Source organism: Pseudoxanthomonas sp. PXM01, assembly GCF_014851815.1.
GTDB lineage: Bacteria > Pseudomonadota > Gammaproteobacteria > Xanthomonadales > Xanthomonadaceae > Pseudoxanthomonas_A.
This window is the reverse complement of record NZ_JACVAJ010000002.1, coordinates 784,019-839,990: the sequence shown is the minus strand read 5'-3', so window position 1 is coordinate 839,990 and position 55,972 is coordinate 784,019. Positions and strand designations below refer to the sequence as shown.

At 68.6% G+C, this 55,972-nt stretch carries 52 protein-coding genes, 1 other RNA gene, 2 pseudogenes and 1 riboswitch (1 of these 56 only partly in view); of the genes and pseudogenes, 39 read left to right on the top strand and 16 right to left on the bottom strand.

Translation table 11 applies throughout. The features are described from left to right. The first annotated feature begins 118 nt into the window (after positions 1-118). From IB230_RS13325 to IB230_RS13315, 3 genes are all read left to right on the top strand, one after another. Positions 119-1,102: a LysR family transcriptional regulator gene (locus IB230_RS13325; RefSeq protein WP_192272958.1), complete on the top strand. Its 984-nt coding sequence runs from the start codon at positions 119-121 to the stop codon at positions 1,100-1,102. 80 nt (positions 1,103-1,182) lie between these two features. Next, positions 1,183-1,530: a hypothetical protein gene (locus IB230_RS13320; protein WP_192272956.1), complete on the top strand. Its 348-nt coding sequence runs from the start codon at positions 1,183-1,185 to the stop codon at positions 1,528-1,530. A gap of 8 nt (positions 1,531-1,538) precedes the next feature. Beyond that, positions 1,539-1,910, top strand: a complete 372-nt coding sequence (locus IB230_RS13315) for a DUF2809 domain-containing protein (protein ID WP_225589511.1) — start codon at positions 1,539-1,541, stop codon at positions 1,908-1,910. Between the two features lie 4 nt (positions 1,911-1,914). On the opposite strand, the gene IB230_RS13310 is transcribed toward IB230_RS13315, so the two are convergent. From IB230_RS13310 to IB230_RS13285, 6 genes are all read right to left on the bottom strand, one after another. Then, positions 1,915-2,280, bottom strand: coding sequence for a hypothetical protein (locus IB230_RS13310; protein WP_225589510.1), 366 nt, complete (start codon positions 2,278-2,280; stop codon positions 1,915-1,917). Between the two features lie 113 nt (positions 2,281-2,393). Continuing rightward, positions 2,394-3,164, bottom strand: coding sequence for a LytTR family DNA-binding domain-containing protein (locus IB230_RS13305; RefSeq protein ID WP_192272952.1), 771 nt, complete (start codon positions 3,162-3,164; stop codon positions 2,394-2,396). After that, positions 3,161-4,423: a histidine kinase gene (locus IB230_RS13300; protein WP_192273928.1), complete on the bottom strand. Its 1,263-nt coding sequence runs from the start codon at positions 4,421-4,423 to the stop codon at positions 3,161-3,163. Before IB230_RS13300 ends, IB230_RS13305 begins: the two co-directional genes overlap by 4 nt. 146 nt (positions 4,424-4,569) lie before the next feature. Continuing rightward, positions 4,570-5,283: a phosphoadenylyl-sulfate reductase gene (locus IB230_RS13295; protein WP_192272950.1), complete on the bottom strand. Its 714-nt coding sequence runs from the start codon at positions 5,281-5,283 to the stop codon at positions 4,570-4,572. Continuing rightward, positions 5,280-6,983: an assimilatory sulfite reductase (NADPH) hemoprotein subunit gene (gene cysI / locus IB230_RS13290; protein ID WP_192272948.1), complete on the bottom strand. Its 1,704-nt coding sequence runs from the start codon at positions 6,981-6,983 to the stop codon at positions 5,280-5,282. The genes IB230_RS13295 and cysI overlap by 4 nt, the downstream gene beginning before the upstream one ends. Before the next feature lie 12 nt (positions 6,984-6,995). Next, positions 6,996-8,858 (bottom strand): assimilatory sulfite reductase (NADPH) flavoprotein subunit, encoded by a 1,863-nt coding sequence (locus tag IB230_RS13285; protein ID WP_192272939.1) that lies wholly within the window; start codon positions 8,856-8,858, stop codon positions 6,996-6,998. A gap of 203 nt (positions 8,859-9,061) precedes the next feature. On the opposite strand from IB230_RS13285, the gene cysD reads away from it, so the two are divergent. From cysD to IB230_RS13250, 7 genes are all read left to right on the top strand, one after another. Continuing rightward, complete coding sequence (gene cysD, locus IB230_RS13280) at positions 9,062-9,973, top strand: sulfate adenylyltransferase subunit CysD (protein WP_192272937.1); 912 nt, start codon at positions 9,062-9,064, stop codon at positions 9,971-9,973. After that, positions 9,973-11,862, top strand: a complete 1,890-nt coding sequence (gene cysN, locus IB230_RS13275) for a sulfate adenylyltransferase subunit CysN (protein WP_192272935.1) — start codon at positions 9,973-9,975, stop codon at positions 11,860-11,862. Before cysD ends, cysN begins: the two co-directional genes overlap by 1 nt. Positions 11,863-12,026: 164 nt before the next feature. Then, positions 12,027-13,127 carry an efflux RND transporter periplasmic adaptor subunit gene (locus tag IB230_RS13270; RefSeq protein WP_192272933.1) on the top strand — a complete coding sequence of 367 codons (1,101 nt, stop codon included), beginning with the start codon at positions 12,027-12,029 and terminating at the stop codon, positions 13,125-13,127. Positions 13,128-13,132: 5 nt separating this feature from the next. Beyond that, a complete protein-coding gene (locus IB230_RS13265) occupies positions 13,133-16,267 on the top strand; it encodes an efflux RND transporter permease subunit (protein ID WP_192272931.1) in 3,135 nt (1,044 codons plus the stop codon). Further along, on the top strand, positions 16,260-16,811 hold the full coding sequence (locus tag IB230_RS13260) for a GNAT family protein (RefSeq protein WP_192272929.1): 552 nt from the start codon (positions 16,260-16,262) through the stop codon (positions 16,809-16,811). Before IB230_RS13265 ends, IB230_RS13260 begins: the two co-directional genes overlap by 8 nt. A 115-nt stretch (positions 16,812-16,926) precedes the next feature. Then, positions 16,927-18,426, top strand: a complete 1,500-nt coding sequence (locus tag IB230_RS13255; RefSeq protein WP_192272927.1) for an alanine/glycine:cation symporter family protein — start codon at positions 16,927-16,929, stop codon at positions 18,424-18,426. A 1-nt stretch (position 18,427) separates the two neighbouring features. Then, positions 18,428-19,297: a TrmH family RNA methyltransferase gene (locus IB230_RS13250; protein WP_343227319.1), complete on the top strand. Its 870-nt coding sequence runs from the start codon at positions 18,428-18,430 to the stop codon at positions 19,295-19,297. Positions 19,298-19,383: 86 nt separating this feature from the next. On the opposite strand, the gene IB230_RS13245 is transcribed toward IB230_RS13250, so the two are convergent. From IB230_RS13245 to IB230_RS13230, 4 genes are all read right to left on the bottom strand, one after another. Continuing rightward, positions 19,384-20,772 (bottom strand): M28 family peptidase, encoded by a 1,389-nt coding sequence (locus IB230_RS13245; RefSeq protein ID WP_192272923.1) that lies wholly within the window; start codon positions 20,770-20,772, stop codon positions 19,384-19,386. Between the two features lie 93 nt (positions 20,773-20,865). Continuing rightward, positions 20,866-21,267 (bottom strand): large-conductance mechanosensitive channel protein MscL, encoded by a 402-nt coding sequence (gene mscL / locus IB230_RS13240; protein ID WP_192273927.1) that lies wholly within the window; start codon positions 21,265-21,267, stop codon positions 20,866-20,868. Between the two features lie 105 nt (positions 21,268-21,372). Next, positions 21,373-22,080: a fumarylacetoacetate hydrolase family protein gene (locus IB230_RS13235; RefSeq protein ID WP_192272921.1), complete on the bottom strand. Its 708-nt coding sequence runs from the start codon at positions 22,078-22,080 to the stop codon at positions 21,373-21,375. A 64-nt stretch (positions 22,081-22,144) separates the two neighbouring features. After that, positions 22,145-22,420 (bottom strand): hypothetical protein, encoded by a 276-nt coding sequence (locus tag IB230_RS13230; protein WP_192272919.1) that lies wholly within the window; start codon positions 22,418-22,420, stop codon positions 22,145-22,147. An 88-nt stretch (positions 22,421-22,508) separates the two neighbouring features. Here IB230_RS13230 and IB230_RS13225 point away from each other — a divergent pair, with 88 nt between their 5' ends. Then, positions 22,509-22,832 (top strand): Rieske 2Fe-2S domain-containing protein, encoded by a 324-nt coding sequence (locus IB230_RS13225; RefSeq protein WP_192272917.1) that lies wholly within the window; start codon positions 22,509-22,511, stop codon positions 22,830-22,832. A gap of 9 nt (positions 22,833-22,841) precedes the next feature. Here the strand turns inward: IB230_RS13225 and IB230_RS13220 are convergent, their stop codons facing one another. Beyond that, positions 22,842-23,927 carry a methyl-accepting chemotaxis protein gene (locus IB230_RS13220; RefSeq protein ID WP_192272909.1) on the bottom strand — a complete coding sequence of 362 codons (1,086 nt, stop codon included), beginning with the start codon at positions 23,925-23,927 and terminating at the stop codon, positions 22,842-22,844. Positions 23,928-24,150: 223 nt separating this feature from the next. On the opposite strand from IB230_RS13220, the gene pncB reads away from it, so the two are divergent. Together pncB and IB230_RS13210 are read left to right on the top strand one after the other, a co-directional pair. Continuing rightward, a complete protein-coding gene (gene pncB / locus IB230_RS13215; protein WP_192273926.1) occupies positions 24,151-25,320 on the top strand; it encodes a nicotinate phosphoribosyltransferase in 1,170 nt (389 codons plus the stop codon). A gap of 41 nt (positions 25,321-25,361) precedes the next feature. Continuing rightward, positions 25,362-26,189: a DUF3667 domain-containing protein gene (locus IB230_RS13210; RefSeq protein WP_192272907.1), complete on the top strand. Its 828-nt coding sequence runs from the start codon at positions 25,362-25,364 to the stop codon at positions 26,187-26,189. 59 nt (positions 26,190-26,248) lie between these two features. On the opposite strand, the gene ettA is transcribed toward IB230_RS13210, so the two are convergent. After that, positions 26,249-27,916, bottom strand: a complete 1,668-nt coding sequence (gene ettA, locus IB230_RS13205; protein WP_192272905.1) for an energy-dependent translational throttle protein EttA — start codon at positions 27,914-27,916, stop codon at positions 26,249-26,251. A gap of 215 nt (positions 27,917-28,131) precedes the next feature. On the opposite strand from ettA, the gene IB230_RS13200 reads away from it, so the two are divergent. The 12 genes from IB230_RS13200 to thiL all read left to right on the top strand — a co-directional run bounded on the left by IB230_RS13200 (position 28,132) and on the right by thiL (position 37,247). Continuing rightward, positions 28,132-28,632 carry an RcnB family protein gene (locus tag IB230_RS13200; protein WP_192272903.1) on the top strand — a complete coding sequence of 167 codons (501 nt, stop codon included), beginning with the start codon at positions 28,132-28,134 and terminating at the stop codon, positions 28,630-28,632. 133 nt (positions 28,633-28,765) lie between these two features. Beyond that, positions 28,766-30,019 (top strand): serine hydroxymethyltransferase, encoded by a 1,254-nt coding sequence (gene glyA / locus IB230_RS13195; protein WP_192272901.1) that lies wholly within the window; start codon positions 28,766-28,768, stop codon positions 30,017-30,019. Positions 30,020-30,028: 9 nt separating this feature from the next. After that, positions 30,029-30,562: a transcriptional regulator NrdR gene (nrdR, locus tag IB230_RS13190; protein ID WP_192272899.1), complete on the top strand. Its 534-nt coding sequence runs from the start codon at positions 30,029-30,031 to the stop codon at positions 30,560-30,562. A 54-nt stretch (positions 30,563-30,616) separates the two neighbouring features. Then, a complete protein-coding gene (locus tag IB230_RS13185; RefSeq protein WP_192272897.1) occupies positions 30,617-31,081 on the top strand; it encodes a GNAT family N-acetyltransferase in 465 nt (154 codons plus the stop codon). Further along, positions 31,074-32,171 (top strand): bifunctional diaminohydroxyphosphoribosylaminopyrimidine deaminase/5-amino-6-(5-phosphoribosylamino)uracil reductase RibD, encoded by a 1,098-nt coding sequence (gene ribD / locus IB230_RS13180; protein WP_192272895.1) that lies wholly within the window; start codon positions 31,074-31,076, stop codon positions 32,169-32,171. Before IB230_RS13185 ends, ribD begins: the two co-directional genes overlap by 8 nt. Before the next feature lie 9 nt (positions 32,172-32,180). Further along, entirely contained in the window at positions 32,181-32,945 is a 765-nt protein-coding gene (locus IB230_RS13175) for a class I SAM-dependent methyltransferase (protein WP_192272893.1), read from the top strand. 89 nt (positions 32,946-33,034) lie between these two features. After that, positions 33,035-33,180, top strand: a riboswitch (FMN riboswitch). 137 nt (positions 33,181-33,317) lie between these two features. Then, on the top strand, positions 33,318-33,920 hold the full coding sequence (locus IB230_RS13170) for a riboflavin synthase (protein WP_192272891.1): 603 nt from the start codon (positions 33,318-33,320) through the stop codon (positions 33,918-33,920). After that, positions 33,917-35,011 (top strand): 3,4-dihydroxy-2-butanone-4-phosphate synthase, encoded by a 1,095-nt coding sequence (ribB, locus tag IB230_RS13165; protein WP_192272888.1) that lies wholly within the window; start codon positions 33,917-33,919, stop codon positions 35,009-35,011. Before IB230_RS13170 ends, ribB begins: the two co-directional genes overlap by 4 nt. A 64-nt stretch (positions 35,012-35,075) precedes the next feature. Continuing rightward, positions 35,076-35,543, top strand: a complete 468-nt coding sequence (gene ribH / locus IB230_RS13160) for a 6,7-dimethyl-8-ribityllumazine synthase (RefSeq protein ID WP_192272886.1) — start codon at positions 35,076-35,078, stop codon at positions 35,541-35,543. A gap of 22 nt (positions 35,544-35,565) precedes the next feature. Continuing rightward, a complete protein-coding gene (nusB, locus tag IB230_RS13155) occupies positions 35,566-36,033 on the top strand; it encodes a transcription antitermination factor NusB (protein ID WP_343227318.1) in 468 nt (155 codons plus the stop codon). Between the two features lies 1 nt (position 36,034). After that, positions 36,035-36,286 (top strand): helix-hairpin-helix domain-containing protein, encoded by a 252-nt coding sequence (locus tag IB230_RS13150; protein ID WP_192272882.1) that lies wholly within the window; start codon positions 36,035-36,037, stop codon positions 36,284-36,286. Between the two features lie 7 nt (positions 36,287-36,293). Continuing rightward, positions 36,294-37,247 carry a thiamine-phosphate kinase gene (gene thiL / locus IB230_RS13145; protein WP_192272880.1) on the top strand — a complete coding sequence of 318 codons (954 nt, stop codon included), beginning with the start codon at positions 36,294-36,296 and terminating at the stop codon, positions 37,245-37,247. A gap of 35 nt (positions 37,248-37,282) precedes the next feature. Here thiL and IB230_RS13140 read toward each other — a convergent pair whose 3' ends face one another. After that, on the bottom strand, positions 37,283-38,662 hold the full coding sequence (locus IB230_RS13140) for an FAD-linked oxidase C-terminal domain-containing protein (protein WP_192272878.1): 1,380 nt from the start codon (positions 38,660-38,662) through the stop codon (positions 37,283-37,285). 233 nt (positions 38,663-38,895) lie between these two features. Here IB230_RS13140 and IB230_RS13135 point away from each other — a divergent pair, with 233 nt between their 5' ends. Continuing rightward, positions 38,896-40,296, top strand: a complete 1,401-nt coding sequence (locus IB230_RS13135) for an FAD/NAD(P)-binding protein (protein WP_192272876.1) — start codon at positions 38,896-38,898, stop codon at positions 40,294-40,296. A 3-nt stretch (positions 40,297-40,299) separates the two neighbouring features. On the opposite strand, the gene IB230_RS13130 is transcribed toward IB230_RS13135, so the two are convergent. Together IB230_RS13130 and IB230_RS13125 are read right to left on the bottom strand one after the other, a co-directional pair. After that, entirely contained in the window at positions 40,300-40,689 is a 390-nt protein-coding gene (locus IB230_RS13130; protein WP_192272874.1) for a YraN family protein, read from the bottom strand. Continuing rightward, positions 40,679-41,944, bottom strand: a pseudogene (locus IB230_RS13125) (penicillin-binding protein activator); the annotation flags it as partial. The gene IB230_RS13130 and the pseudogene IB230_RS13125, both read right to left, overlap by 11 nt. 215 nt (positions 41,945-42,159) lie before the next feature. Between IB230_RS13125 and rsmI the strand changes: the two are divergent. The 3 genes from rsmI (at position 42,160) to rnpB (ending at position 43,952) form a co-directional block, all read left to right on the top strand. Further along, positions 42,160-42,978, top strand: a complete 819-nt coding sequence (gene rsmI, locus IB230_RS13120) for a 16S rRNA (cytidine(1402)-2'-O)-methyltransferase (protein ID WP_192272870.1) — start codon at positions 42,160-42,162, stop codon at positions 42,976-42,978. A gap of 79 nt (positions 42,979-43,057) precedes the next feature. After that, on the top strand, positions 43,058-43,555 hold the full coding sequence (locus tag IB230_RS13115) for a hypothetical protein (RefSeq protein WP_192272868.1): 498 nt from the start codon (positions 43,058-43,060) through the stop codon (positions 43,553-43,555). A gap of 46 nt (positions 43,556-43,601) precedes the next feature. Continuing rightward, positions 43,602-43,952, top strand: an RNA gene (gene rnpB / locus IB230_RS13110) — RNase P RNA component class A. Positions 43,953-44,165: 213 nt separating this feature from the next. Here the strand turns inward: rnpB and IB230_RS13105 are convergent. Further along, positions 44,166-44,936, bottom strand: coding sequence for an NRDE family protein (locus IB230_RS13105; RefSeq protein ID WP_192272866.1), 771 nt, complete (start codon positions 44,934-44,936; stop codon positions 44,166-44,168). A gap of 295 nt (positions 44,937-45,231) precedes the next feature. Here IB230_RS13105 and mraZ point away from each other — a divergent pair, with 295 nt between their 5' ends. From mraZ to murC, 10 genes and pseudogenes are all read left to right on the top strand, one after another. Further along, positions 45,232-45,702 (top strand): division/cell wall cluster transcriptional repressor MraZ, encoded by a 471-nt coding sequence (gene mraZ / locus IB230_RS13100; protein WP_192272864.1) that lies wholly within the window; start codon positions 45,232-45,234, stop codon positions 45,700-45,702. Beyond that, the gene (gene rsmH, locus IB230_RS13095; protein ID WP_343227317.1) at positions 45,699-46,667 is read left to right on the top strand and encodes a 16S rRNA (cytosine(1402)-N(4))-methyltransferase RsmH; all 969 of its coding nucleotides are present in this window, start codon (positions 45,699-45,701) and stop codon (positions 46,665-46,667) included. The genes mraZ and rsmH overlap by 4 nt, the downstream gene beginning before the upstream one ends. Further along, on the top strand, positions 46,664-46,927 hold the full coding sequence (gene ftsL, locus IB230_RS13090) for a cell division protein FtsL (RefSeq protein WP_062357749.1): 264 nt from the start codon (positions 46,664-46,666) through the stop codon (positions 46,925-46,927). Before rsmH ends, ftsL begins: the two co-directional genes overlap by 4 nt. Beyond that, positions 46,924-48,633, top strand: a pseudogene (locus IB230_RS13085) (penicillin-binding transpeptidase domain-containing protein); the annotation flags it as partial. The gene ftsL and the pseudogene IB230_RS13085, both read left to right, overlap by 4 nt. Before the next feature lie 134 nt (positions 48,634-48,767). Next, positions 48,768-50,252: a UDP-N-acetylmuramoyl-L-alanyl-D-glutamate--2,6-diaminopimelate ligase gene (locus IB230_RS13080; protein WP_192272860.1), complete on the top strand. Its 1,485-nt coding sequence runs from the start codon at positions 48,768-48,770 to the stop codon at positions 50,250-50,252. Next, positions 50,249-51,628, top strand: a complete 1,380-nt coding sequence (gene murF / locus IB230_RS13075; RefSeq protein ID WP_192272858.1) for a UDP-N-acetylmuramoyl-tripeptide--D-alanyl-D-alanine ligase — start codon at positions 50,249-50,251, stop codon at positions 51,626-51,628. Before IB230_RS13080 ends, murF begins: the two co-directional genes overlap by 4 nt. After that, complete coding sequence (gene mraY / locus IB230_RS13070; protein WP_192272856.1) at positions 51,618-52,703, top strand: phospho-N-acetylmuramoyl-pentapeptide-transferase; 1,086 nt, start codon at positions 51,618-51,620, stop codon at positions 52,701-52,703. The genes murF and mraY overlap by 11 nt, the downstream gene beginning before the upstream one ends. Further along, positions 52,703-54,019 (top strand): putative lipid II flippase FtsW, encoded by a 1,317-nt coding sequence (gene ftsW, locus IB230_RS13065; RefSeq protein WP_192272854.1) that lies wholly within the window; start codon positions 52,703-52,705, stop codon positions 54,017-54,019. Before mraY ends, ftsW begins: the two co-directional genes overlap by 1 nt. Then, entirely contained in the window at positions 54,016-55,113 is a 1,098-nt protein-coding gene (gene murG, locus IB230_RS13060; protein WP_225589509.1) for an undecaprenyldiphospho-muramoylpentapeptide beta-N-acetylglucosaminyltransferase, read from the top strand. The genes ftsW and murG overlap by 4 nt, the downstream gene beginning before the upstream one ends. Next, positions 55,113-55,972, top strand: partial view of a UDP-N-acetylmuramate--L-alanine ligase gene (gene murC, locus IB230_RS13055; RefSeq protein ID WP_192273923.1) — the 5' portion only. Its footprint extends 592 nt past the window's final position; the window shows 860 of its 1,452 coding nt (coding positions 1-860); its start codon is at positions 55,113-55,115; its stop codon lies beyond the right edge, outside the window. Before murG ends, murC begins: the two co-directional genes overlap by 1 nt.

Below are 55,972 nucleotides of genomic sequence, written 5' to 3'. Positions count from 1 at the left end.
CGGAAATGACATCCCACCAAAACCATATGCCTTGCAGTTATAAGCGCTGGCGGCTACGGTCCGGGCAAATCCTCTACAGTCCAAGGCCCCCTCCCGTGGGCCTCATGCCCCCGCGCCGATGACGCTGACCCAACTCCGCTATCTGGTGGCGATCGCCGATGCCGACCTGAACATCACGCTGGCGGCGGCGCGCGTGCACGCCACCCAGCCGGGCCTGTCCAAGCAGCTCAAGCAGCTGGAAGACGAACTCGGCTTCCTGCTGTTCGTGCGCAAGGGCCGCAGCCTGGAGAGCGTGACCCCGGCCGGGCAGGAAGTGATCGACCGGGCGCGGCTGGTGCTGGCCGAGGCCAACAACATCCGCACCTACGCCGCCAACCAGCGCCGCGAGAGCCAGGGCCAGCTGGTGCTGGTCACCACGCACACGCAGGCGCGCTTCGTGCTGCCGCCGGCGATCGCGCAGATCAAGCGGGATTTCCCGCAGGTCAGCGTGCACCTGCAGCAGGCGCCGGAGAGCCAGGCGCTGGACCTGCTCACCCAGGGCGATGCCGACATGGCCGTGGTCAGCACGGCCGGCGACCAGCCGCAGGCCGGCATCGCCGTGCCGCTGTACCGCTGGCGGCGGCTGGTGCTGGTGCCGCGCGGGCATGCGCTGGAACAGCTCGGCCGCGTGCCCACGATGGCGGACCTGGCCGACCAGCCGCTGATCAGCTACGAGTCGTCGACGCGACCTGGCTCGTCGTTGCAGCGTGCCTTCGCCAAGGTGGGGCTGGAGCCGAACATCGCGCTGACCGCACTCGATGCCGACCTCATCAAGACCTACGTGCGTGCCGGCCTCGGCGTCGGGCTGCTGGCGGAGATGGCGGTGAATGCCACCGACACCGACCTGCGCGCCTGGCCGGCGCCGGTGGAAGTGAAGGAATGCATCGCCTGGGCGGTGCTGCCGCGCGAGCGCGTGCTGCGCGACTACGCGCTGGACCTGGTGCGTGCGCTGGCGCCGCAGATCGACCGCCGCGACCTGCGCCGGGTGATCGACGGCAACCAGGACCCGGACTGGCCGGAGCCGCCGACCTGGCAGTCGCTGACCCAGACGATCACCAGCTGAGCGAGCGTCCCCCGGCGGTGTGATTGACGCAGTGTGCCCGTGGGAGCGAGTCTGCGCGCATCGCCCCCGCATCGTGCCCCATGAACCGCATCTCCCGGATGGTCGCCCGCATGTACGCCCCGGCCGTGGTGCTTGCGGTCGGCGGTTTCGCCACAGCGGAAGTGGTGACGCGCACCGAGCGCGCATTCGGTGATCTCACGCCGCAGCGGCTGGCCTCGCTTTCGTTCCTGTTGGCGATCCTGCTGGGTACGGCGTGGGCGCTGCATTCCAGCTGGCGCCTCTACCGCTGGGCGCGCGGTCGCGAACTGCGCTGCGCCTGCGGCGGCATGATGTCGCGCATCCGTTACAACCGGCAGCGGCAGAAGTACCGCAAGTGCCTCGCGTGCGGCGGCAAGAGCCTCGAGGGCGCGCATTGCGGCAGCGTGTGAGGTGGCGGTTGGATCCGGCCGCGGCCGGATGGGCGGCGGGCCTGTTCGTTCTGCTGGTCCTGCTGGCGACCGTCGGCGCGGGGCTGGGCTGGCTGCGCAGTTTCGCCGGTGACGTCATCGCAGTCGTCTGGGTGCATTGCCTGCTGGCCAGCGTCGTCTGGATGCGTCCGCCCATGCGTCCGCTGCTGGCGCTCGCCGCAGGACTGGCGGTGGAGGTGATGCAGTACGTCTGCCAGCAGGCGGGCTGGCAGGTGGCTTCGCCGGTACTGCGCATAGTGCTGGGCAGCACGCCCGACCTGCTGGACGTGGTCGCCTACCTGATCGGCTTCGCGCTGGCCTGCCTGCTGGAACGGCGGGCAGCGGACGCGCCGGCAGGCTGAGCACTCACGAAGGGCAGCGCTCGCCGACCGCCTGCTGCGCGACGCACTCGCGGTAACCGTCGGGCAGGCCGCGGATCTCATGCGTCTTGCCCGGCGACAACGTGAAGTCTTCCAGCGTCGTGCGCGCGCAGGCGGCCGGGTTCTCGCCCGGTGCGGGCGTCGGGCAACGCTCGGTGTAGACGCGGTAATGGCACTGGCCGCTCTCGCTGGCGAAGCATTCGAACTTCGCTACGCCTTCCTTCAGGGTGCTCTTGCTGAAGAGCGTGTCAATCCCGTTCTCGGTGCTGTGGTGGATGGTGGTGACGCTGGGCTTGTCGTCGCATCCTGCCAGGGCCAGCAGACAGGACATCAGGGACGTGATGATGCGCATGGCGTTTTCCTTGGGTGTTCCGTTGGGCAAAGGCATGCCCTCCACGACGCTGATGCGTCGTGCCGGCGATGCCACGTTGGATGCCGCGCGGGGCGGGCGGGTTTAGAGCGGCGTTACATGTTGCGGAACAGCGTCATGAAGGGCTGGCTGACGGTCAGGATTTCCGGTCGTGTCTTCAGTTTCAGCTTGCCTCGACCGGTCTCGTCGCGATTGACAGACGCCACCGCCTTCATGTTGACGATGGTGGAGCGGTGGATCTGCTTGAAGGTGTTCGTGTCCAGCGAGTCGAGCAGCTCGCGCAGCGGCGTGCGCAGCAGCGATTCGCCGTCGGCGGTCATCACGGTGGTGTACTTGTTGTCGGCCTGGAAGTAGGCCACGTCGTCCACCATGATCAGCTTGGTGTCCTTGCCCGCGCTGGCGGTGATCCACACCAGCGGCGGCTTGCTCGGCGTGCCCTGGCGCGCCGACAGGTGGCGCAGCAGTGCGTCGAGCGTCGCGCCATCGGGATGGCCTGCGGCCGCGCGCGCCTGGATGCGCTGCACCGTCGCGAGCAGGCGTTCGCGCGTGATCGGCTTCAGCAGGTAATCGATGGCGCCCTGTTCGAACGCATCGATCGCGTACTGGTCGTAGGCGGTGACGAACACCACCTGCGTGCGCGGGCTCGCCTCGGCCAAGCCGCGCGCGACCTCGATGCCGGTCAGGCCGGGCATGCGGATGTCGAGGAAGGCGACGTCCGGCTGCAGCTCGGCGATCGATTCCAGCGCGCTGGCGCCGTCCTCGCATTCGGCCACGATGTCGAGCTGCGGCCAGGCTTCCTTCAGCAGCGAGGACAGCGCGGTGCGCAGCAGTTCCTCGTCTTCGGCGATCACGCCCCGGAAGTTCATGCGGCACCCGTGGTGCCGTCCAGCGGCAACGTCAACGTGGCGGCGACGCCACTGGGGAAGTTGGACACGATGGCGAACGAGGCGTTGCCACCGAACGTCAGGCGCAGGCGTTCGCGCAGGTTCTTCAGGCCGATGCCGGTGCCCGTGCTCTGGCCGCCGAAGCCCTGGCCATCGTCGGCGACGGTCAGCGTCGCGTGGTCGTCGTGCTGGCGCGCCAGGATCCAGATGGTGCCGCCGCCGGTCTTCGGCTCAAGCCCGTGCTTGATCGCGTTCTCGACCAGCGTCTGCAGCATCATCGACGGCATCGGCACCGACTTCAGCGCCTCCGGCACTTCGATCTGCATCGACAGGCGGTTGCCCATGCGGATCTTCAGGATCTCGAGGTAGGCCAGCGTGCGCTCCAGTTCCTCGCCCAGCGTCGACAGGCTGTCGTCGGTGCGCGGCAGCGAACTGCGCAGGTAGTGGATCAGGTGGCCCAGCATCACGTCGGCGCGCGGCGGATCGGTGCGCGTCAGCACCTGCGCGCTGGCCAGCGTGTTGTAGAGGAAGTGCGGCTCCACCTGCGCGTTGAGCAGGTTCAGGCGCGCCACCGTCAGTTCCTTCTCGCTGACGGTCTTCACGACATCGGCCTGCTCCTGCCGGCGCTGGTCGGCGACGCGGCGGGTGATGGCGCGGGTGACGGCTTCGGCATTCTCCACGTTGACGCCGTCGTCGAGCACGAACAGGTCCAGCCACGCACTCGCGTCCGGACCCACCATCAGGGTGATGCTGCTGGTGCCGTTGCCGGGCGTGACCGTGGCCTGCACTAGGTCGCGCTTCACCGCGAAGCGGGCCATGATGTTGAAGCGCGAGGGCTGGCTGGGGCCGTCGAAGCTGTCCACGCGGCGCACCTTGACCCGCACCTGCAGGCTGTCGGGCGCGCTTTCCGCTTCTTCGGCGCGGGGGAGTTCGCGCAGCGCGCCTTCGATCAGGGCGAACGCGGCGGCGGTATCCAGCGGCACTTCGATCTGCCGGCGCTGCCGGCTCGACAGCGCGGCGCTGTCCAGGCGGCCGGTAATCAGCCAGATGCGGCGCAGATGGCTGATCAGGCCGATCAGTACCGAAATCATCACCAGCGTCGCGGCCAGGTTGAACAACCAGCTTGCGCCGCCCGCCAGGAACGTCCGGTCGAAGAGGCCGTTCCAGACCAGGCCCGCCATCAGGATCGCGACGAACCAGGCGATGAGGATGCGGATGATCAGGAGCAGGCTGGGGAACACGTCGGACACCACGGCTTCGGGAGTGCCGTGGAGGATAGCCCGCCGGTCCGAAGAGGGAAGGGGGAGCGCGACGGATCTACTGATTCGGCGACGAAACCGGGGACGGCCGGCGCGAACGGATCAGCCTTGAAGCGGGAGAGCAGGCTTCAGACGTCCAGATGGATGCCGCACTCGCGCTTGAGTCCGTAGAAGCGGGTGTCTTCCTCGCGCATGCCGGGCTCCCAGCGGCGCGTGGTGTGGAAGTCGCCGATCGACACGTAGCCCTGTTCCCACAGCGGGTGGTAGGGCAGGTCGTGCTGCTTCATGTACTGCCACACGTCGCGGTCGGTCCAGTCGGCGATCGGGTTGATCTTCCAGCGCTCCTCGCGCTGCTGCAGCACGGTCGCCGTGGCGCGGCTGGTGGCCTGGACGCGGCGCAGGCCGGTGAACCAGGTGCCGGTGCCCAGTTCCTTGAGCGCGCGTTTCATCGGCTCGACCTTGCGCAGGCTGTTGTACTGCTCGATACCGACCAGGCCCTGCTCCCACAAGCGGCCGTGGCGCGCTTCCATCCACGCGCGGCTGACCAGCGGGCGGAACACCTGCAGGTTGAGCTGCAGCCGCTCGACCAGTTCGTCGGCGAAGCGGTAGGTCTCGGGGAACAGGTAGCCGGTATCGATCAGCACCACCGGGATATCCGGCTTCTGGCGGGTGACCATGTACAGCAGCACCGCCGCCTGCGCACCGAAGCTGGACGACATCGCGGCTTCCGCCGGGCCGTGCTTGAGCGCCCAGGCGACGCGCTGCTCGGCGGTCTGTGTTTCCAGCCACGCGTTGTGCTCCGCGATCTGGTCCGTGTCCAGGGAAAGGGCGAGGGCGCTCATGCGTGAAGTTCCAGTGCGATCTGTCGGTGTGTGGGATAGGCAGGCAGGGCGACCACGCCGCTGCGGTGCAGGAAGTCGCCGAAGCCCTCGCTGCCGTCGCGTTCTGCCGCGTAACGGGCGAACAGCTCGTCCAGCGTGTCGAGGATGGCGGCCTCGTCGATGTTCTCGCGGTACAGCGTGTTGAGGCGCTGGCCGCGGGCGTCGCCGCCGAGCATCAGGTTGTAGCGGCCGGGCGCCTTGCCGACCAGGGCGATCTCCGCCAGGTACGGGCGCGAGCAGCCGTTCGGGCAGCCGGAGATGCGCAGCACGATCGGCGCGTCGCGCAGGCCGTGCCTGTCGAGCAGCGGCTGCAGGCGACCGGTGAAGTCGGGCAGGTAGCGTTCGGCCTCGGCCATCGCCAGGCCGCAGGTCGGCAGCGCCACGCAGGCCACGGCGGCGCGTTGCAGCGCGGTACCCAGGCGTTCGCCGGCATCCAGTCCGTGCGCCTTCGCCAGTGCGTCGATGCGCTCGCGCTCGCTGGCGGGCACGCCGGCGATGACCAGGTTCTGGTTCGCCGTCATCCGGAACTCGCCGCGGTGGACGTTGGCGATCTCGCGCAGGCCGGTGAGATGCGTGGCATGGGCGGTATCGGCGATGCGGCCGGCATACAGGTGCAGGGTCAGGTGCCAGCGGCCGTCCTCGCCTTCCACCCAGCCGTAGCGGTCGCCGTTGTGCTCGAAGCGGAACGGCCGCACCGGCGCCAGCGTTACGCCGCTGCGGCGCTGGATCTCGGGGACGACGGTGTCCAGCCCGTGGTCGTCGATGGTGTACTTGAAGCGCGCGCGCTTGCGCAGCACGCGGTTGCCGAGATCGCGCTGGGTGGTGACCACGGCGGTGGCGACGTCCAGCAACTGTTCCGGGGTGATGAAGCCGACCACGTTGCCGACGCGCGGATAGGTTTCGGCATCGCCATGGGTCGCGCCCATGCCGCCGCCGATGACCAGGTTGAAGCCGGCCAGCGCACCGTCTTCCAGCACGGCGATGAAGCCGAGGTCGTTGGCGAACACGTCCACGTCGTTGACCGGCGGCACGGCAAAGCCGACCTTGAACTTGCGCGGCAGGTAGGTGGCGCCGTAGATCGGCTCCTCTTCCTCGCCGCTGCCGGCGACGCGTTCCTCGTCCAGCCAGATCTCGTAGTAGGCGCGGGTGTTGGGCAGCAGGTGTTCGGACAGCTTCGCCGCCCAGGCCTGCACCTCGGCATGCGCGCGCGATTCCAGCGGGTTGGCCGCGACCAGCACGTTGCGGTTGACGTCGCCGCAGGCGGCCAGCGTGTCGATCAGCGCGGCGTTGATGGCCTGCATCGTCGCCTTCAGTTCGCGCTTGATCACGCCGTGGTACTGGAAGGCCTGCCGCGTGGTGATGCGCAGCGAATGGTTGGCGTACTGCGTGGCGATGGCGTCCAGCTTCAGCCATTGCTCCGGCGTGACCACGCCGCCCGGCGTGCGCGTACGGATCATGAACTGGTAGGCCGGCTCCAGCTTCTGCCGGCGCCGCTCGTCGCGCAGGTCGCGATCGTCCTGCTGGTAGCTGCCGTGGTACTTGATCAGGGTCTGATCCGACTCGCGCAGCGCGCCGGTGACCGGATCGGCCAGGCTGTCCAGCAGGCTGCCACGCAGGCGGTTGCTTTCGGATTTGATGTCTTCGACGGAATGGCTGCTCATGTTCGAATTCCGTCAGTACACATCGCGGCCGTAGCGGCCGTCGGTCTGCAGGGTGGTCAGGTAGTCGCGCGCGGCGTCTTCGTCCAGGCCGCCGTGCTCGACCACGATGGCTTGCAACGCCGCGTGCACGTCCTTGCCCATGGCGATGGCGCCGCAGACATACAGGTGCGCGCCGTTCTGCAGCCAGTCGTAGACATCGCGGCCGCGCTCGCGCAGGCGGTCCTGCACGTAGATCTTGCGGGCCTGGTCGCGCGAGAACGCGAGGTCCAGGCGATGCAGTTCGCCGCTGCGCAGCGCGTCCTGCCATTCGCTCTGGTAGAAGAAGCCGTGGTTGAAATGCTGCGCACCGAAGAACAGCCAGTTGCGGCCGCGCGCGCCGGTCTCGGCGCGTTCCTGCACGAACCCGCGGAAGGGCGCGACGCCGGTGCCTGGGCCGATCATCAGGATGTCGCGGTTGCCGTCGGCCGGTACGCGGAAACGCTCGTTGGCCTCGATGTAGACCGGCACCTGGTCGCCTTCCTCGCGCGCCGCCAGGAAGCCGCTGGCTGCACCACCATGGGCGTGGCCGAACGCGTCATAGCCCAACACGTCGACGGTCAGGTGCGCTTCCTCACCCACGCGCTTGCGGCTGGAGGCGATGGAATACAGGCGTGGCGCCAGCGGACGCAGGGCGGCGACCAGTTCCTGCGCGGACCAGCCCGCCGGCCAGCGGCGCAGCACGTCGACCAGCTGATGGGTGTTGAACAGCTGCGCCAGGGTGGCGTTCTGCGCGGGGGCGAGCAGGGCGTTGAGATCGTCGGCCTGCGCATGCGCGGCGTGGGTGGCGAGGAACGGACGCGACAGGCGGGTCAGTTCGCGGCGCGCAGCCAGCCATTCGCGCAGCGGCAGGGTGTCGCCGCCTTCGCTGACGACCGTTTCGCCGTCCAGGCGCAGCGCCTCGAGCACGCCCTCGACCAGCGCGCCGGGATTGCGGTGGCGCACGCCGAGTGCGTCACCCGGCTCGTAGTGCAGGCCGCTGCCGTCCAGCGACAGCTCGATGTGGCGCACATCCTTGTCGGCGGTGCCGTGTTGTCCGAAGCGCGGACCCTTGAAGTCGCGCCCGCTGATGCGCTGGTTGAGCAGCAGCTCGGCCGGGAAGGGGTGTTCGTGCGACCACACCGCCGCCTGGCCGGGGCGCAGTGGCGTGACCGTCGCCAGCACCGTCGTGGCGGTCGGCGCCTTCAATAGCTCGCGGGCCTGGGTCAGTGCCTGCTCGCGCCACGGGGTGGCGACGGTATCAATGTCGAGGTCGGCCGCGCCGGCCGGAATCAGACGGGTCGCCCCCAGCTCGGCCAGGCGGGCATCCAGGCGCTGCGAGATGCCGCAGAAGTCCGCATAGCTGGAGTCGCCGAGGCCGAGCACGGCGTACTTCAGCTCAGGCAGCTTGGGCGCGCGCTTGCCGGCGATGAACTCGACCAGGCCGATGCTGTCGTCCGGCGGATCGCCTTCGCCCTGGGTGCTGATGACGATGTAGAGCAGGCGCTCGCTGGCCAGTTCGCGCTGCGGGTAGGTGTCGGCGCGCAGCAGACGGACCGACAGGCCGGCGGCTTCGGCCTGCTGGGCCAGCGCCTCGGCGGCCCGGCGGGCGTTGCCGGTCTGGCTGCCGTAGACGATGGTCAGGCGCTGGGCGGTCGGGGTACTGGCGGCGGGGGAGGGCGCTTTCGGGAGGGCGGCAGGCGAAGCCACCGGGGCCAGTTGGGCCTGCGCCAGGCCGGCGGCGTAGCCGGAGACCCACCACAGGCTGGCACCGTCCAGCCCTGCCACCGCCTGGGCCAGCAGCGCCCGCCGTTCCTCCGCGAGGGGGATGGGGGCAAGGACAGGCTGGGTGGCGGACATCGGCGTGGCCCGTGGGCGCGACTGGGACGACCGATGTTAGGAAGGCGTTGCGCCGGCCAGAAAGGACGCATGGTTATGGGCTTATGTCGCCCGCTTATTTCGTCCGCATGAGCGCCCGGCCGAATACTGGCCTGCCTCCCGGACCCCGTGGCGACGCCTGCTAGGCTAGCCCGTCCGGTCCACCGTCCCCGCCGCCCGCCTCGATGACCGCCGTACCCCGCCTGTCCCACCTCGACCGCCTGGAAGCGGAAAGCATCCACATCCTGCGGGAGGTCGCCGCCGAGTTCCGCAATCCCGTGCTGCTGTACTCGGTGGGCAAGGACAGCTCGGTGCTGCTGCACCTGCTGCTGAAGGCGTTCGCCCCGGCCCGCCCGCCGATCCCGCTGCTGCACGTGGATACCCGCTGGAAGTTCCGCGAGATGATCGCCTTCCGCGACCAGCGCGCCGCCGAGACCGGCGTGGACCTGCGCGTGCACATCAACCCCGACGGCATCGCCCGCGACATCGGCCCGATCAGTCACGGCGCCACCGTCCATACCGACGTGATGAAGACCCAGGGGCTGAAGCAGGCGCTGGACCACTACCGGTTCGACGCCGCCATCGGCGGCGCCCGCCGCGACGAGGAGAAGTCGCGCGCCAAGGAGCGCGTGTTCTCCTTCCGCAACGACAAGCACCGCTGGGATCCGAAGAACCAGCGCCCCGAGCTGTGGAACCTCTACAACGCGCGCATCAACACCGGCGAGAGCGTGCGGGTGTTCCCGCTGTCGAACTGGACCGAGCTGGACATCTGGCTCTACATCTACCGGGAGAACATCCCCGTGGTGCCGCTGTACTTCGCCGCCGAACGGCCGGTCGTCGAGCGCGACGGCGCACTGCTGATGGTCGATGACGAACGTCTGCCGCTGCGTGCGGGCGAAGTGCCGCAGCAGCGCCGCGTGCGTTTCCGCACACTCGGCTGCTATCCGCTGACCGGTGCGATCGAGTCCGACGCCGATTCGCTGGAGAAGATCATCGCCGAGATGCTGGTGACCACCAGCTCCGAGCGGCAGGGGCGCGTGATCGACCACGATCCCGGCGCGTCGATGGAGAAGAAGAAGCTGGAGGGCTACTTCTGATGAGCGCGCCCCTCGACGGCATCCCCACCGACATCGCCTCCTACCTGAAGCAGCACGAAGACAAGCCGCTGCTGCGCTTCATCACCTGCGGCAGCGTGGACGACGGCAAGAGCACGCTGATCGGCCGCCTGCTGTACGACAGCAAGCGCCTGTTCGACGACCAGCTGGCCGCGCTGGAGAAGGACAGCCGCAAGCACGGCACCCAAGGCGAGCGCATCGATTACGCGCTGCTGCTGGACGGGCTGGCCGCCGAGCGCGAGCAGGGCATCACCATCGACGTGGCCTACCGCTACTTCGATACCGACCGGCGCAAGTTCATCGTCGCCGACTGCCCGGGCCACGAGCAGTACACGCGCAACATGGCCACCGGCGCATCGACCGCGGACCTGGCCGTCGTGCTGGTGGACGCGCGCAAAGGGCTGCTGACGCAGACCCACCGGCACAGCTACATCGTCTCGCTGCTCGGCATCCGCCACGTGGTGCTGGCGGTGAACAAGATGGATCTGGTCGATTTCGACGAGGCTGTATTCGAGCGTATCGCCGCCGACTACCGCGCGCTGGCGCAGCGGCTGGGCATCGTCGAAGTCACCTGCATTCCACTGTCGGCGCTGGAAGGCGACAACCTGTCGTCGCGATCCACGCGGACGCCTTGGTACACCGGCCCCGCCCTGCTCGAACACCTGGAGCAGGTACAGGTCGACGCACAGGAAAACGAAAGCGGCCTGCGCCTGCCGGTGCAATGGGTGAATCGTCCGCACCAGAATTTCCGTGGCTACGCAGGCACGATCGCCGTCGGTGAGGTGAAGCCGGGCGACGAGGTCATCGCGCTGCCATCCGCGCGACGCTCGCGGGTGGCGCAGGTGTTCGGCGCCGATGGCGAGGTGGCTTCGGCATCCGCAGGACAGGCCGTGACCCTCACGCTCACCGACGAGATCGACATCAGCCGCGGCGACGTCATTGCAGCCGGCGGTGATCCGCCGGAGGTGGCCGACCAGTTCGCTGCGCACGTGCTGTGGATGTCGGACGCGCCGCTGCTGCCGGGGCGGCCGTACTGGCTGAAGATCGGTGCCCGCACCGTCGCGGCCACGATTACGGACATCAAGCATCGCATCGACGTGAACACGCAGGAGCACCTGGCCGCCAAGCGCCTGGAACTCAATGAGGTGGGTTACTGCAACCTCAGCCTGGACGAGCCGATCGCCTTCGAGGCCTATGCACGCAATCGCGCGCTGGGCGGCTTCATCCTGATCGACCGCTACGACAACACGACGGCAGGCGCGGGTACGCTCGACTTCGCGTTGCGTCGCGCCGGCAACGTGCACTGGCAGCACGTCGACGTCGACCGGGCCGCGCGGGCACGCCAGAAGGGCCAGGCGCCGAAGGTGCTGTGGTTCACCGGCCTGTCCGGCGCGGGCAAGTCGACGATCGCCAACCTGGTCGACAGGCGCCTTCACGCGTTGGGCTACCACAGCTTCCTGCTCGATGGCGACAACGTGCGCCACGGCCTAAACCGCGACCTCGGCTTCACCGACGAGGACCGCGTGGAGAACATCCGCCGCGTCGCGGAAGTGGCGAAGCTGATGGCCGATGCCGGCCTGATCGTGCTGGTCAGCTTCATCTCGCCGTTCCGCGCCGAGCGGCGGATGGCGCGCGAGCGGTTCGCCGAAGGCGAGTTCATCGAGGTCTTCGTCGACGTGCCACTGGCGCTGGCCGAGGCGCGCGACGTGAAAGGCCTCTACAGGAAGGCGCGCGCTGGCCTGATCCCGAACTTCACCGGCATCGATTCGCCCTACGAAGTGCCCGAACAGCCCGACGTGCACCTGCAGGCGGGTGAGCACGATCCCGAGGCGCTGGCGCTGCAGGTGCTGGCGAAGCTGGGGCTGGAGTAGCCTGCCGACCGGCCTGCCATGGCCGGCAAGGGTCATTGGTCATGGTCCGGCGTGTGCACCACACGCCCTTTGGCGCGTTTCAGGCACCAACCGCCGCATCCGCTGCGCTTTGCGTCATGCGGGCCCGGTAAACTGCCTGAATAACGACGATTACGGGATGGTCCATGCTCAACCGATTCGCCCCCCGCGCCCTGTTGGTCGCGCTGCCCCTGGTGTTGCTCACTGCCTGTGGCGGTGACAAGGGCGCACAGGCGAGGGCCAACGGCAATGCGGGTGAGCGTCCGATCCCGGTCACCACCCAGGTCGTGCAGCCGGGCGCGTGGAACGACACCCTGCAGGCGCTGGGCACGGCGAAGGCCCGTGAGTCCGTCACCCTGACCGCCAAGGTCAGCGAGATCGTGCAGGACGTGCATTTCGAAAGCGGCCAGCAGGTCGCGGCGGGCCAGACGCTGGTGACGCTGAAGGGCGACGCCGCGCAGGCCACGCTGGTGCAGGCGGAGGCCACCTACGCCGAAGCCGAACGCCTCTACCGCCGGCAGAAGGAACTGGCCGACCAGCAGCTGATCGCGCGCTCGCAGCTCGACACCCAGCTGGCGCTGCGCGATGCCGCCGCCGCACGCGTGCGCCAGGCGCGCGCCGACATCGGCGACCGCAGCGTGCGTGCGCCGTTTGCCGGCGTGCTCGGCATCCGCCAGGTCTCCCCCGGCTCGCTGATCACGGCCAACAGCAGCATCGCCACGCTGGACGACATCTCGCGCATGTACGTGGACTTCCAGGTACCGGAAGCGGCGCTGGCCTCGGTCGCCGCCGGAAACGCGGTCACTGCCGGTGCGACGGCGTACCCGGGCGAGACCTTCGAAGGCACGGTCGAGACCGTCGATGCGCGCATCGATACGGCCACGCGTGCGGTAACGGTGCGCGCGGTGTTCCCGAACCCCGACCGCAAGCTGCGCCCCGGCATGCTGCTGGACGTGCGCCTGTTCCGCCCGGAGCGGCAGGCACTGGTGATCCCGGAGATCGCGGTGGTGCAGGTGGGTCGCGACTCCTTCGTCTACCGCGTGAAGGCGGATGGCAGCGTCGAGCAGGCGCCGGTCACTGCCGGCGTGCGCCGTGATGGTCGCGTCGAGATCGTCAAAGGCGTGGAAGCCGGCGACCGCCTGGTCATCGACGGCACCGGCAAGCTGCGACCTGGCGTGAAGGTCGCCGACGCCGCGCCGGCCGCCCCGGCGAAGCAGGACGCGCCCGCCGCCGACGGCCAGGGCTGAGCGTCATGAAGCTCTCCGATCTGTCGATCAAGCGCCCCGTCTTCGCGGTGGTGGTCAGCCTGCTGCTGGTCGTATTGGGCGTCATGTCGTTCATGCGCCTGACCTTGCGCGAGTTGCCCAACATCGATCCGCCCATCGTGTCGGTGGAAGTGAACTATCCCGGTGCGTCCGCGGCCGTCGTCGAGACGCGCATCACCCAGATCCTCGAGGATGGCCTGTCGGGCATCGAGGGCATTAAGACCATCCAGTCGAGCAGCCGCAACGGCCGCGCCGACGTCACCATCGAGTTCAATCTCAGTCGCGACATCGAGGCCGCCGCCAACGACGTGCGCGACCGCGTCAGCCGCGTGATGAACCGCCTGCCGGACGAAGCCGATCCGCCGCAGATCTCCAAGGTCGAGGCCGACGCCGACGTCATCATCTGGTTGAACATGCGCTCCACCGTGATGGACACGATGGAGCTGACCGATTACGCCGACCGCTACGTGCTGGACCGCCTGTCCGCACTGGACGGCGTCGCGCGCGTCCAGCTCGGCGGCGGGCAGCGCTATGCGATGCGCATCTGGCTGGACCGCGAAGCGATGGCCGCGCGCGGCGTGACCACCAACGACGTCGAGACCGCGCTTCGCGCGCAGAACGTCGAGCTGCCTGCCGGCCGCATCGAATCGCAGACGCGCGACTTCACCCTGCGCGTCGAGCGCGGCTACCAACGCCCCGAGCAGTTCGCCCAACTGCCGCTGCGCAAGGGCACCGACGGCTATGTGGTGCGGCTGGGCGACGTGGCGCAGGTCGAGCTCGGCGCCGAGGAACGCCGCTCCTACCTGCGCAGCAACGCCGTGCCGAACGTCGGCCTGGGCATCGTGCGCACATCGACCGCGAACGCGCTGGATGTCGCGCGCGCGGCGCGCGCCGAGGCCGAGGTCATCCAGCAGACGCTGCCGGAAGGCACCGACATCTTCGTCGCCTTCGACAGCACCACCTTCATCGAAGCCTCCATCGAGCGCGTGTACTGGACGCTGGCCGAGGCGATGGTGCTGGTGTTCCTGGTGATCTGGCTGTTCCTCGGCAGCCTGCGTGCCGCGCTGATCCCGGCAGTGACGGTGCCGGTCTGCCTGATCTCCGCGTTCATCGCGCTGTATGCGTTCGGCTTCTCGATCAACCTGCTGACCCTGCTCGCGCTGGTGCTCTGCATCGGCCTGGTGGTCGACGACGCCATCGTGGTGCTGGAGAACGTGCAGCGCCGGGCCGACCTGGGTGAGCCGGCGCTGGTCGCGGCGCGACGCGGCACCACGCAGGTGGCGTTCGCGGTGATCGCGACCACCGCGGTGCTGGTGGCGGTGTTCCTGCCGGTCGGCTTCATGGAAGGCAATACCGGCCGCCTGTTCCGCGAACTGTCGGTGGCGCTGGCGGCGGCGGTGGCGATCTCCGCGTTCGTCGCGCTGACGCTGACGCCGATGATGTCGTCCAAGCTGGTCCGGCCGCACACCGAACCACGCGGGCTCAATGCCTGGACCAACCGCACGCTGACCCGCGTCAGCGACGGCTATGGCCGGCACGTCGAGCGGCTGGTCGGCCTGACCGGCAAGCGCATCCTCGGCCTGGTGCTGGCAGCGATGGCGCTGTGCGGCATCGCGATCGTCGTGCTCGGCCTGCGCGTGCCCAGCGAACTCGCGCCTGCGGAAGACCGCGGCCGTTTCTTCGTCATGGTCGACGGTCCGGAGGGCGCGGGCTTCGATTACATGGTCAACCAGATGCAGCAGGTCGAGCGCATCGTCATGGGCCAGGTCGGCGGCGACAAGCCGATCGAGCGCGCCAACTCGCGCGTGCCGCGCGGTTTCGGCGGCAGCGAGGACATGCATACCGGCCAGGTGATCGTGTTCCTGCAGGACTGGCACGAGCGCGAGGCCACCACCGACGACGTGGTCAACGGTCTGCGCGCCGAGCTGTCCAAGCTGCCCGGCGTGCAGGCGCGCGCCAACGTGGCCGGCGGCCTGGTCGGGAGCCGCGGCCAGCGCTACCAGCTGGTGCTGGGCGGCCCCGACTACGCGGAACTCGCGCAGTGGCGCGACCGCATCCTGCAGCGGATGGAAGGCAATCCCGGCATCCAGGACCCGGACTCGGACTACAAGGAAACGCGTCCGCAGATGCGCGTGAACATCGACCGCGACCGCGCCGCCGATCTCGGCGTGTCGGTGCAGGAGATCGGCCGCACGTTGGAAACGATGATGGGTTCGCGCCAGGTGACCACGTACGTGGACAACGGCGAGGAATACGACGTCATGCTGCAGGCAGGCCGCGACAAGCGCGCCAACACCGAAGACCTCGCGCAGACCTATGTGCGCGGCAGCGACGGCGCGCTGATCCCGCTGTCCAACCTGGTGACGCTCAGCGAGATCGCCGAGCCCGGCACGTTCAACCGCTTCAACCGCCTGCGTGCCATCACCATCAGCGCGGGTCTGGCGCCCGGCTACACGATGGGCGAAGCGCTGGAATGGACGCGGCAGACCGTATCCGAGGAGCTGCCGGACTACGCGCAGATCGACTGGAAGGGCGAGTCGCGCGAATACCAGGAAGCCGGCGGCGCGATCCTGCTGACCTTCACCCTGGCGCTGCTGATCGTCTACCTGGTGCTGGCGGCGCAGTTCGAGAGTTTCATCCACCCGCTGATCATCATGTTGACCGTGCCGCTGGCGGTGCTGGGCGCGCTGATCGGCCTGTGGGTCACCGGCGGCACGCTGAACCTCTTCAGCCAGATCGGCATCGTGATGCTGATCGGCCTGGCAGCGAAGAACGGCATCCTGATCGTCGAGTTCGCCAACCAGCTGCGCGACGATGGCGCCAGCGTCGCCAAGGCCATTGCCGAATCCGCACGCGTGCGCCTGCGCCCCATCCTGATGACGTCGGTGGCCACCGTGGTGGGCGCCATTCCGCTGGTCGTCGCGGGCGGTCCCGGCTCGGCGAGCCGCGCCACCATCGGCATCGTGGTGATCTTCGGCGTGACCTTCTCCACGCTGCTGTCGCTGTACGTGGTACCGGCGTTCTACGCGCTGCTCGCACCGTTCACGCGTTCGCCGGAAGCGGTGGCGCACGAGCTGAGCAAGCTGGAGGCGGAAACGCCTTCCGTCGGTGGCCATGGCTGATGCCGGCGCGCGCCCGTTCGACGGCGTGCGCATCGAAGGCGAGGGGTTCCTGCTGCGTGCATGGCGACAGGATGATCTCGAAGCCCTGCTGCGCCATGCGGACGATCCGCAGGTGCCGCGCGGCCTGAGCGACCGGTTCCCGCACCCCTATACGCGGGCCGATGGCGAGGCGTTCCTCGCTGGTCGCGTGGTGGATCTCGCGCATCCGGTGTTCGCCATCGAGATCGGTGGCGAGGCCTGCGGCGGCATCGCCGTGCGTCCCCATGCGGGCGAGAAGGCGCACAGCGCCGAACTTGGCTACTGGCTCGGCAGGGCGCGTTGGGGGCAAGGTCACATGACCCGCGTGGTGGCGGTCTACCTCGACTGGGTGGCGTCCGCGCTGGCGCTGCACCGCGTCGAGGCCAACGTGCTGGACACCAATCCCGCTTCGGCGCGCGTACTGGAAAAAAACGGGTTCGCCGAAGAAGGCCGGCGACGCGATGCCATCCGCAAGCCGGACGGACTGCACGATCTGCGGCTTTTCGGAAGGATCTGGCCCCGCTGACCGTCTCCGGGGACTGCGCGAAGGGGCAGGTTGCGGTTATCTTGCAGGGGTCTGGCGGCGCATCCGCGTACAGCCATCCTGCCTCCCGCCCCTCACTGACCGGAGATCCCTCTCTGTGGAAGCCTTTTTCAACTGGTTGAACGGCATCATCTGGAGCAATGCGCTGATCGCGCTGTGCCTGGGTGCCGGCCTGTGGTTCACCCTGCGCACCCGGGTCATGCAGGTACGCGGCTTCGCCGAGATGTGCCGCCTGACCGTCACCGGGCAGAAGTCCGAGGCCGGCGTGTCCTCGTTCCAGGCGCTGGCCATCTCGATGGCGGGCCGCATGGGCATCGGCAACATCGCCGGTGTCGCCACGGCGATCGCCTACGGTGGTCCCGGTGCCGTGTTCTGGATGTGGGTGATGGGGTTCCTGGGTGCGTCGACCTCGTACATCGAGTGCACGCTGGCGCAGATCTACAAGGAGAAGGACGCCGAAGGCCGTTACCGCGGCGGTCCGGCCTACTACATCGAGAAGGCGATGGGCCTGAAGTGGTACGCGGTGACGTTCGCGCTGGCCACCGTGATCGCCGCGGGCTTCCTGCTGCCGGGCGTGCAGGCCAACGCCATCGCCGACAGCGCGACCAACGTGCTCTGCGGCACAGCCGGCTGCGAGTCGCTCGGCGGCGTGGGCGGCATGAAGCTGTGGATCGGCCTGGCCGTGGCGGCACTGCTGGCGGTCATCATCTTCGGTGGCATCAAGCGCATCGCCACCTTCGCTGAAGTCGTGGTGCCGTTCATGGCGCTGGGCTTCATCCTGATGGCGGTTACGGTGATGATCGTCAACGCCGACAAGGTGCCGACGATGTTCGCCGACATCTTCTCCAGCGCGTTCGGTGCGCATGCGGCCTTCGGCGCGATCATCGGCCAGGCCATCATCTGGGGCGTCAAGCGCGGCATCTACGCGAACGAGGCCGGGCAGGGCACCGGCCCGCACGCCGCCGCCGCCGCCGAGGTCTCCCATCCGGCCAAGCAGGGCTACGTGCAGGCGTTCGCGATCTACTTCGACACCATGCTGGTGTGCACCTCGACCGCGTTCCTGGTGCTGTCCACCGGCATGTACAACACCTTCAAGACCGTCACCGAGAACGGCAAGGACACACTGGTGGAGATCTTCTCCGGCGTGCCCGGCGTGCAGCCGTCGGAGGGCGCCAAGTTCACCCAGGCCGCCGTCGAATCGGTGCTGCCGGGCTGGGGTGCGGGCTTCGTGGCGCTGGCGCTGTTCTTCTTCGCCTTCACCACCATCATGGCCTATTACTACATGGCCGAAACCAACCTGACCTACCTGGCCGGTACCAAGAAGACTCACCCGCTGGCGACGCTGCTGCTGCGCCTGGGCATTGTGGGCATGGTGGTGTTCGGCGCGTACCACAACGCCGCGATGGCGTGGACGCTGGGTGACATCGGCGTGGGTCTGATGGCGTGGTTGAACGTCGTCGCCATCCTGTTCCTGCAGAAGCCGGCGCTGATCGCGCTGCGCGACTACGAGCGGCAGAAGAAGCTCGGCCTGGATCCGACCTTCGATCCGGATGCACTGGGCATCCACAACGCCGATTTCTGGAAGACCAAGGCCTGACGTGAGCAACCCCTGGAACAACCGTCCGCCACGAGGCCCCGGTGGCCCGACCGACCGGCGTCGTCCGCCGCGGTCGCAGGACGACCATGCGCCGCGTGCTCAGTCGCACCCGCGTGAGGAGCGTCCTGCAGGCGCCGGACGCAACGAGCTGCGCCTGTACGGGCTCAACGCGGTGCACGCCGTGTTTGCGCGTCGGCCGGAAGCGATCCGCAAGGTCTACCTGATCGAGTCGCGTATTCCGGCACTGAAGCCGCTATTGGCGTGGTGCGTGAAGCAGCGCGTCGGTTATCGGGTGGTGGAGGAAGGCGATCTCGATCGGCTCGCTGGCAGCACGCACCATGAAGGCGTGGTTGCCGATGTGCTGAAGGTCGAGCCGGTGCCGATGGGCGACTGGCTGCGCACGCTGCCAGAGGGCAAGCCCGTGGCGGCGCTGTGGCTGGACGGCGTGGGCAATCCGCACAACTTCGGCGCGATCCTGCGGTCGGCCGCGCATTTCGGCGTGGCCGGCATCCTGCTGCCGCGCGACTCGACGCTCGCGATTTCCGGCGCGGCCGCGCGCGTCGCCGAAGGCGGCGCCGAGCAGGTGCCATTGGTGCGCATGGGGCAGACCGACAATGCGGCGGCACAGCTGCGGAACGCGGGATTCTCGCTGGCCGCGACGGTCGTACGTGGTGGTGACGATCTGTTCGCGGCCCAACTGCCGCAGCGTCTCGTCTACGTGATGGGTGCGGAAGGCGAGGGCATGGATGCACGCCTCGCCGACGCCTGCGATGCGCGCCTGTCGATTCCCGGCAGCGGCGCCGTCGAGAGCCTCAACGTCGCCGCCGCGACCGCGGTGTTCCTGGCGCAGTGGGCGCAGCGCGCCCGCTGAGCTCTTCTGCCGTTGTAGAGCGGAGCTGCTTGCTCCGCTGCTTTTTCTCGACGTTCCGATAGCCGAGCAAGCTCGGCTCTACGCCGTCATTCCTTGAGCTGGCTACCGAAGTCACCATCGGCCTCTGCTGCCAGATAGGCGAATACGGTGTACGCGGCCACGTTCTGCGCCAGTGCGGCGGGATCGATCTTGTCCAGCGTGTCGTCGGCGTTGTGGTGCAGGTGGAAGTAGTCGCTGCCGTCCTGCGCCAGCCACGCCCAGGCCATGCCCTTCGCGGCGAACGGACTGATGTCCGGGCCTGCGCTGCCCTTGCCGGGCGCGTACTCGATGCCCAGCGGCGCCAGCGCCTGCGCGATCTGCTCGGTCGCCTTGCGCGCATGCTCGGGCGCGCCGGTGTTGAAGGCGTAGATACGGCCTGCGCCGAAGTCGCTCTCGGCGGCGATCTGGTGGTGGGTGATGTCGGCCAGGTGCTTCTCGGCATAGGCCTTGCCGCCATAGAGGCCCTGCTCCTCGTTGGCGAACGCGATCACCCGGATCGTGCGCTTCGGCGCCTGCTTCAGCTGGCCGATCAGGTGGCCGGCCGCCATGGTGATGCCGATGCCGGCGCCATCGTCGATCGCACCGGTGCCCAGATCCCACGAATCCAGATGGCCGCCGATCACCACGACCTCTTTCGGCAGGCTGCGCCCGGTGATCTCACCGATGACGTTGTGCGAGGTGTACTCGCCGTCCCAGCCGCAGTCCAGCGCCAGCGACACGCGCACCGGGCCGCGCTGCAACAGACGCGCCAGCTGGTCGGCGTCGGGAATCGTCAAGGAGGCGGACGGCACCGGCGTCAGGCCTTCGTCGAAGCGGGTGATGCCGGTATGCGCGACGCGGTGGTTGTCGGTGCCGGCCGAGCGCATCAGGAAGGCGACGGCACCTTTGCGGATCGCCGCGGACGGTCCCTTCGAACGGATGGCGCCGCCGTTGCGGTAGTCGCTGCCATCGCGCGCGGCTTTCATCTGGTAGTCGACGAAGGCGATCTTGCCGGCCAGCGAACCTTCTGGCGCGGCTTCCAGTGCGGCCAGGTCGGCGAAGCGGACGATCTCCGCCTCCACCGTGCCGGCCGGGCTGCCGCCCAGCGCGGTAATAGTGATCGGCTGGGCGTGCGCGCCGACGATGGCGGCGTGTTCGCTGCGGCGCACCCACTTGGGGAAGGTCACCGGCTCCCGCCACACCTTGTCGAAGCCGAGCGCCTTGAACTTCGCTTCTGCCCACGCCACGGCTTTCGCGTCGGCTTCGCTGCCCGCCAGGCGCGGGCCGATCTCGGTGGTCAGCGACTCCACGACTTTCCAGCCGGTGTCGTCGGCCAATGCCTGTTCGCGCAACGCCGCGGCCGTGGCGAGGGCGGCGTCGGGGATGCGGGTTTCGCGCTGGGCCGCGAAGGCGGGAATGGCGAGGGTCAGTGCGAGCAGCAGCGGAGCAAAGCGCATGGCGTATCCCGGAAAAACGAAGGCCACGAGCTTAGCAGCCCGTGGCCTCGCGGTTCCTTTGCCGGTGTTGCCGGTTCGGAATGCAGCGTCCGCTTACTTCTTCAGCGAATCGCGGATCTCGCGCAGCAGCAGCACGTCTTCCGGTGTCGCGGCGGCGGGTGCCGGTGCGCGCACACGGTTGTAGGCCTTCAGTACCAGGAAGATCACGAAGGCGATCAGCAGGAAGTCGATCGTGGTCTGCAGGAAGGCGCCGTACTTCAGCAGGAGGGCGGGTGCGATCTCCTTGCCGGCGGCATCCAGCTCCGCCGCACGCAAGGTGACCGCGAGGTCGCCGAACTTCACGCCGCCCAGCAGCAGGCCCACCAGCGGCATCACGATACCGTCGACCAGGCTGCTGACGATCTTGCCGAACGCGGCGCCGATAACCACACCGACCGCCAGGTCGACTACGTTGCCGCGCGAAATGAATTCCTTGAACTCGCTGACCATGCCCATGCCGGTTTCCTCATCCATCGACGCCATCGCGCCATCGGGGGCGACTATAGCGCGCGTGACGTGGCTTGTTGACTGACATTGGCGGCACCGGCCACCGCGCTCGCCTCAGCCGACGATGCGTCCCTGCAGCGTCACCACGTCGTCCAGCGAAGCGGTAAGCGTGTCGCCAGGCACCAGGGCGGCCACGCCTGCCGGCGTGCCCATGAAGACCAGGTCCCCCGCCTTCAATGCATACAGCTTCGACAGTTCTTGCAGGATGTCCGGCACATCCCAGATGAGGTCGTGCAGCGCGCCATGCTGACGCACCTCGCCGTTCACCCGCAGCGTCAGCGTGCGATCTTCCAGTGAGCCTACGTCGGCGATCGGCACCAGTTCGCTGATCGGCGCGGAATGATCGAAGCCCTTGCCGGTATCCCAGGGCAGGCCCTTGGCCTTGGCGGCGGCCTGCAGGTCGCGGCGGGTCAGGTCCAGGCCCACGCCGTAGGCGAGCACCAGCGAGGCGGCGGCCTCGCGGCTCAGTTCGCCGGACGGTGCGTCGGTGCCAAGGGCCGCCACCAGTTCGACCTCATGGTGGAGATCCTGCGTGCCGGGCGGATAGGGGACGTCGGCATCGCCGGTGACGATGGCGTCGGCCGGCTTGTGGAAGAACACCGGTGTACCGCGCTCGGCTTTGGAGGCGGGCGCACTGGCGCCCATCTCGCGTGCATGGTCGGCGAAATTGCGGCCGACGCAGAAGATGCGGCGAACCGGGAACGTGGCGCCGCCGCGCACAGGCACGCGGGGAACGGGAGGAGCGGGGATGAGGTCGGTCATGGCGGCCGGACGATGAACAAACGGCCGCTGAGTGTAGGCGGGAACCGGGTTCCCGCGAATGGCATCAACGCGGCAGCGGCAGCACCGGCTTGCGGACCACGTGGTACTCGGCGTCCACCACGCGCGCATCGCGCGCCTGCGGCTTGCCGCGCTGGCGCACCAGCTTGTAGACCAGGCCGGCCGCGATCATGGCGGCGCCGACGAACACGCTGAAGAACACCAGCACGCCCAGCAATGCGACGCCCAACAGGCCCAGGCCGACCCGCAGCAGCGGATGGCGCGGCTTGCGCGGAGCGAAGGCGTGGCGGAAGGCGTTGAACTGGAAGTGGCGTGCGTACATGGCGTTGCGTCGTGCAGAATGCGGCGGGGGCCGGTGCCGCAGTATCGGATGACCGTTATGTGACCGTGTGAGGACTTCGTTAAACGCCATGCGACTGAGTGCACTGAATGACATCGTCGACGGTGGTTTTGCCGAGGTAGAGGCCACGATCGGCGACGATGCCGAGTCATTGATCCTCTTCCGGGACGGCGAAGATGTACGCGCCTGGTTGAATGTCTGCCCGCATGCGGGCCGTCGACTCGACTGGGCGCCGGGCCAGTTCCTCAAGAGCAAGGAGGGCCACCTGGTCTGTGCGGCCCACGGTGCCTCATTCGAGCTGGTACGCGGCGATTGCGTGGCGGGGCCTTGCCGCGGCGACTCGCTGCGTGCGGTCGCCGTGCAGGTGCGCGACGATGGCGTCTGGCTGGCCTGAGCGGCAGCCTCAGTCGATGCCCTGCACGATCACGCAATGCCAGCCGGTGCGGTAGGTCTCGTAGCCCGGTGACGCGGCATGCGCGACGCAATGCGCGCGGCCATCGATGACCAGGTCGACGGCCGCGCGCGACTGGGCGAACAACGCGGCGCGGCCGAGGAAGTCCAGGCGCGGTGACGTCGCGTCACCACTCGCGGTATCGGCCAGCACCTGCCCTTGCCCATCGACGATGCAGACCCGGCTACGACGCCACTCGGCCTCCGACAGCGGCGTCCGCTCGACGATGGTCTGCGCGAGCGCGTCCCAGCGGAACACGATGCCGAGCACGCCGAGCGGGCGACCCGTCACGCGACCGCCCTCGCGCACCGTGCAGGCGTACACGAGCACGCGCTCGCCGCCTGCCAGCGGGCTGGCATGCATCGACTGGAAACCGAACGCCTCGCCACTGGCGGTGGCCATCGCCGACTGGAACCAGGCCTGCTGCGCCACCGACTGGCCCGCCGAGCGGTACTGGCGCGGCCGACCGTTGGCGATGACGTTGCCCTGCAGATCGGCGAGCACCAGGTCGAAATAGACGGTGTACGAATCGAGGATCTGGCCGAGGCGCTGGCTTGCGTGGGCGAGCGCTGCCGGGTGCGGGTCCTGCACGGCCGCGACCATGGCGGCGTCGGTCGCCCACCAGCGCACGTCGCAGCTGCGTTCGTACAGGTTGCGGTCGATCAGGTCGATGTTGGCCAGCGCCAGATCGGTCAGGCGGGTGCGGCGGACATTGGTCTGCAACTCGTCCAGCCGCTCGCGCAGGTCGGTGCTGGTGCGCCCCGCCATCTGGTCGATCTCGCGCGCCGTATCGCTGACCCGCCGCGACAGCGTATCCATCTCTTCCGCGATCACGCCGAAGCTGCGTCCGGCCGTGCCGATGCGGACGGCCTCGATGCGGGCGTTCATCGAGATGATGCGGGTGACGCGGTTGATCTCGTCGATCTTCTGCAGCGACTGGCGCAGCTGCTTCAACAGCGAGTCCGACAGTCCGGACACGGACTGGATGTGGTCGTCGATGCCGGCGTCGGATGCGGAAGCGGCGGGGCATGCGTTCATGGATCTCCTTGCGCGGAAGGGCGGGCGGTGCGGCGTCGCGGGGCGGCGGTACGCGATCGATCCCGTGGTTGAGGCGCTATCGGCGAGCGCGCGGACCGCTTTAATCGGCACCTTGGCGGTGCAGGATTTCCCCGTGATGGGGCAGTGCACCGAGATCGACTGCGATGACGCACGCGCGCCGTGCGACCATGGAGACCCCCCGACGGCACGTGGCGTGACCGGCATGATGATCCCCTCGCTGCTCGACACCGACCTCTACAAGCTGACGATGATGCAGGCGGTGCTGCACCAGCACCCGGGCGCGCAGGTGCTGTACCGCTTCAAGTGCCGCACGCCGGGCGTGGACCTGGTGCAGCACCTCGACGCGATCTCGTCCGAGATCGACCGGCTCTGCACTTTGCGTTTCAGCGACGACGAACTGCGTTTCCTGTCCACGCTGCGCTATATCAAGCCGGACTTCGTCGACTTCCTGGAGCAGTTCCAGCTGCGGCGGCGCCATGTGCACATCGCGCCCTCCACACAGGTGCCGGGTGAGCTGGACTTGACCATCGACGGCCCATGGCTGCAGACCATCCTGTTCGAAGTGCCGGTGCTGGCGATCATCAGCGAGACCTGGATGCGCGCGCAGCCGGACGGCGACGTGCAGGAAGGCGAACGCCGCCTGCGCGCGAAGCTGGGACGGCTGCGCGATGCCGCGCCGGACTGCACCATCACCGACTTCGGTACGCGGCGACGTTACTCGCACGACTGGCACGCACGGCTGCTGCCGATCTGCCAGCAGGTGCTGGGCGGCCAGTTTGTCGGCACCAGCAACATCCACTTCGCGCGCCTGTACGGCATGACGCCGCACGGCACGATGGCGCATGAGTGGCTGCAGGCGTTCCAGCAGTTGGGTCCGCGCCTGCGCGATTCGCAGCGGGCGGCCTTCGAGGCATGGGCGCAGGAGTACCGGGGCGATCTCGGCATCGCGCTGTCGGACGTCGTGGGGCTGGATGCGTTCCTGCGCGATTTCGACCTGTACTTCAGCAAGCTGTTCGATGGCATGCGCCACGACTCCGGCGACCCGTTGGCCTGGGGCGATCGGGTCATCGCACACCTCGAGTCGCAGCGGATCGACCCGCAGGGCAAGACACTGGTCTTCAGTGACGGCCTGGACATCGACGCCGTGCTGCGCATCCACGCCCACTTCCGTGGGCGCTGCAAGGTGGGCTTCGGCATCGGCACCAACCTGACCAACGACCTCGGCCCGAAACCGCTGCAGTTGGTGCTGAAGATGGTGCGCTGCCAGGGACAGCCGGTCGCCAAGGTCAGCGATACGCCGGGCAAGGGCATGAGCGATGACCCAGATTTCGTCGCCTACCTGCGCAAGGTGTTCGGACTGCCGATGGAGTGAGGCGGTCGCCGCTTTCCCAAACGCAGGTGCTCCGCTCTAGAATGCGACGCTTTGCAGCCATGGGGATGGCGATGTCGGATACGGGGAAGTGCGCCAACTGCGTACGGGCGATTGATGGTCACGAGCAAAAGTTCTGCCCTGCCTGCGGCCAGCCGACGCCGGCGCATCGCATCGACTGGCATTTCCTGGGGCACGAGCTGGAGCACAGCGTGCTCCACATGGATCGGGGCATCCTGTATTCGCTGAAGGAACTGATGCTGCGGCCGGGGCATCTGATGCGCGCCTATCTGGAAGGACGGCGTGCGAACCAGGTCAAGCCGCTGTTGCTGCTCATGATCTCGGCTGCCGCGGTGGTGGTGCTGGGGAAGTACCTGCTGGGAGGCGATCTGGTGGGATCGGCGATGCAGGCCGGCTACTCACAGGGACGTGCCATGGGCGGTGGCGACGTCGCCGATCCTGCGGTGGTGACGAACACGTTCGCGATGGTGAGAGACTGGATCAACGGCCATCTCACGGCCTTCACGCTGCTTTGCCTGCCGCTTGAAGCTGCCGCGTTCCGACTGGCGTTCCGTGGGCGCGGGCTGAACTATCCCGAGTGGCTCGTGGTGTCGGCTTTCCTGACGGTACAGACGTTCGTGTTCATGGCGGTCGCCGTATCGGTGCAGCGTTGGGTGCCGAACGTGCAGGCGTGGATTCTGCCTGTCGTGTTCGTGTATGCGGTCTTCTCCTTGATCCAGCTGTTCCAGCATCACTCGCGTTGGGCAACCGCATTCCGTGCCTTGGCGGGTCTGGTGATGTTCGTGCTGGCCCAGAGTCTGTTTACCGCCCTGATCGTTGCCGTCCTGCTGGTGGCATCCGGCTTGCGCTGATCGAGCATAAGAAAAACGCCGGCTTTCGCCGGCGTTTCCAAGACGGTGCGAGAAGTGGCCTACTTCAGCGCCTTGAAGCGCAGACGGTGCGGACGCGCGCCTTCTTCGCCCAGACGACGCTTCTTGTCTTCCTCGTACTCGCGGTAGTTACCCTGGAAGAACTCCACGTGCGAGTCGCCTTCGAAGGCGAGGATGTGCGTGGCGATGCGGTCCAGGAACCAGCGGTCATGCGAAATGACGAACGTGTTGCCGGGGAATTCCAGCAGCGCGTCTTCCAGCGCACGCAGGGTTTCGATGTCCAGGTCGTTCGACGGTTCGTCGAGCAGCAGCACGTTGCCGCCCTGCAGCAGCGTCTTCGCCATGTGCAGGCGGCCGCGTTCACCGCCGGACAGCGAGCCGACCATCTTCTGCTGGTCCTGGCCCTTGAAGTTGAAGCGGCCGATGTAGGCGCGCGACTGGATCTCGACGCCGTTGATGTTGAGGATGTCCAGGCCGCCCGAGATTTCCTGGAAGACGTTGTGGTTGCCTTCCAGCTTGTCGCGGCTCTGGTCCACGTAGGCCAGCTGCACGGTCGGGCCTTTGACGATCTCGCCGGAGTCCGGCTTCTCCTGCCCGGTGATCATCTTGAACAGCGTCGACTTGCCGGCGCCGTTGGGGCCGATGATGCCGACGATGGCGCCGCCCGGGACCAGGAAGCTGAGGTTGTCGATCAGCAGGCGGTCGCCGAACTTCTTGGAGACGTTCTTGAACTCGATCACCGAGTTGCCCAGGCGCTCGCCCGGCGGGATGAAGATCTCGTTGGTCTCGTTGCGACGCTGGTAGTCGACCGACTGCAGTTCTTCCAGGCGGGCCAGACGGGCCTTGCCCTTCGAGCGGCCGCCCTTGGCGTTCTGGCGCGACCACTCCAGTTCCTTCTGGATCGCCTTCTGGCGGGCCTTTTCCTGGTTGTCTTCCTGCTTCAGGCGCTCGTCCTTCTGCACCAGCCAGTCGGTGTAGTTGCCCTTCCACGGGATGCCGCGGCCGCGGTCGAGTTCGAGGATCCACTCGGCGGCGTTGTCGAGGAAGTAGCGGTCGTGGGTGACGGCCACCACGGTGCCGGTGTAGCGGGCGAGGAACTGCTCCAGCCACTCGACGGATTCGGCGTCCAGGTGGTTGGTCGGTTCGTCGAGCAGCAGCATGTCCGGCTTCTGCAGCAGCAGGCGGCACAGCGCGACGCGGCGCTTCTCACCGCCGGAGAGCTTGCCGACGATCGCGTCCCACGGCGGCAGGCGCAGCGCGTCGGCGGCCACATCCAGCTGGTTTTCCAGCGTGTGCGCGTCACCCGCTGCGAGGATGGCCTCAAGGCGCTCCTGCTCCTTGGCCAGCGCATCGAAGTCGGCGCCTTCTTCCGCATAGGCGGCGTAGACGGCTTCGAGCGCCGCCTGCGCCTGCAGCACGTCGCCCACGCCCTCTTCGACGGCCTGGCGGACGGTGTGCTCGGGATTCAGTTCCGGCTCCTGCGCCAGGTAGCCGACCTTGATGCCGGGCTGCGGGCGGGCTTCGCCTTCGAAGTCGGTGTCCACGCCGGCCATGATCTTCAGCACGGTGGACTTGCCCGCGCCATTCAGGCCCAGCAGGCCGATCTTCGCGCCCGGGAAGAACGACAGCGAGATGTCCTTGATGATCTGCCGCTTGGGCGGGACCACCTTGCTGACCCGGTTCATGGTGTAGATGTATTGCGAGGACATGCAGGCTCCGGTACGCAGGCCCCGGCACCCGGCCGGGCAGCGGCGGGCGATGGGGCAAAGGGGAAGGCGGCGATTATAGCCGTTCGGGCCCGGCCGACCGGCGGCTGAATACATTTCCTCTACCTGGCGTTGACGCAGCCGTAACCGTTTTCCAGCGGGAATCGGTTCAGATGTGATCGGCATGATGGGCTCACGTGCCACACAGAGGGCTTTCCATGAACACCAAGCGTCTTTTCCAGAGCATGGCCTGCGCCGTCCTGGCCTTCGCCGTCACCGCTCCCGTGCTGGCGCGCGACGACCGCGGCCACGACCGGGGCCGTTCGCACCACTACGACCGCCGGGACGACCGTCGCGATGATCGCCGCGACTGGCGGGAGGATCGTCGGGACGACCGCCGCGACCAGCGCCAAGCCTATCGCCACGGTTACAACGACGGACGCCGGGATGATCGCCGCTACGACCGTCGTTACGACGACCGCCGCTATCACGCCCCGCCACGTGTCGTGTACCGACCGGCGCCGAGCTACCACCGTTGGGCCCGCGGCCAGCGCTACCGCGACCATTACCGGGGTCCGGTCTACGTGGTGAACGACTACGGCTACTACCACCTGCGTCGTCCGCCCCGTGGCTACCACTGGATCCGCGACGACCGCGGCAACATGCTGATGGTCGCCATCGCCACCGGCATCATCGCCGACCTGCTGCTGCACCACTGAGCTAGCCGGCCCGATGTCCCCGAAAAGCGCGCTCCGGTGCGCTTTTCCTTTTCCGGGGCCGGGTGGACGGGGTCGGCGGAGGCCTGGCGGGCTACAATCGGCCATCCCGCCCGCCCTTGCCCCCGGAGACCCGATGTTCCCGCGCGACGCCCGCATCGAAACCTACGATCCCGAACTGGCCCAGGCCATCGCCCATGAGGCGCGCCGGCAGGAGGATCACGTCGAGCTGATCGCCAGCGAGAACTACGCCAGCCCCCGCGTGCTGGAGGCCCAGGGCAGCGTACTGACCAACAAGTACGCCGAAGGCTACCCGCACAAGCGCTACTACGGCGGTTGCGAGTACGTGGACATCGCCGAGCAGTTGGCGATCGACCGTGTGAAGCAGCTGTTCGGCGCCGACTATGCCAACGTGCAGCCGCATTCCGGCTCGCAGGCCAACCAGGCGGTTTACTTCGCCCTGCTGAATCCCGGCGACACCATCCTGGGCATGAGCCTGGCTCACGGCGGTCACCTGACCCACGGCGCCAAGGTCAATGCCTCGGGCAAGATCTTCAACGCTGTCCAGTACGGCGTGAACGACCAGGGCCTGATCGACTACGACGAAGTCGAGCGTCTGGCGCTGGAGCACAAGCCGAAGATGGTCGTGGCCGGCTTCTCGGCCTATTCGCAGATCGTCGACTGGGCGCGCTTCCGCGCGATCGCCGACAAGGTCGGCGCCTACCTGTTCGTCGACATGGCGCACGTGGCGGGCCTGGTCGCCGCCGGTGTCTACCCGAATCCGCTGCCGCACGCTCACGTGGTCACCTCGACCACCCACAAGACGCTGCGCGGTCCGCGTGGCGGCATCATCGTCGCCAAGGGTGCCGGCGAAGAGATCGAGAAGAAGCTGCAGAGCATCGTCTTCCCGGGCATCCAGGGCGGTCCGCTGATGCACGTGATCGCCGCCAAGGCGGTGGCCTTCAAGGAAGCGCTGGAGCCCGACTTCAAGACCTACCAGTCGCAGGTGGTGAAGAACGCACAGGCTATGGCCAAGACGATCATCGCGCGCGGCTACAAGATCGTGTCCGGCGGCACCGAGAACCACCTGATGCTGGTCGACATGATCGGCAAGGACGTCAGTGGCAAGGACGCGGAAGAGGCGCTGGGCAAGGCGCACATCACCGTCAACAAGAACTCCGTGCCGAACGATCCGCGCAAGCCCTTCGTGACGTCGGGCCTGCGCATCGGTACGCCCGCCGTCACCACGCGTGGCTATGGCGAGCAGGACTGCGTCGACCTTGCCAACTGGATCTGCGACGTGCTCGACGCGCCCAGCGACGAGGCCGTGCTGGCCAAGGTACGCGACAGCGTCACCGCGCAGTGCCGGAAGTATCCCGTCTACGGTTGATCGACGACGATGCACTGCCCCTTCTGCCAGCACACCGACACGCGCGTGATCGACTCTCGCGTGTCCGAGGACGGCGCGACGATCCGTCGGCGCCGTGAGTGCGAGGCGTGCGGGGAGCGGTTCTCGACGCTGGAGAACATCGAGATCAAGCTGCCGGCGGTCATCAAGGGTGATGGCCGCCGCGACACCTTCGATGCCCGCAAGTTGCGCGCCGGGTTCGACCGTGCGCTGCAGAAGCGTCCGGTGTCGGAAGAGCAGATCGAGGCCGCGGTGCGAGCGGTCATCCATGCCATCCGCATGAGCGGCGAGCGCGAGATCGCCTCGCGCAAGATCGGCGAGTTCGTCATGAGCGAGCTGCGCAAGCTGGATCACGTGGGTTACGTCCGCTTTGCCTCGGTCTACCGCAGCTTCGAGGACGTGGCCGATTTCCGCGACGAGATCGAGAAGCTGGAGCGGGACCTGCCCGCCGCCGGCCAGTTGTCCCTGCTGAGCGGCGACGTGGTCCCGTTCGACAAGCACGCGGACAAGAACAAGAAGCGCTGAGCCGTGCGCATCGAGGGGATCGGGCGGCACCCGCAGCATGTGACGGCGCTGGCCATGCGCCATCACGCCGAGTGGGGCGCCCTGTACGACGATTGGACCTTGCAGGCAGCGACCGACGAACTGGTCGACCACGCCACGCGCAACTCGCTGCCGACGACTCTGCTGTTGCTGGACGGCGAGACCTTGCTGGGTTCCGTCAGTCTGCTGCTGGAGGATGCCCCCGCACTGCAGGATCGCGGCAGTCCGTGGCTGGGCAGCCTCTATGTACTGCCCGATGCGCGTGGCCGCGGTGGCGGCCGTGCTCTGGTGGATGCGGCGGTGACGCAAGCGGCGCAGGAAGGCGTGTCCTTGTTGCGGCTGTTCACGCTTTGGCACGAGGATTTCTACGCGTCGCTCGGTTGGCAGGTAGAGGAGCGGACCACATTGCACGGTACGCCGGTGGTGATCATGTCGATCCGGCCCGCGCAGCGCGTGGCGCATACTGGCGCCCTTTCCGGCGCTTGGACGACGCATGACTGATACCGGCTTCTCCGCGTTCGACCACCAGTGCATGGCGCGCGCGCTGAGGCTGGCCGAGCGCGGCGCGTACACCACCCGACCGAACCCGATGGTCGGCTGCGTGCTCGTGCAGGACGGGCAGATCGTCGGCGAAGGCTGGCACCGGAAGGCCGGTGGCCCGCATGCGGAGGTGTTCGCGCTGCAGGCGGCGGGCGAGCGCGCGAAGGGCGCGACCGCCTACGTCACGCTGGAGCCGTGCGCGCATACGGGCCGTACCGGGCCGTGCGCGGAGGCACTGGTGGCGGCAGGCGTCACCCGTGTCGTCGCGGCAATGCGCGATCCGTTTCCGCAGGTCGATGGCGCGGGCTTCGACCGCCTCCGTGCGGCGGGCATCGCCGTGCAGTCGGGATTGATGGAGGCCCAGGCACGGCGGTTGAACCGTGGGTTCCTGTCGCGCGTGGAGCGCGGCCGGCCGTGGATGCGGGTGAAGCTGGCTACCAGTCTGGACGGCCGTACCGCAATGGCGAACGGCGATTCCAAGTGGATCAGTGGCGAGGCCTCGCGTCGCGACGTGATGCGCTGGCGCGCGTGCGCCGGGGCCATCCTCACCGGCGCCGGCACGGTGCTGGCCGACGATCCATCGCTGACCGTGCGCTTCGGCGATGACACCGCGTTCGAGCCGCCGCTGCGCGTGGTGCTCGATCCTGGCCTGGCGACCGTGGCGCGCGGCAACGTGCGCCAGGGCACGGCGCCGACGCTCTATATCCATACGGCCGATGCCAAGCCGCCGCGCGATGTCGACGTGCAGCGTGCGATCGCGCCGGCGACGGGCAGCAACTTCGACCTGCAGGCGGTGCTGGAACTGCTGGCCGCGCGCGGCATCAACGAAGTGCATGCCGAAGCGGGCGCCACGCTGGCCGGCGCGTTCCTGGCCGCGGGTCTCGCCGACGAGGTCCTGCTGTACGTCGCGCCGGTGCTGCTGGGCGAGCAGGCGCGGCCGCTGTTCGGTGGGCTCGGCATCCAGGCGATGGCCGATCGCCTGAAGCTGGCGATTGTGGACAGCCGCGCGATTGGCGAAGATCACCGCCTCCTGCTGCAACCTGCCCGCTGAACGCACGCCATGGTGGCCTTCAAGGATCATTTTTCCGGCGTCGCCGACGTCTATCTCGCTTCGCGCCCGACCTATCCGGAGGCGCTGTACGACGTGATCGCGTCGGCGGTGCCGGCCAGCGCGCAGGTCTGGGAGCCGGGCTGTGGCAGCGGCCAGGCGACGCATGGGTTGGCCGCGCGCTTCGCGCACGTGCACGCCACCGATCCCAGCGCGGCGCAGGTCGAGCGGCACTGGGCTCAGGGCAAGACCGGCAGCAACGTCAGCCTGGCCGTCGAACCCGCCGAGACCACCGCGCTGGCGGACCACAGCGTCGACCTGGTGGCCGTGGCGCAGGCGCTGCACTGGTTCGACCGCTACCGTTTCTTCGCCACCTGCGAGCGCGTGCTGCGCCCTGGCGGGGTACTGGCGGCGTGGACCTACCAGGACATCATTTTCGAGGACGATCTGGCCGAGGTGGCCGAGAAGGTCCGCGACGACATCGATCCCTACTGGCCGCCCGAACGCGCCGACGTGGACATGGGCTACGGCGACTACGTGTGGCCGTTCGAGGCCATCCCCACGCCGCGGCTCTGGCTGACCGCCGAATGGAACCTGCCCACGCTGCTCGGCTATTTCGGCAGCCTGTCGGCGACTGGCAGCTATCGCGCCGCCACTGGCGAGGATCCCGTTTACGCCCACACGCCGGCGCTGGCCGAGGTCTGGGGCGATCCGCAGCGGGTGCGCACCATGCGCTGGCCGCTGATCCTGCACCTGCGCCGCAAGCCGGCCGCCTGAGCCGGCTGAGCCGGCGGAACGCTCCGTTCAGAGCCGTCGCCGGACCTGGCGTGTAAAATGCGTGGGCCGGTCCGCCGGCACACCACCAACGACGTCTTCAGGGCGGGGCGAGATTCCCCACCGGCGGTAGGTCGCCCAGCGACAAGCCCGCGAGCGCCTCCGGCCTGCCGGAGGGTCAGCAGATCCGGTCCGATGCCGGAGCCGACGGTCATAGTCCGGATGAAAGAAGACGGCACCGCCGAACCGCGCGCGAGCGTGGGGTCGTGCGCCTGCCTTCGCGCCCGGAGGCGTCTCCGCCCGTTCCTGCGAGAGACGCTCCATGCCTTCCACGAGTTTCCGTGCTGTCCCCGTCCTCCTTCCGGAGGTGCGCTGATGTTCACCGGCATCATCGAAGGCGTCGGCCGCATCGCCGCGCTGGATTCCGTAGGCGGTGACGTTCGCTTGACCGTGGCCGTCGGCTCGCTGCCGTTCGACGCCGTGCAGCTGGGCGAGAGCATCGCGGTGAATGGCGTGTGCCTGACCGTCATCGCGTTCGATGCGTCCGGCTTCCAGGCCGATGCGTCCACCGAGACGCTGTCGCTGACTACGCTGGGTGGTTTGAAGGAAGGCGCGGTAGTGAACCTGGAGCGCGCGATGCGGCCGACCGACCGCCTGGGCGGCCATCTGGTCAGCGGCCACGTCGATGGTGTCGGTCGGGTGCTGTCCGTGCACGACGACGCCCGCGCGCAGCGCTGGCGTTTCGCCGCGCCGGCGCCGCTGCTGAAGTACATCGCGAAGAAGGGCTCGATCTGCGTCGACGGCGTCAGCCTGACCGTCAACGAGGTGGACAGCGAAGGCTTCGAGGTCGCCCTGATTCCGCACACGGTCTCGCACACCGCGTTCGCGGCCACCGCCGTCGGCGATGCGGTGAATCTGGAGATCGACCTGGTGGCGCGCTATGTCGAGCGCCTGCTGGGCGACAGGAGTGGCGCATGAACTTCGCCCCGATCCCCGAGCTGCTGGAGGAGATCCGCCAGGGCCGCATGGTCGTCATCGTCGACGACGAGGACCGCGAGAACGAAGGCGACCTGATCATGGCCGCCGAGCTGGTCAAGCCGTCGGACATCAATTTCATGGTCACGCATGCGCGCGGCCTGGTCTGCCTGTCGCTGACGCGCGAGCGTTGCGCGCAGCTGGGACTGGCGCCGATGGTGCAGACCAATACCGCGCAGTTCCATACCAACTTCACCGTCAGCATCGAGGCGGCCGAAGGCGTCACCACCGGCATCTCCGCCTACGACCGTGCGCATACCGTGCGCACCGCCGTGCGTCCGGATGCGAAGGCCAGCGACCTCAGCCAGCCGGGCCACATCTTCCCGTTGATCGCCCAGCCGGGCGGCGTGCTGACGCGCGCCGGGCATACCGAAGCGGCGAGCGACCTGCCGCTGCTCGCCGGCCTGGAGCCGGCCGGCGTGCTGGTGGAAGTGCTCAATCCCGACGGCAGCATGGCGCGCCGCCCGCAGCTGGAGGTGTTCGCCCGCGAGCACGGCCTGAAGATGGGCTCGATCGCCGACCTGATCGCCTATCGGCTGGCGACCGAGCACACGGTCGAACGCATCGACGAACGCGACATCGAGACCGAGTTCGGTCCGTTCCAGCTGGTCACCTACCGCGACCGCATCGCCCACGACCTGCACTTCGCGCTGGTCCGCGGCGCGCCGGACAAGGCGACGCCCACGCTGGTGCGCGTGCAGGTGGAAAACCCGCTGAGCGACCTGCTGCACTGGCGGCGCGACGACTTCGGCGTGCACGCGACCGATGCGCTGCGCGTGATCGCCGCCGAAGGGCAGGGCGTGATGGTGGTGCTGTCCGAGCCGCGCAGCGCCGACGCGCTGCTGGCGCGCCTGCGCAAGCAGCCGGAGGTGCAGGCCAACGCCAAGGACGTGGGTCAGTGGCGGCGCAACGGCGCCGGTGCGCAGATCCTGGCCGATCTCGGCCTCGGCCGGCTGCGGGTGCTGGGCACGCCGCGGCGGCAGGTCGGTCTGGCCGGTTTCGGCCTCGACGTGGTCGAGTACGTCCAGCCCTGACCGGCCCCGGCAGACCGGCCGGTCGCGCCGGCTGGTAGACTTCCCCACCCCCAAGGAACCCGCCATGTCCCACTACGAAGGCGATCTGCGCGCGCCCGAAGGCGCCCGCTTCGCGATCATCGCCAGCCGCTGGAATCCGCGCATCACCGATGTGCTGGTGGCCGGTGCGCGGCAGAGCCTGGCCGGCAACGGCGTGGGCGAGGACGCGGTCGACGTGGTTCGGGTGCCCGGCGCGTGGGAGATCCCGCTGGTCGCCGCGCGCCTGGCCGCCTCGGGCGACCACGCCGCGGTGATCGCGCTGGGCTGCGTGATCCGGGGCGATACCCGCCATTACGAACACGTCGCCGACCGCTGTGCCGAGGGCCTGATGCGCGCGCAACTGGACACCGGCGTGCCGGTGCTGAACGGCGTGCTGGCGGTGGAACGCATCGAGGATGCCGAGGCGCGTGCCGGCGGTAGCCATGGCAACAAGGGCGAGGAAGCCGCACTGGCCGCCATCGAGATGGCCCAGCTGCTGGAACAGTTGCCGTAACCCAAAAATTGCAGGAGCCGACGTGAGCCGACAACAACATCCCCACCGCAAGGACGGCGTCGATCCGGTCACGCGCGCGCGCGCGCGCCGTCGTGCGCTGCAGGCTGTCTACGCGTGGCAGATGTCGGGCGGTGAAGTAGGCCAGGTGATCGCGCAGTTCGCGCACGAGCAGGCGCATGAGATCGCCGATCTCGAGTACTTCGAGGACCTGGTGCGTGGCGTGGTCCGCCATCGCGCCTCGCTGGACGAGGCGCTGCTGCCGTTCCTCGACCGCACGGTGGAGGAAGTCGATCCCATCGAGCGTGCGGTGCTGCGCATCGCCGCCTACGAACTGATCCATCGCCTCGACGTGCCGTACCGCGTGGTGCTGAACGAAGCCATCGAGACCGCCAAGCGCTTCGGTTCCGAACACGGTCATACCTACATCAACGGTGTGCTCGACCACGCTGCCGTCGAATGGCGGCCCGCCGAGGCGCAGGCGCGCCGCTGACGTGTCCGGCGGCGACGCACGCTTTCCCGCGGAAGAACGCGACGCCTTGCTCGCCGTGAAGGGCGTCGGCCCCACCGTCGTGCAGCGCCTGGAGCAGATGGGTATCGCCTCGCTGCGTCAGCTGGCCGCCGCCGAGCCGTCGGAGATCGTCGCCAGTGCCGCCGGTCTGACCGGGTCTTCCTGCTGGAAGAACAGCCCGCAGGCGCGCGCGGCGGTCCAGGCCGCCATCGATCTGGCGCGTTCGCGCGCCTGACCCGGCCATGGGCACCGGCGAGTTCGACCTGATCGCCCGTATCCGCGCCCGCGTGGGCACGCGCGGCGATGTAGTGCTCGGCATCGGCGACGACGCCGCGCTGCTGGCGCCGCCGCCGGGAAAGCAGCTTGTCGTCACCGCCGACACGTTGAACGACGGCATCCACTTCCCGCACGACACTGCCCCGGCCGACCTCGGTTGGAAGGCGCTGGCGGTGAACCTGTCCGATCTCGCCGCGATGGGCGCAGCGCCCACGTGGTGCACGCTGTCGCTGTCGTTGCCGCAGTCCGATGCGGCGTGGATCGATGGCTTCCTCGACGGTTTCCTCGACCTGGCGGCACGCCACGGCATCGCGCTGGTTGGCGGCGATACCACGCGCGGGCCGCTGTCGATTTCGGTGACCGCGATGGGGCTGGTGGAGCCCGGTGAGCCACTGCGCCGCGACGGTGCACGTATCGGCGACGACATCTGGGTTACCGGCACTCTGGGTGATGCGGCCGGCGGCCTCGCGTTGCTGGACCGTGCTTCTGGAGGCGCTTTGCGCGAACGGTTGGATCGGCCGACACCACGCGTGCTGGCGGGTCGCGCGCTGCGCGGCATCGCTTCCGCGTGCGTCGATGTCTCCGACGGCCTGCTGGCCGATCTCGGTCATATCGCCTTGTACAGCGGCGTGGGCGCGCGCGTCGATGTCGATGCACTGCCGGCATCGGATGCCTTGTGCGACGCCTTCGATGGGCCGACGCGGATAGCGCTGCAGGCGGGTGGCGGCGACGACTATGAGCTCTGTTTCACTGCGCCGGCCGATGCGCGCGCCCTCGTCGAGGCGGTGTCATCGAAACTCTGCCTGCGGATCACGCGCATCGGCCGCATCGTGGCGGATGAGGGCGTGCAGCCCGTGCGCACGGATGGCGAGCCATGGACGCCGCCGCGCCGTGGCTACGATCATTTTGTGACGTCCTGAGGCTGTAGCAGCGACGTGCGTCGCTCCTGCGAGGATCACCGCGGCGGCAGCACCTTGCCGGGATTGAGGATGCCGTCCGGATCGAGCGCCGCCTTTACCGCACGCATCGCGTCCAGCGTGGCCGCGTTGAATGCATCCGCCATGAAGTCGCGCTTGCTCAGGCCGATGCCGTGCTCGCCCGACAGTGTGCCGCCCAGCGCCAGCACCCGTGCGAACACCCTCGGCAGCGTCGTCTGGGCGCGTGCGGTTTCATCCGCGTCGCCGTCGTCGTACATGATGTTCACGTGCAGGTTGCCGTTGCCGGCGTGACCGAACACGACGATCGGCAATGCCGCCTCGTCCGACAGGACTTCCATGGCGGACACGAGATCCGGAATGCGCGAAACCGGCACCACCACGTCCTCGTTGATCTTGCCGGGCTTGATCGTGCGCAGCGCCGGCGACAGCGCGCGCCTCGCCGCCCACAGCCGGTCGTGCGCGGCACCGTCCGGTGCGACATCCAGCGCGAGCATGCCGTCACCCTCGGCCGCATCGGCCAACGCCTGCAGCGCATAAGGCAGCGTGTCCTCGTCGCCGTCGGCCTCGACCAGCAGCATCGCGCCGGCATCGGGCACGTCGCTGCCGTTGCGGCGGATCAGCGCGATCGCGCTGCGGTCCATGAATTCCAGCATCGCCGGTGTCGCCGGCCGCGCCATGATGCGCGACACCGCGGCCGCCGCGGTGGCCGCGTCGCGGTAGAGCACACGCAAGCCTGCCTGCGCACGCGGTCGCGCTGCCAGCTTCAGGGTCGCCTCGACGATGATCGCCAGCGTGCCCTCGCTGCCGACGATCAGGTGGGTGAGGTCGTAGCCGGTCGCGTCCTTGGTATACGCGCCACCGCAGCGGATCAGTTCGCCCGCACCGGTCACGGCGACCAGGCCGAGCACGTTGTCGCGCGCGGTGCCGTACTTCACGGCGCGCGGTCCACCCGCATTGGTGGCGAGATTGCCGCCCACGCTGCAGGCATCCGCGCTCGACGGGTCCGGTGGCCAGAACAGGCCGTGCGGCGCGAGTGCATGCTGCAGTTCGCCGTTCAGCACGCCCGGCTGCACTACCACGCAGCGGTCCGCGGCGCGGATATCGACGATGCGATCCATGCGCGCAAACGACACCACCACGCCGCCCGGCATCGGCACCGCCGCGCCGGTCGTGCCGGTGCCGGCGCCACGCGCGACGATCGGCACGCGATGCTCGCGGCATGCGCGAACGACGGCGACGACATCGTCCTGCGTTGATGGCAACGCGACGGCTGTCGGCATCACCCATCGCCGCGAATCGTCGCCACCGAAGGGACGGCAGGCCTCGCCGGTCAGCCAGCCGTCGCCGAGACGGATCGACATCGCATCATGCAGTGCGGGGGGCAGCGTTCCATCCATGCGGACATTGTACGGATCGTTCGCTCGCTGTCCTGCCCTGATACTGCGCCGGCATGTGCACATGCCGCTTCGCTATGTCCATCCGGGATCCCGTGTCAGCGCCGGTAAATCAACGTCTTCGCGCGCAGCGTGATCGTCCGGCTTCCCTTGTGCGTGTCGAGCTAACCGATTCCTTACATCCGCCCGAGACGCGGCTGCTAGAAATCGGCCGGCCCAATCGACCGGAGACATACATGCGCATCACCATCGTGGGAGCGGGTTTCAGCGGCAGCGTGCTGGCGACACAGCTGGCGTCGACGGAGGAAGGCGCACCGGAGGTGTGCCTGGTCGGCGTGGGCGATACCTTCGCGCGCGGCGTGGCGTACGGACAAGCGCGTCCGGAACACCTGCTCAACGTGCGTGCCGGCCTGTTGGGGACGCATCCCGACAGACCGGACGACTTCGCGACGTGGCTCAGCCTGGGGCCGCGCGGTCGCGACGAGTTCCTGCCGCGCGTCGCATACGGCGACTATCTGGCCGAACGCCTGCGTGAGGCGCATGAAGCCGCCGGCAATCTGTCGCTGATACGGCAGGAAGCCATCGCGATCACACGCGTCGGCGAGGGCTATCGCGTGCACCTGGACGATGGCGGCTACTTCGCCAGCGACCGCGTGGTGCTGGCGCTGGGTGCGTTGCCGCCGCAACGTCTGGCGGGCATCGGGCCGCGGCTCGCGCAGAGTCCGCGCTACATCGGTTGGCCCTGGCAGGACGATGCGCTGGAACGCATCGAGACGGACGCACGCGTGCTGATCGTCGGTACCGGGCTGACCATGGCCGACGTGGCGGCGACGCTGGCCGCACGCGGACATCGGGGCGGACTGACCGCGATCTCGCGCCATGGACTGTTGCCGCGCGCGCATGCTGCCGTGGCGGGACCGGCCATCGAACTGCCGCCGAGCATCCGCCAGGCGCTGGGCGGGCGCGACCTGCGTGCATTGCTCGCTGCCGTCCGTTCGCTCGTCCATGTCGCGCCGGACTGGCGCAGCGTGGTGGACGGCCTGCGGCCGCACACGCAGGCGTTCTGGCGCAGCCTGCCCGACGCGCAGCGCGCGCGGTTCCTGCGCCACCTGCGATCGCACTGGGAAGTGGCGCGGCACCGCATCGCACCGCGCGTCGCCGAGGTGATCGAGGGGCTGCAGGCGAGCGGGCAGCTGCAGGTGCGTGCCGCGCGCCTGCTGCGCGCCGGCCTGCGCGCGCAAGGTGCGGAAGTGCTGCTGCGCGGGCGTGGTGAGGAGCAGGCGGATGTGGCGCAGTACGACTACGTCATCCGCGCCACCGGGTTGGATACCGACATCGTGCGCACGACGCATCCGCTGGTGTCGCACCTGGTCGAAGCGGGCCTGCTGGTGTCCGATCCGCATGGCCTGGGTGCCGAGGTCGGCGACGACCTGCAGGTACTCGATCGTCATGGTGCACCAGTGCGCGGGCTCTACTGCCTCGGGCCGCTGCTGCGTGGGCATCTGTGGGAAATCACCGCCGTCCCCGAACTGCGCACGGCGGCGGCCGCGCTGGCGTCAACGCTGAGGGCAGGGACGTCGTCATCGCAGCGCCGGCACGGGCTCGCGCGCGAACTGCTGCTGTCGGCCGGGCTGTAGCGGTCACACCTCGTCCGCGCGGAAGGCGTCGCGGATCCACTCGAGCCGGGGCGAAGCGGGATCGCCCTGTGCATCCACCACGTCAAAGCGGCACGGCGCGTCGGCGAGCGCCGGATGGTCCTGCAGGAAGCGTTGCGCCGCGTGCACCAGGCGGCGGCGCTTGCCGACGTCGACGGACGCCGCGCCGCCGCCGAACGCTTGCGACTGGCGATAACGCACTTCGACGAACACGACCGTCGACGCACCGGGCCGGCGGGCATCCTGCATCACCAGGTCGAGTTCGCCGCCGCGGTAGTTCGCGTTGGTGGCGAGCTCGGTCAGGCCTTCCCGCCGCAGCAGATCGCGCGCGGCGACTTCGACGGCGTGCCCGCGGGCGCGCCGGTCAACCGCCATCCGCGATGGGGGCAGGGCGGCCAGCGGTGAAGGTCGACCACGACGGCGTGCGCACCACGTTGCCGAAGCCGTCCAGCTGCAGGCGGCCGGTGGCGCCGCGCAACTCGGTGTTGGCGCCCAACGCCAGCTTCTCGAGATACGCGGTCAGCAGCCAGGCGTCGTAGCCGAACGCGAACAGGCGCGCGGCCGGACCGCGCGCGGTCGGCACGCGCTCGCCGGTGACGCTGGCGGCGGGCAGGGCCGGCACGCCACGCGAGGTCCAGGCTTCGGTCGGGAACGCGATGCCATCCAGTGCCATGTCTTCTTCGGGTTTTCCGGTGCCCGAGGTCAGCTGCGAGGTGCCCACGCGCGTCTTGCCGCCCAGGCCGGCCAGCGCCAGCTGCGGCGTCAGCGCGCGCGCGGTGTTTCCGCGGACCGCCAGGAACACCGCATCGGCGCCCTCCTGCGCGGCGGTGGCGAGCACGGCCGACAGATCGCCCGGGACATCCTGCACGCGGATCACGCGCGTGACCTTGCCGCCGCGTTCGGCGAAACGTTCGGCGAACGCCTGCGAGGCGCGGCGTCCGTTGTCGTCGCTGCCTTCGATGACGAGCGCCGTCCGCCGCTCGCGCGCGAACAGATACTCCGCTGCGGCCAGACCGTCGTCTTCGGGCGCCAGCGAGAAACCGGCGTTGCCCTCCGGCACGGCCACCGTGCCGCGGTTGAGCACCAGCAGCGGGGTGGCCAGCTGCGGTTGCTGGAACAGTGCGCTCACCTCGTCGCGACCGAGCGGACCGATCACGAAGTCGGCGCCCTCGGCGGTGGCGCGCGCATAGGCGGCGGTCGCGCCGGCGGCCGTGCCGGTGGTGTCGTAGAACTGGATGTCGGGGCGGCGGCGGCGTTCGCCGTAGTAACCCGCGAGCAGCCCGTCACGCACGGGCGCGGCGGCGGTGGCGAGGTTGCCCGACAGGGGCAGCAGCACGGCCAGCTTCACCGGCGGCCGGTAGCCGTCGGACTCGGCAGGCGGGCGATTGGCGGTATCGAAGCGCCATTGCGTGCCGCGATCGAACGGACGCGGCAGCGGCAGGCCGCGGCGTTGCAGCGCACGGCCGGCGAAGTTGTACAGCGGGTCGCCCGCGGGCAGGGCGGCGGCATCGCGGGTGAGGGTGGCGTCGTCCAGCGTGGCCAGCAGGCGGTCGATTTCGCGTGCGTTGTCGCTGCGCGCCTGGCCGGTGAGGGCGGCATCCTGGCGGGCCAGCGTCGCGGCACTGGCGAACGCCGGCGCAAAACGCGCCGCCGAGGGGGTGGGACCTGCGCCCGGCGTGGTCGCGCAGCTGGCCAGAAAGGCGACCAGCAGCAGGGCCACCAGGGTCCGGGCGGGACGGATGCGTGCAGAAAGCGTGCGGGCGACAGGCAGGTCCAAGGGCATCGTCGGTGTTCAGGCAGGGGAACCGGCTACGATTCTACCCCCAGCCACCGAGCCCCACTGGAATGCCAGCCGGAACCCTGTTCATCGTCGCCACCCCGATCGGCAACCTGGGCGACCTGACGCCGCGCGCGCTGGAGACCCTGCGGGGCGTGGCGGCGATCTGTGCGGAGGACACCCGCCGCAGCGGCCAGCTGATGTCGCACTTCGGCGTGTCCACGCCGCTGCTGGCCTTGCACGAGCACAACGAGGATGCCTTGTCGCAGCGCGTGGTCGAGCGCCTGCTGGCCGGCGAATCGCTGGCTCTGGTCAGCGACGCCGGCACCCCCCTGGTCAGCGATCCCGGCTTCCGCCTGGTCCGCGCGGCGCGCGCTGCGGGCATCAAGGTCAGTCCGCTGCCGGGTGCCTGTGCTGCCATCGCCGCGCTCAGCGTGGCGGGGCTGCCCAGCGACCGGTTCACCTTCGAAGGCTTCCTGCCAGCGAAAGCCTCCGCGCGGCGGGAGCAGCTGCAGCGACTGGCCGGCGAGACACGCACGCTGGTGTTCTACGAGTCCTCGCACCGTATCGCCGAATCGCTGGCCGACATGCGCGCGGCCTTCGGCGACGACCGTCCGGCCGTGCTGGCACGCGAGCTGACCAAGCTGTTCGAGACCGTCCTCGACGGCACGCTGGCGGACCTGCAGCAGCGCGTCGAGGCCGACGACAACCAGCGCAAGGGCGAGTTCGTGGTGATGGTGCAGGGCGCCGGCGACGACCTGGATGCGCGGCTGGTCGAAGGTCGCCGCGTCTACGCCCTGCTCAACGAGCATTTGCCACCATCGGCGGCCGCCAAGCTCGCCGCCGAGATCACCGGCGCGCCGCGCAAGGCGTTGTACGGAAGTTGATCGATCATCGCGCCACGGTGGCATGTCCGTCGTTTCATCCTCTGCGCCGTCGCCGTGTCGGTTGCAGGATCCACCGGGGATGCGCAGGGTGAAAAAATCGGCTTGGTTGTTGATGTGTTGCGGGCTGGCATCGGTGCCGCATGTCCGCGCCGAGTGGGTGCGGACGATGCCTGACCAGGCGGATTCGCAGCAGGTGGATACCGGCACCCTCGAGTTGTCCGAGGGGGAATGGCGAGCATGGACCCGTTCACCCTTCGTGATCGCGCGGGATTTTCCGGCGGGCACCCGACTTCCCGAGGTCGGTGTCACCGAGACCAGGATGGGGGTTCGTTGTAATGCTCATGGCATCGTGATGCGGGCGCTCGCGCTTCGCCTGCGCGATGGGGACGGCAGGGTGATCCATGAGGAGGCCGAGCCGTCCTCGCTGGCGGAGCGCTTGCCGCCTGTGACCGTGGGCTACGGCAGCAGCACACCCCGGCTGATATGCGCCGCCGGACTGTCTCGACAGTTGGGGCGGACGCTGCGCTGGCCGGTGGGCGCAGCGGAGGTACGGGAGTGGGTCGATACGCTCGAGTGAGGCGCCAGTCCGGTTCCGCGGATCGCCGTGCGACAATACCCATGGCGGAGTCGGCCAGACAGTCGCGTCATTGGAAACGATGCCGAGGAAAGTCCGGGCTCCACAGGGCACGGTGCCAGGTAACGCCTGGGCGGCGCGAGCCGACGGAAAGTGCAACAGAAAGATACCGCCGAACGGTTCTTCGGAATGCGTGGCAAGGGTGAAATGGTGCGGTAAGAGCGCACCGCGAGTCCGGCAACGGACCGGCACGGCAAACCCCACCGGGAGCAAGACCAAATAGGGAGGCTATGCTGCGGCCCGCAGTGTCTCCGGGTAGGTTGCTTGAGCGTAACGGTGACGTTGCGCCTAGAGGAATGACTGTCCACGACAGAACCCGGCTTACCGGCCGGCTCCGCCGCCAACTGCATCGCGCGACGCGCGATGCAGCTCCCAAAGTTCGCTGCGCGAACTTCGGGCCCCGGGCCGTCGCTGCCACACCCCCATTCGCACCGTTGATGCGAATTGCCCCCTGACTCAGGGGGCTGGTGAAGCGCAGTTCGGATATCTCTTGAGGGTTTTTGTGGGAGCGACGTAAGTCGCGATCACCGACTTTCAGCTGCAGAGCAGCTGGCTACGCCCAAGCCCCGATCCGCAGCGTCGTCTCTCCCTCGAACACCCCCTCCGGCCCGAATCTCCGCTCGCTGATCCAGCCATGCCCCGCATGGTCGATGGCGATCAGCGTGCTGGCGCGCGTCCCGTAGCGGTCGCCGCGGATGAAGGCGGGCGACAACATGCGTTCGAGGTCGATGCCGACGCCCGTATCGGGCAGGCGATCGTCGGGCGCCTGCGTCTCGTCCGCCAGCGCCTGCCAGAGCGGCGACACGTCTTCATCGTCCGAGGTCAGCCAGCCAGCCAGGCGCTGCTTCAGCGCCATCGTCTTCGGCCAGGGTTCGTCGAGGTCGCCATTGGAAAGACCGTGCACGCCCGGGGCGAGCGAGAGCCGGCGGGGCGTGGGGTAGTTGCTGAGGTACTCGCAATCCTCCGCATCGGCCAGCAGCAGGTTGAAGGGGGCGAAGACCTCGGCGGCTACCAGCAGGCCGGTGGCGCGATGGTCGGCGCTGTCGGGCGATTGCAGGAACCCCGCCGCCAGCTGGCCGCGGGACGGGGCGCCCGGCACCTGGATGGCCGGGTCGCGCACGTTGGTCACCACCGCCATTCGGCCGCCGGCGTCCACGCCGGCCCAGGTTCCGCCCGACTGCAGGTCCTGCCCCGCCATCAGATCCGGCGACGCCACCCAATGGGCGAGCGGGGCGGTGGGGCGGCCGTGGAACTCGTCGCGATTGCCGGCCAGCAGCAGGCGCCAGCGTGGGTGGACTTTCCAGGCGAGGGCGACAAGGCACATGGGCCGATTCTGGGCCCCCGGTTTGCGCAGTTCCACTCCTGCCGACGCGCCCACGCCAGCGTTCATGTGAAACGACGGTCACCTCACTGAATCATTCCTCAATCTCAAAATTTGAGACGAAACAGCAACTTGTGGATAAGGCTTGAACAAGTCTCTGAAGTTTGCTGCAAGCCATTGATCCGCCAAGTGATTTCAGGTCGTTCTTCCTGTTGACAACCCTGTGCGCGCTGCTAAGGTGGGCAACAGAGGGAAAACCGGGTTTTCAGTGGTTTTTCGTGGTTCAATTGATCGCTCAATGAGCGTCGGGAAGGCAGGGGCTGTGTTTCAGGGTGAGACCGCCATCACAGTGGACGACAAGGGACGGCTCGCGGTGCCCACCGCGTACCGCGACCTCGTCGCGCGCGAGTGCGGCAACCGCCTGGTGATCACCTACAACCCGTTCGAAGGCGGCAGCCTGTACCTGTACCCCGAGAAGGTCTGGCAGCGCGTCCGCGACGACGTCAGCAAGCTGCCCAGCACCCAGAAGGCGCACCGCAGCCTGCAGCTGAAGCTCATCGGCGCGGCATCGCCGGTCGAACTGGACGGCAACGGGCGCATCAGCATCCCGGCCAGCCATCGCAGCGCGGTGGGCATCGAGAAGAAGGCCGTGCTGCTGGGCATGGGCGAGAAATTCGAACTCTGGAGCGAGCAGGCGCACCACGCGCAGATCCGTCAGACCCTCACTGACGACGATCTGAGCGCACACATGCTCGAGCTGCGCTTGTGAGCACCGGTGACGGCAAGCGGCAGTCCGCGCCGGCCGGTCACCTCCCAGCGCTGCACTTGCCGGTGTTGTACACGCAGGTCATGGAAGGGCTGCAGGTGAAAGAGGACGGAACATACCTGGACGGCACCTTCGGGCGCGGAGGCCACGCGCGCGGCGTGCTGCAACAACTCGGCCCGGGAGGCCGGCTGCTGTTGATGGACAAGGATCCCGACGCGATCGCGCATGCCGAACAGACGTTCGCGGGCGATGCGCGCGTGTCGATCTTCCGCGGCAGCTTCGCTTCGCTCGCGCAGTGGAGCGAAACGGCCGCAGGCCTCGACGGCGTGCTGCTGGACTTGGGCGTGTCGTCGCCGCAACTCGACGTGGCTGAGCGCGGTTTCAGCTTCGGCAAGGACGGCCCGCTCGACATGCGCATGGATCCGGAGTCCGGTGAAAGCGCCGCCGCGTGGATCGCGCGCGCCGACGAGCGCGAGATCGCCGACGTGCTGTGGACCTACGGCGAGGAGAAGCAGAGTCGCCGCATTGCGCGCGCCATTGTCGCGCGTCGTGCCACCCAGCCGTTCACCCGCACCGGTGACCTCGCCGCCGTGATCGCGTCGGTGATGCCGCGCGGCGAGAAGATTCACCCGGCCACGCGCAGCTTCCAGGGCATCCGCATCCACATCAATCGCGAACTGGCCGACCTTGAAGCCGGGCTGGACGCGGCGCTGGCGCGACTGAAGGTCGGTGGTCGGCTGGCGGTGATCAGCTTCCATTCGCTGGAAGACCGTATCGTCAAGCAGTTCATCAACAAGCACGCCAAGGCACCGCCGGCCAATCGCCGCCTGCCGGTGGCGATCGACTTCACCCCCACGCTGCGCGCCATCGGTAGTGGGCAGAAGGGTGAGGCCGACGAGATTTCGTCCAACCCGCGCGCCCGCAGCGCCGTGCTGCGCGTGGCGGAAAAGCTGGAGGTGGCCGCATGAGCCGCTTCCTGATCATTGTGCTGGTGCTGGCCAACATCGCCTCGGCGATCGGCGTGGTCTACGCGCGCCATCGTCATCGCGTGCTGTTCGACGAAGTGACGCGGCTGGAACGCGCGCGCGATGAGCTGAACGTCGAGTTCGGCCGGCTGCAGCTCGAACAGGCCACGGTCGCCGAGGCCACGCGCATCGACCAGGTCGCGCGCGTGCGCCTGGGCATGAAGTCCCCGGAAGCGGCCGACGTGGTGGTGATCCGCCCATGAACACCGCGCCCGCCAAGAACCGCAACCGTGCCCGCTTCAACCTGCGCGGCCGCCTGGCGCTGGTGCTCGGCGCGATGGGCCTGTGCTCGGTCAGCCTGGTCGGTCGTGCGGCCTACGTGCAGCTGATCAACCACGATTTCTACCAGCGGCAGGGCGATGCACGCTTCCTGCGCGAGATTCCGATTCCGACCTCGCGCGGCATGATCACCGACCGCAACGGCGAGCCGGTGGCCGTGTCGTCGCCGGTGGAATCGGTGTGGGGCAATCCACAGGAACTGCTGAAGACCCCGGATCGCCTGCCCGAGCTGGCGCAGGCGCTGGGCGTGCCGCTGGACCATCTGACCAATCGCCTGTCGCAGAAGGCCGACAAGGAGTTCCTGTACCTCAAGCGCCGGATCAATCCGGACGAGGCGCAGAAGATCCTTGCGCACAAGATTCCCGGTGTGTTCTCACAGCGCGAGTTCCGCCGTTTCTATCCGCAGGGGCCGGCGATGGCCCACGTGCTGGGCTTCACCAACATCGACGACCGCGGCCAGGAAGGGCTGGAACTGGCCTTCGACGAATGGCTCAGCGGCACGCCGGGCGCGCAGAAGGTGATCCGCGACAACCGCGGCCGCATCGTCGAGAACGTCGACCTGGTCCGCTCCGCGCAGCCGGGCAAGGATCTGACGCTCAGCATCGACCGCCGCATCCAGTACCTGGCGCACCGGGAATTGCGCAATGCGCTGCTCGAGCACCAGGCCAGCAGCGGGTCCATCGTGATCATGGACGTGGCCACGGGCGAAGTGCTGGCGATGGTCAACCTGCCGACCTACAACCCCAACGCGATCGACCGGGTGAAGCCGGATGCGCGCCGCAACCGCGCGCTGACCGACATGATCGAGCCGGGCTCGACCATGAAGCCGCTGACGGTATCGACGGCCTTGAAGGCCGGCGTGGTCACGCCGTCGACGCTGGTCAACACCAATCCCGGCTACATGGCGCTGAACAGCCGCTACACCATCCGCGATGTGCCGCGGAACAACGGCGTGCTGACCGTCACCGGCGTCATCACCAAGAGCTCCAACATCGGCTCGATCAAGATCGCCGAGAAGCTGCCTAACGCCTACTTCTACGAGAGCATCCACAGCTTCGGCTATGGCCAGAAGCCGGGTAGCGGCTTTCCGGGCGAGTCCGCCGGCATGCTGGCGCCACCGGATCGCTGGAACGGCCTGCAGAAGGCGACGATGTCGTACGGCTATGGCCTGGCGGTGACGCCGTTGCAGATCGCGCGCGCGTATTCGGCGCTGGGCAACGGAGGCAAGCTGGTGACGCCCACGTTCGTGAAGGGCCAGCGTGGCGAAGCGCCGCAGGTGCTGGATCCGGCGATCGCGCACGAAGTCGTTGGCATGATGGAAACCGTGGTCACCCAGGGCGGCGCCAAGCGTGCCGGTGTGCTCGGCTACCGCGTGGCCGGCAAGACGGGTACGGCGCGCATCGCCTCGGGCGGCGGCTACGCGAAGGGCCGCTACGCCTCGTTCTTCGCCGGTCTGGTGCCGGCCAGCAATCCGCGCTTCGCCGCCGTCGTGGTGATCAACGATTCGCAGGAAGGCGGCTACTACGGCGGCCTGGTGGCGGCGCCCGTGTTCCATGACGTCATGGACGGAACGTTGCGCCTGATGGACGTGCCGCCGGACGACATCGAGTCCTGGCTCGCCGCACAGGCCAAGAACACGCACAAGCCCGGCGTGGCCGCGCCGGCTGCCGTGCCGACCCCCATCGCCGATGACGTCATCGACACGACGGACCCGTCCGCGTTCGATGCGCCGCAGGCCGCACTGCCGGCGACGGGGGCGACGCGATGAGGCGGATGATGGCGCTCGCCGAACTGCTGCCGGACGTCGACGTGCCGCGCGACATCGTCGTGCGCGGACTGACGCTGGACAGCCGCAGCGTGCAGTCCGGCGATGCCTTCGTCGCCATCGCCGGTTTCGGCGCGCACGGCCTGAACTTCGCCGCGCAGGCGAAGGAAAACGGCGCCAGTGCGATCCTGTTCGAGCCGCCGGTGCCGGATGGACTGGAGGCGCCGCGCGATGCGATCGCCGTGCCGGGCCTGCGCGCGCGCATGGGCACGATGGCGGACCGCTTCCATGCGGCGCCGTCGCACGACATGAAGATGGTCGGCGTCACCGGCACCAACGGCAAGACCTCGACGGTGCAGTTGCTCGCGCAGGCCTGGCACCTGCGCGGCGTCCGCTGCGCGACCGTCGGCACGCTGGGCGCGGGCATGTACGGCGAAGTGGTGCCGACCGGCTTCACCACGCCGCTGGTGCTGCAGATGCACGCGCTGCTGGCGCAGTTCCGCGACGCCGGCGCCAAGGCCGTCGCGATGGAAGTCAGCTCGCATGCGCTGGACCAGGGCCGTGTGGACGCCGTGCACTTCGATGTCGGCGTGTTCACCAACCTCACGCGCGACCACCTGGACTACCACGGCGACATGGAGCGCTACGGTGCCGCCAAGTCGCTGCTGTTCTCGCGCGACGGTCTGAAGGCCGGCGTCGTGAACCTCGACGATGCCTACGGACGCGAGCTGTTCGGACGGCTGCCGCATGGCCTGCAGCGCATCGGCGTGAGCTCGCGCGGGCAGGGCGAAGCGGCCGTGCGTGCGGATGCGCTGCGGCTTGACGGCAGCGGCATCGCCTTCGACCTGGGCATCGGCGAGGACTCGCAGCCGGTGCAGTCGCGCCTGCTGGGCCGCTTCAACGTGGACAACCTGCTGGCGGTGGCTGGCGTGCTGCATGCGCTGGGCGACACGACCGCCGAGATCGCGCGCACGCTGTCGCGGCTGGCGCCCATCCATGGCCGGATGAACCGGCTCGGTGGCGATGCCGACGCGTCCGGCAATCGTCGCCCGCTGGTCGTCATCGACTACGCGCATACGCCGGATGCACTGGAGCAGGCGTTGGCCAGCCTGCGCGACCACGTGCAGGGCCGGCTGTTCTGCGTGTTCGGCTGCGGCGGCGATCGCGATACCGGCAAGCGTCCGCAGATGGCCGCCATCGCCGAGCGTCTGGCGGATGTGGTGCTGGTCACCGACGACAATCCGCGCACCGAGGATGGCGACCGCATCGTCGCCGACATCATGGCCGGCTTCGCGAAGCCCGACGCGATCCTCGTGCAGCGCGACCGCGCACAGGCGATCGCGCAGGCGGTGGCGCAGGCCGGACCCGACGACATCGTGCTGGTGGCCGGCAAGGGCCACGAGCCGTACCAGGAAATCCACGGCGTGAAACACCCGTTCGACGACACCGCCGTCGCCCGGCAGGCACTGGAGGACCGTCGATGAAGCGGCTTCCCCTTTCCCTGCTGGCGCACTGGGCGGGCGGTGAACTGATCGGCGACGACCTGGTGATCGGTTCGCTGACCCATGACACCCGCACGCTGGTGCCGGGCAGTCTGTACGTCGCGCTGCGCGGCGAGCGTTTCGATGGCCACGATTTCGCCTACGACGCCTCCATGCGCGGCGCCGCCGCGGTGCTGGTCGACCATGAAGTGAAGGTCGATGTACCGCAGGTGGTGGTGCCGGACACGCAACTGGCGCTGGCGCGGATCGCCGCGGGCCTGCAGCGCGACCGTGTCGAGAAGGCGGTCGCCATCACCGGCAGCAACGGCAAGACCACGGTGAAGACGCTGGTGGTGTCGATCCTGCAGCGTGCGGGCGTCACCTACTTCAATCCCGGCAACCGCAACAACGAGATCGGCCTGCCGATGGCCGTCATCGACGGTCCGGACGATGCCGACTTCTCGGTCTACGAGATGGGTGCGGGCAAGCCGGGCGATATCGCCTATCTGACCGACATCGTCACGCCGGAAGTCGCGCTGGTGAACAACATCGCGGCCGCGCATCTCGAGCGTATGGGCTCGCTGATGGGCGTGGCCGAAACCAAGGGCGCCATCTACGAGGCGTTGCCGGCCGACGGCACCGCGGTGATCAACGCCGACGATGCTTTCGCCGAATACTTCGCGAGCCGCGTGCCGGATCGCCGCATCCTGCGCTTCGGCCTGGACGCGACCGCCGACCTGACCGCGCGCGATATCCGCGCGACGGCGGACGGCTCGGATTTCGTGCTGGTGGCGCCGCATGGCGAAGTCGCCGTCGAACTGCAGCTGCCGGGCCGCCACAACGTACTCAATGCACTGGCTGCGGCCGGCATCGCGATGGCCTGCGGCGTGTCGCTGGCGATCATCGCCGACGGCCTGTCGGCTGCGCAGCCGGTCGCCGGTCGCCAGGTCGCGCGCACGCTGCCGAATGGTGCGGTGGTGATCGACGACAGCTACAACGCCAATCCCGGCTCGCTGATCGCCGCCATCGACACGCTCGCGGCTGCCAGCAGGCAGGTGGGTGGCGAGGGCTGGCTGGTGCTGGGCGACATGCGCGAGCTGGGTGCCGACGAACAGGCGCTGCACGCCGAGATGGGCGCCCGCGCGAAGGCCGCCGGCCTGCGTCGCCTCTACACGCTGGGCCCGCTCAGCGCCGCCGCCGCCGCCGCCTTCGGCGAAGGCGCGCATTCATTCCAAGACCACGCCTCGCTGGCCGACGCCCTGCGCGCCGACTTGCGGGCCGGCGTGCGCTGTCTGGTCAAGGGTTCGCGCGGCAGCGCGATGGACCGGATCGTCGCCGCCCTGCTGTCCACCGGGGAGGACGCATCGCATGTTGCTTGAACTGGCTCGCTGGCTGCAGAGCCTGGAAAACTTCTTCGGCCTGTTCGGCTACCTGACGTTCCGCGGCATCCTGGCCGCGCTGACGTCGTTGGCGCTGTCGCTGTGGCTGGGGCCGGCGGTGATCCGCAAGCTCGGCCAGCTGAAGGGTGGCCAGCCGATCCGCAAGGACGGCCCGCAGTCGCACTTCTCCAAGGCCGGCACGCCGACGATGGGCGGCGCGCTGATCCTGATGACGGTGCTGCTGTCCGTGCTGCTGTGGGGCGACCTGCGCAACAAGTACGTGTGGGTGGTGCTGCTGGTGATGCTGACCTTCGGCGCCATCGGCTGGTACGACGACTGGATCAAGATCGTCAAGCGCGATCCCAATGGCCTGAAGTCGCGCTGGAAATACCTGCTGCAGTCGATCTTCGGCCTGGCGGCCGGCCTCTACCTGTACCTGTACGCCGATGTGCCCGCGGCCACCACGTTCTACGTGCCGTTCTTCAAGTCGATCGCGTTGCCGCTGGCGGGCATCGGCTTCGTGGCCATCGCGTACTTCTGGATCGTCGGATTCTCCAACGCCGTGAACCTGACCGACGGACTGGATGGTCTGGCGATCATGCCGACCGTGCTGGTGGCCTGTGCGCTGGGCGTGTTCGCCTATGCCTCGGGCAACGCGGTGTTCTCCAACTACCTGCAGATCCCGCCGGTGCCGGGCGCGGGCGAGCTGACCATCATCTGCGCGGCGATCGCCGGCGCGGGCCTGGGCTTCCTGTGGTTCAACACCTATCCGGCCATGGTGTTCATGGGCGACATCGGCGCGCTAGCGCTGGGCGCCGTGCTGGGCACCATCGCGGTGATCGTGCGCCAGGAACTGGTGCTGGTGATCATGGGCGGCATCTTCGTCATCGAGACGCTGTCGGTGATGATCCAGGTGGCGTCGTTCAAGCTGACCGGCAAGCGCGTGTTCCGCATGGCGCCGATCCACCACCACTTCGAACTGAAGGGCTGGCCCGAGCCGCGCGTGATCGTGCGCTTCTGGATCATCTCCGTCGTGCTGGTCCTGATCGGCCTGGCCACGTTGAAGGTGCGCTGATGAACGACACGCCGCGCCAGGCCACGCGACTGGAAGCCATCGGGGGCCGCTTCGACCCGTGGCTGCTCGGCGCCATGCTGGCGCTGGCGTCGTTGGGCGTGGTGATGGTGGCGTCGGCGTCGATCTACCAGCACGGCAATCCGTTCTACTACCTGATCCGCCACGGCATGTTCCTGGTGGCCGGCGCCGGCCTGGCGTGGTGGGTGACGCGCACCGAGCTGAAGAGCATCGAGGCGCGCAACCATCTGCTGCTGCTCGGCTGCGTGGTGCTGCTGCTGATGGTGTTCGTGCCCGGCCTGGGCGTCAGCGTCAAGGGCGCGCACCGCTGGATCAACCTGGGCGTGTCGAACTTCCAGGTGGTCGAAGTGGTGAAGGTGTTCTTCATCGTCTGGCTGGCCAGCTACCTGGTGCGCTTCCGCGATGAAGTGAATGCCACCTGGGCGGCGATGCTGAAGCCGCTGGGCGTGGTGGTGCTGCTGGTCGTGCTGCTGTTGCTGCAGCCCGACTTCGGTTCGTCCTCGCTGCTGCTGGCGATCACCGCCGGCATGCTGGTGCTGGGTGGCGTGAACATGCCGCGCATGTTCGGCCCGGTGCTGGTGGGGCTGCCGATCCTCGCCATCGTCGCGATCGCCGAGCCCTATCGCATGCGCCGTCTGACGTCGTTCTCGGATCCGTGGGCGGATCCGTTCGGCAGCGGCTACCAGCTGACCAACGCGCTGATGGCCATCGGCCGCGGCGAGTGGGGCGGCATCGGCCTGGGCGGCTCGGTGCTGAAGCTCAACTACCTGCCGGAAGTGCATACCGACTTCATCTTCTCCGTGATCGGCGAGGAACTCGGCTTCACCGGCGTCTGCCTGGTGGTGGCGCTGTACGCGCTGCTGGTCGGCCGCGCCTTCGTCATCGGTCTGCGTTGCGTGGAGATGCGCCGCCACTTCGCCGGCTACGTCGCCTTCGGTGTGGCGCTGTGGATCGGTATGCAGAGCTTCGTGTCGATGGGCGTGAACCTGGGGCTGTTGCCGACCAAGGGCCTGACCCTGCCGCTGATTTCCTCCGGTGGCTCCAGCATCCTCATGACCTGCGTGGCGATGGGCCTGCTGCTGCGCGTGTCCTATGAACTGGAGCGCACGCAGCGCCAGGTCGCGCTGCGCGGCGAAGCCATTCAGGGCGCCGGCGATGCGCCGCGCGTGCCGACCGACCCGCGCCCGGCGCCGGCTGCATCGGCAACGGCAACGGCAACGGCATCGTTGTCGCAGACGCTGCGTGGCACCGGCCGCCCGCACCAGCGCATCGAGCCGACCTTCGAGAGGTTGGCATGAGCGCGACGATGGCGGCTCCCGTGATGATCATGGCCGGCGGTACCGGCGGCCACATCTTTCCTGCGCTGGCCGTGGCCAAGGTGCTGCGCACGCGCGGCGTGCCGGTCGTCTGGCTGGGCGCGGATGGCGCCATGGAAACGCGGCTGGTGCCGCAGCACGACATTCCGCTGGACACGCTTGCGATCACCGGCCTGCGCGGCAAGGGCACACTGGCGCTGCTCGGCGCACCCGTGCGCGTGCTGCGTGCGATCCGCGCTGCCGGCTTCGTGCTGCGTCGTCGCGCGCCGCGGGCAGTGGTCAGTTTCGGCGGCTTCGCCTCGGGACCGGGCGGCGTGGCCGCGCGGCTGATGGGACTGCCGTTGCTGGTGCACGAACAGAACCGCGCTGCCGGCTTCACCAACCGCGTGCTGGCCAAGGTCGCGCGCCGGATCATGTCGGGCTTCCCCGGCGCGTTCCCGGGCCGCGAGGATGTGGTCGGCAATCCGGTGCGCGACGAGATCGCGGCGGTCGCACCGCCGGCATCACGCCTTGCCGGTCGCGAAGGCCCGCTGCGCCTGCTGGTGCTGGGCGGCAGCCAGGGCGCCCGCGCCTTGAACATGGCCGTGCCGCGTGCGCTGGCCGCACTCCCGGCAGGCAGCATCGACGTGCGCCACCAGTGCGGTGAGAAGCTGCGCGACGAAGCCGCGAAGGCGTACACGGATGCGGGCGTGACCGCGAGCGTGGAGGCTTTCATCACCGACATGGCCGCGGCCTACGCGTGGGCGGACCTGGTGGTCTGCCGCGCCGGCGCGTCGACGCTGGCCGAACTGTGTGCAGTCGGTGTCGGCAGCGTGCTGGTGCCGTTCCCGCAGGCCGTCGACGACCACCAGACCCGCAATGCCGAATACCTGGTCGAACGCGACGCGGCCGTGCTGCTGAAGCAGGACGACATGCTCGCCGACGCGTTGGCCGCCACGCTGCGTCGCCTGATCAACGACGCAGGCGCACGCCTGTCGATGGCGGAAGCGGCGCGCACGCTGGCAAAACCCGATGCGGCCGACCGCATCGCCGACATCATTCTCGAGGAAGCAGTCAAGATGAGGACGCAGGCATGATGATGGCCGCCGCACGCGAGCGCCGCCTGCAGCACACCGGCAACCTGGCCCAGGCATTCCGCCGGGTCCACTTCGTCGGCATCGGCGGCTCGGGCATGAGCGGCATCGCCGAAGTGCTGTGCACGCTGGGCTACGAAGTCTCCGGTTCGGACAATGCCGACAACGCGTCGACCCGCCGCCTGGCGTCGCTGGGCGCGCGCGTGATGCGCGGGCACAACGCCTCCAACGTGCTCGGCACCGACTGCGTGGTCGTCTCCAGCGCCATCAAGCACGACAACCCCGAACTGATGGAAGCGCGCAGCCAGCGCATTCCGATCGTGCCGCGTGCGGCGATGCTGGCCGAGCTGATGCGCTTCCGCCGCGGCATCGCCGTGGCCGGCACGCACGGCAAGACCACCACCACCAGCCTGGCCGCGGCCGTGCTGAGCGAGGGCGGGCTCGACCCGACCTTTGTCATTGGCGGCCAGTTGCTCGCCGCCGGCGCGAACGCCAAGCTCGGCGATGGCCAGTGGCTGGTGGCCGAAGCCGACGAGAGCGACGGCAGCTTCCTGCGCCTGAACCCGCTGATCTCCATCGTCACCAACATCGATGCCGATCATCTGGAGAATTACGGCAACGACTTCGAGCGGGTCAAGGCCGCGTTCGCCGAATTCCTGCAGCGCCTGCCGTTCTACGGACTGGCAGTGCTGTGCATCGACGATCCGGAGGTCGCCGCCATCGCGGCCGATACGCCGCGCCACGTGATGAGCTACGGCTTCGCTGAAAACGCCGACGTGCGTGCCGAGGATGTCGAGCAGGAAGGCGGCCGCATGCACTTCACGCTGCGCCTGCCCGAGGACGCCAGCATCCGCGTCAGCCT

Bases quoted from the DNA above. Each gene is read 5' to 3' on its own strand.
- IB230_RS13325 (WP_192272958.1), top strand. From the start codon at position 119: ATGACGCTGACCCAACTCCGCTATCTGGTGGCGATCGCCGATGCCGAC.
- IB230_RS13320 (WP_192272956.1), top strand. From the start codon at position 1,183: ATGAACCGCATCTCCCGGATGGTCGCCCGCATGTACGCCCCGGCCGTG.
- IB230_RS13310 (WP_225589510.1), bottom strand. From the start codon at position 2,280: ATGCGCATCATCACGTCCCTGATGTCCTGTCTGCTGGCCCTGGCAGGA.
- IB230_RS13305 (WP_192272952.1), bottom strand. From the start codon at position 3,164: ATGAACTTCCGGGGCGTGATCGCCGAAGACGAGGAACTGCTGCGCACC.
- IB230_RS13295 (WP_192272950.1), bottom strand. From the start codon at position 5,283: ATGAGCGCCCTCGCCCTTTCCCTGGACACGGACCAGATCGCGGAGCAC.
- cysI (WP_192272948.1), bottom strand. From the start codon at position 6,983: ATGAGCAGCCATTCCGTCGAAGACATCAAATCCGAAAGCAACCGCCTG.
- IB230_RS13285 (WP_192272939.1), bottom strand. From the start codon at position 8,858: ATGTCCGCCACCCAGCCTGTCCTTGCCCCCATCCCCCTCGCGGAGGAA.
- cysD (WP_192272937.1), top strand. From the start codon at position 9,062: ATGACCGCCGTACCCCGCCTGTCCCACCTCGACCGCCTGGAAGCGGAA.
- cysN (WP_192272935.1), top strand. From the start codon at position 9,973: ATGAGCGCGCCCCTCGACGGCATCCCCACCGACATCGCCTCCTACCTG.
- IB230_RS13270 (WP_192272933.1), top strand. From the start codon at position 12,027: ATGCTCAACCGATTCGCCCCCCGCGCCCTGTTGGTCGCGCTGCCCCTG.
- IB230_RS13265 (WP_192272931.1), top strand. From the start codon at position 13,133: ATGAAGCTCTCCGATCTGTCGATCAAGCGCCCCGTCTTCGCGGTGGTG.
- IB230_RS13260 (WP_192272929.1), top strand. From the start codon at position 16,260: ATGGCTGATGCCGGCGCGCGCCCGTTCGACGGCGTGCGCATCGAAGGC.
- IB230_RS13245 (WP_192272923.1), bottom strand. From the start codon at position 20,772: ATGCGCTTTGCTCCGCTGCTGCTCGCACTGACCCTCGCCATTCCCGCC.
- mscL (WP_192273927.1), bottom strand. From the start codon at position 21,267: ATGGGCATGGTCAGCGAGTTCAAGGAATTCATTTCGCGCGGCAACGTA.
- IB230_RS13235 (WP_192272921.1), bottom strand. From the start codon at position 22,080: ATGACCGACCTCATCCCCGCTCCTCCCGTTCCCCGCGTGCCTGTGCGC.
- IB230_RS13230 (WP_192272919.1), bottom strand. From the start codon at position 22,420: ATGTACGCACGCCACTTCCAGTTCAACGCCTTCCGCCACGCCTTCGCT.
- IB230_RS13225 (WP_192272917.1), top strand. From the start codon at position 22,509: ATGCGACTGAGTGCACTGAATGACATCGTCGACGGTGGTTTTGCCGAG.
- IB230_RS13220 (WP_192272909.1), bottom strand. From the start codon at position 23,927: ATGAACGCATGCCCCGCCGCTTCCGCATCCGACGCCGGCATCGACGAC.
- pncB (WP_192273926.1), top strand. From the start codon at position 24,151: ATGATGATCCCCTCGCTGCTCGACACCGACCTCTACAAGCTGACGATG.
- IB230_RS13210 (WP_192272907.1), top strand. From the start codon at position 25,362: ATGCGACGCTTTGCAGCCATGGGGATGGCGATGTCGGATACGGGGAAG.
- ettA (WP_192272905.1), bottom strand. From the start codon at position 27,916: ATGTCCTCGCAATACATCTACACCATGAACCGGGTCAGCAAGGTGGTC.
- IB230_RS13200 (WP_192272903.1), top strand. From the start codon at position 28,132: ATGAACACCAAGCGTCTTTTCCAGAGCATGGCCTGCGCCGTCCTGGCC.
- glyA (WP_192272901.1), top strand. From the start codon at position 28,766: ATGTTCCCGCGCGACGCCCGCATCGAAACCTACGATCCCGAACTGGCC.
- nrdR (WP_192272899.1), top strand. From the start codon at position 30,029: ATGCACTGCCCCTTCTGCCAGCACACCGACACGCGCGTGATCGACTCT.
- IB230_RS13185 (WP_192272897.1), top strand. From the start codon at position 30,617: ATGCGCCATCACGCCGAGTGGGGCGCCCTGTACGACGATTGGACCTTG.
- ribD (WP_192272895.1), top strand. From the start codon at position 31,074: ATGACTGATACCGGCTTCTCCGCGTTCGACCACCAGTGCATGGCGCGC.
- IB230_RS13175 (WP_192272893.1), top strand. From the start codon at position 32,181: ATGGTGGCCTTCAAGGATCATTTTTCCGGCGTCGCCGACGTCTATCTC.
- IB230_RS13170 (WP_192272891.1), top strand. From the start codon at position 33,318: ATGTTCACCGGCATCATCGAAGGCGTCGGCCGCATCGCCGCGCTGGAT.
- ribB (WP_192272888.1), top strand. From the start codon at position 33,917: ATGAACTTCGCCCCGATCCCCGAGCTGCTGGAGGAGATCCGCCAGGGC.
- ribH (WP_192272886.1), top strand. From the start codon at position 35,076: ATGTCCCACTACGAAGGCGATCTGCGCGCGCCCGAAGGCGCCCGCTTC.
- thiL (WP_192272880.1), top strand. From the start codon at position 36,294: ATGGGCACCGGCGAGTTCGACCTGATCGCCCGTATCCGCGCCCGCGTG.
- IB230_RS13140 (WP_192272878.1), bottom strand. From the start codon at position 38,662: ATGGATGGAACGCTGCCCCCCGCACTGCATGATGCGATGTCGATCCGT.
- IB230_RS13135 (WP_192272876.1), top strand. From the start codon at position 38,896: ATGCGCATCACCATCGTGGGAGCGGGTTTCAGCGGCAGCGTGCTGGCG.
- IB230_RS13130 (WP_192272874.1), bottom strand. From the start codon at position 40,689: ATGGCGGTTGACCGGCGCGCCCGCGGGCACGCCGTCGAAGTCGCCGCG.
- rsmI (WP_192272870.1), top strand. From the start codon at position 42,160: ATGCCAGCCGGAACCCTGTTCATCGTCGCCACCCCGATCGGCAACCTG.
- IB230_RS13115 (WP_192272868.1), top strand. From the start codon at position 43,058: ATGCGCAGGGTGAAAAAATCGGCTTGGTTGTTGATGTGTTGCGGGCTG.
- IB230_RS13105 (WP_192272866.1), bottom strand. From the start codon at position 44,936: ATGTGCCTTGTCGCCCTCGCCTGGAAAGTCCACCCACGCTGGCGCCTG.
- mraZ (WP_192272864.1), top strand. From the start codon at position 45,232: ATGAGCGTCGGGAAGGCAGGGGCTGTGTTTCAGGGTGAGACCGCCATC.
- ftsL (WP_062357749.1), top strand. From the start codon at position 46,664: ATGAGCCGCTTCCTGATCATTGTGCTGGTGCTGGCCAACATCGCCTCG.
- IB230_RS13080 (WP_192272860.1), top strand. From the start codon at position 48,768: ATGAGGCGGATGATGGCGCTCGCCGAACTGCTGCCGGACGTCGACGTG.
- murF (WP_192272858.1), top strand. From the start codon at position 50,249: ATGAAGCGGCTTCCCCTTTCCCTGCTGGCGCACTGGGCGGGCGGTGAA.
- mraY (WP_192272856.1), top strand. From the start codon at position 51,618: ATGTTGCTTGAACTGGCTCGCTGGCTGCAGAGCCTGGAAAACTTCTTC.
- ftsW (WP_192272854.1), top strand. From the start codon at position 52,703: ATGAACGACACGCCGCGCCAGGCCACGCGACTGGAAGCCATCGGGGGC.
- murG (WP_225589509.1), top strand. From the start codon at position 54,016: ATGAGCGCGACGATGGCGGCTCCCGTGATGATCATGGCCGGCGGTACC.